Genomic DNA, 57,671 nt, shown 5'->3' with positions numbered 1-57,671 from the left:
GTGATTCCAGTTACGGTTCTGGACGAGTTTTTCCGGCAGGCGAAGGGGTCAAATATCATATGGAATGCGGATTTGATAAACAGAAATCAAAAGAATCTTCTTTATGGAGATGATTTTACCTTTACCTATGTGGAAGACGCATATGATGCCGCAGAAAAAATTTCGGAAATATATCAGGAGGAATTGGAAAGAAACGGCGGTGATTTGGATATGGTTCAGGTATTATCACCTCTACGCGCTAAAACAGAGGCAGGGGTAACTGCTTTAAATAACCGGCTGCAGGGAATTGCCAATCCGTTTGCTGTTGATAAAGCGGAGTGGGAAACCAAGTACGGTTTGTTCCGTGTTGGTGATCGGGTTATGCAGACGCATAATACAGAAGAGATTGCTAATGGAGATATTGGAAGGGTTGTCCAGATTGGAAAATCAAAAGCTGGGGAAATGGAAATGACCGTGGATTTTGGAGATGTCATTAAAACATATCAGGAAGATGAGTTATCAATCCTTGAGTTAGCATATGCAACAAGTATACATAAATCACAAGGAGCCGAATTTCCAATTGTGATAATCCCGGTACTTACCTGCTTTTGGCCGATGCTAAAGCGAAATATTTATTATACAGGAGTCACGCGGGCAGAATTTCGGGTTCATCTTGTTGGATCAAAGAAAGCTCTCTATATGGCAATTTCCAACAGTGATATCGGCAAGAGAAATACCCTGTTGGCAGTAAGGTTGCGTGCAGAGGCACAGAGACAGGGGCTGATTCCCGGACAAGAAGCTGCATAAGAAGGAGGAAATCAAAAGATGATGAAGATTTTTGAAAACTGGACATTTACCAGAATTTTGCCGGAACCATTTGCGGGCGTGGCTGCAAACCGCGGGAAAAAAGACACAACGGAGGCATCCTGTATTTCCGTCCATAACCATATGTCAAGAATGAAGCGTGCAACCCTGCACGCTTCCACTTTAAAAGCACTGCTGGCCGTATCTGCAATTATAAGAGGAGACCAGGAAGGCGCATTTGGTGTACAGACAGTGTCGGGAACGGTTAAATGGTATTGTATGGAGTACGCAAAGCCTGTGGCTGCCGGTTCTGAAATAAGAATCGGTGTGTATCATCCACAGGATGGTAAATGGAAAGGGATTGTAAAGAACGGAACAACACTGGCGGCATATCCGCAGATTGGTGAGCGGGGGGCAAGCGGCAGGGAAATTATCATGATGTTCATTTTTGCAAGCTTAGCAGAAGGTTCTCTTCATGACGATGAATTTTCCAAAGCCTTCTTGCTGTTAAACGATGAGATAAAAAATGGATATCCGGATGCGGATAAGGCAACGGACCTGGCTTTTCTATGCTGTGACAATCTGTACCGAAGAATTGTCAATAGTGCGTCTCTCGGTGAGTCTGGTATTTTGTTTGACGGGGATAGTATTGCGTCTGGAAATGTACCGTTAATTCTTACCAGTCAACTGGCCGATGGAGATTATAACCCGACCGAGACGATATATGGAAAATTTCAGGTTCTGGAATGTAAGGACTGTGAAAGAACAATAGCAGAATTAAAAGAGCAGTATGACCGCAAATTTGAGCTTACCGATGAGGAAAAAAATCTGGTTCCTAAGCTGCCGGAAAAATACAATGTATCATCAGAAGCACAGGAGATTATGGACGCGGTTATCAACAGCCCCATGCGGGTTTTCCTTAGTGTCGGGGAAGCTGGCACAGGCAAAACAACAAACGCAAAAATTATAGCACAGTTGTTAGGATTGCCGTACTATGCTTTTACATGCAGCGAGGGAACAGATGAAGTGGATCTGGTATCTTCCATGGTTCCCAATACAGGTGAACGGCCGGGAAAGATTCAGATTCCCATCCCAACGTATCAGGATCTAATCATGGACCCGGCTTCCGCTCTGGCGCAGATATGTGGATTGTACGACAACGAAATCAGTGAAGAAGAGGCGTTTAGAAAAATCCTGACCATGTTTTATCAAAATGGATTTGAAAATGGGAAGGATGATAAGAAATTTGTCATGGTAGAGTCCCCTATTGTGACTGGGTGCAGAAGACCATCACTGGTGGAAATACAGGAGCCTTCTGTTATTACCAAACCAGGTACTCTGGTTAAGTTAAATGGACTGCTGGATGAAGGTGCGGCAATCACACTGACCAGTGGAGAAGTGGTGAAACGGCATCCCGACACAGTAATCCTCATTACAACCAATATGGGATATAAAGGGTGCCGGGGATTTAACGAATCCGTTTTGTCCAGAATGCGTATGGTTCATTACTTAGAGCCGCTCAATGCGGAGGCAATGGTAGCCCGGGTCAAGAAGAAAGTGAAATTTGACGATAAGACTTTCTTAAAGAAAATGGCGGATATTGTTTGTGAAGTACAAAAACACTGCAATACAGAAATGATTACGGGCGGAGTATGCGGATACCGGGAATATGAGGACTGGGTGTGGGCTTACCTTATACAGAAGGATATATTGAAAGCAGCAAAATGCACGCTCGTTGCGAAAGCAGCGCCGGAACCAGAGGAAAGGGAGGAAATTTATAAAAAACTGGTGATACCCGCGTTCACAGAGGCGCAGGCGGCATAAAAAAATGAGGAGGAACCAATGAATAAAAAAGTGCAGCAAAAACGTAATCAAATAAAAAATAGAATGGGAAGGCTGACGGATAAAGATTTTTTTCTGTCTCAATCCTATCATGACACCATGTTAAAATCTGTCAGATTGTTGGGACAGAAGAATGATATTACCCTGTTCATGGATTATGAAGAGTCCGATGACGCCAGGATTGCATTTACAAATGGACGGCTCCTCTACTTAAATACGGCGAACTTAATCACAAATCTGATGACGAGCCGGGTGTCTAAAATAAAGAGCCATGAGGGGTTTATAGCCCATGAATGCGGCCATCTTAGATGTTCGGATTTCAAACGGCGGGGCCGGTATGTAAGCGGATTCTCCAGATGGCGTGTGTATCCAAAGCCTCCACAGGTGCAGCTGGTATACGAAAGAAAAGCCTGGGAGGAGATGAAAGGATACTTAAATGCCCATAACGTGGTGGCAGCCTCGGTGATACAGAAAACCGCTTCTTATATAAATAACGTACTGGAAGATGTGTATATTGAAAGTTTTATGTGCCAGAAGTATCCGGGCAGTATTCAAAATGGAATTCAACGTAATGCCGCGCTTATCATTCATCATATTCCAACGCAGGAAGCGCGTAAGGCAGAAAAGAGCGATGGACTGACCATTATGCTGGATATGATTTTCCGCTATGCCAGAGCCGGAAGGACAGAGGCAGAAAAAGAATATGATAAACAGTATTGTTCCCGCTTAAATTCCTGCCGTAAAATCATTGATGAGGCAGTGGTAAGCGCTGACCCGGATATTCGCTTTTATGCTACGAACCGCCTGATGCTAAAGTTGTGGAAATACATCAGACAGGCCATTAAAACAGCGGCAAAGAGCCTGAAAAATGAAATAAACCGGCTTTCGGAGGAAGAACTGAGTAAGAAAATTCAGGAGTATTTAAAGCGGAAAATGTTATGGGTGGCACTTTCAGAGACTATCGGTGCTTCGGAAGAACAGAATGAAGTGGAAGAGGAAATTGAAGGCTGGGACGGGGAGCTGGAAGGAGAACCGGAATCTCAAAATCAGAACGGTAAGAACGAAGAATTAGAAAATGCACTTGAGAAAATGCGAGATGGGCAGAGGCAGGAAGGAGGAGAAGAGGAAACAGAGGAAGGATCGGAGATAGATGAGACATTATCTAATCTTTTGCAGAAAATAGCAGAGGAGAAGTTTCTGCAGGATGAGGAATCGGATTTAAAAAGGAATCTGGAGGAGGAGGCAGCAAATTTTAAATTGGATGGTATCCACAAAGATTCAGTGATTGAAATGCACCGGATGACAACAGTTCCCCTGCGATTGGAAAAAGAATATAAAATGATTGCTCCAGAAATAAACCGAATCACAAGACGGCTGGAAGCATCGCTTGAAGATGTGCTGGAGCGGTTGGAGGGAGGTACGCAATCAGGTCTTTACATGGGGAAACGTTTAAGCCGTGGAAATCTGTACCGGCTGGATGATAAGATTTTTGAAAAAACAATAAAACCGGAAGATGGATTTTCAATCGCATTTGCGGTTCTGCTTGACCTTTCAGGTTCTATGTCATCCGGTGGCAGGATTGAGTCTGCACAAAAAGCGGGTCTTGTCATGTATACGTTTTGCCGGAATCTGGGAATACCGGTTATGCTGTATGGCCATACAACCCATGATATGGGATATACGGAAGTGGTAGACATTTACTCTTTTGCAGATTTTGATTCTGTAGACAATCAGGATTATTTAAGAATCATGAGTGTTAGTACCTATGATTGTAATAGAGATGGAGTAGCACTTAGATTTGTAGGGCAAAAACTGCTAAACCGGCCAGAGGATATAAAAATATTATTAATGATTTCAGATGGACAGCCTTATGCCCAAGGATATAAAGGCGAAATTGCAAAAGCAGATTTGCAAGAAGCCAAATATAGCCTGGAAAAAAGAGGAGTTAAGTTGTTTTCCGCAGCAATTGGTGATGACCGTGAGATGATTGAGGAAATATACAAAGACGGATTTCTGAATATTGCAGATTTCAATACAATGCCAGTCAAACTGGCAGGTCTCATCGCCCGGTTCATCAGATAGAGGAGGAGACATATGGCAGAAAGGGAAGAACGGGACTGGTCTAACGTAGTATCCGGTCAGATTGCTGTGTATAAAACAGATAAGGCACTGTTAGAGCTCATGGATAATTTAAAACCAGCGTCATATTTATTTCCGGCTCATATCCATGCGTCCGGAGACGTGTCAGAAGTTGGGGAAAGGTCCTTAATCCGTCTTAATATGCTGGATTACAGCAAAGGAACAGGGGATAATACAGTGAGTGTCTATGCCAATATCAGCCCAGAAGAAGCTAAATACATATACTCGGCGCTCTTTAATCATCTGTGGGAATTTGATTATCCCCAGGAAAAGATTTTTGGTAATCCAGATAAGGAGGGTTACAGTATTGTCACAAAACTTAAGATTGTCCGGTATGATACTGATTCCCAGGGGAATAAACGTAATTACCCATGGTTTGTAGAAATACAAAACGGACGCGGCATTGCAATGAAAAATTCCAATGGTGGCCGGTATTGTAAAAAGAACAGTTATATCTGTGACAAGAAAGCCAGTCTGTACATCAATGATAAAGACCTGTTTATCCTATTTTGCAAGACAGATGCTTATATACGTGCGTTTGAGACAGAGTATGCATTTCGGGAAAACAGGATTGGAAACTTTACCAGCTTGTATGGTCTTTTAAAGAATGAGATACAGGGAGCAGCCGACAGACTGCTCACTTGTATCCATAGGGAAGATGAGGAACCTATGAAAAAGGCAGGATGATTTAGTTCTAAAGACCCTGTAAAAGTTGTTTGCTTGAATAAGAGGGGCAGATATGATATATTAGATTTGTAAAAGCATAAATTGTCTGGAACAGAAAGGAGGGCTTCTATGTGCCAGATCTCAATCCGCATACCGGATGCAGTTATGTATGATACACATATGAGTGAGGAGGAGGCCGCTGCATTTGCCAGATGTATGGTAGCAGTAGGATATTATACGCAGAATAATGTGTCCATAGGATACTGTGCCCAGATAGCCGGTATGACAGAAGAAGAATTTATTAAATATCTGGGAAAGGGGAAGGTCAGTATTTTCCAGTTTGACAATAAAGCAGAGTTTTTGGAGGAACTGGAGAATGCGTAGAGTGATTGTAAATTCCACCCCCATCATTGTACTTTGTAATATTGGATTATTGGATATACTGAAGGCGCTCTATGCAGAGATTTGTATCCCGGAGGCTGTGTACCGTGAGGTGACAGAGAAAGACGATTCGGCATGTCAGGTATTAAAGACTGCATTGAATTGGATACATGTGGAAAAAATCGCAAACCAGTCAGATAAAAAGATGTATAAGGCGAAGCTACACGATGGAGAAGTGGAAGTCATGATTCTGGCCCAGGAGGGGACAGCGGACGATTTAGTCGTGATAGATGACAATGCTGCTAAAAAAACAGCAAAATATCTCGGTCTAAAAGTTACCGGAACAATCGGAGTCCTTTTGAAAGCCAAGAGAGAGGGGATTATTCCGGAGATTGCTTCCGTTCTCGAAAAAATGAAAAAGAACGGATTTTATATCAGCGAAAGCCTGGAACAGCTGGTACTGGAACAGGCAGGAGAACAACACGATATATAGCGCAATGAAGTTGACAAAAACTATATATGGTGGTAAAATGAGTGGAAAAGCTGATTTATGTAATCCAAGGATTACAAGTAGTTTTTGTTCCGGCATTAAAAACTGGAAGCAGGATTTTAAAGTAACAGAATAAGAGCAGCTATTGTGCTGCGGGAATGAAGAGACATCAAAATGAATTGTTTTGGTGTCTCTTTTTTTGTTTGCAGAAAGGAGGAAGAAGCCAGAAGGCGGAAAGGAGGGAGCGGATGAGAGATTCTTACGATTCGGAGGGATATCATTGCCTTATCATTGCAATCTTAATGGGAGTCAATGCAAGGGAGGCCCGGTTTCTGTATGAACATGGCCTGAATAATCCGATTTCCCAAAAAATTTTAAAAAAGAAGCATCCCAAAATTGTGCGGGTGTCAACAAGAAAGGAGAGAAAAGAAGTTATACAGCAACTGAGAAGCGAGGGTTACAGTATAGAGGCTATCGCAGATATTTTAAACTGTGACCATTCCACTGTGAAACGAAATTCTAAATTGAAAAGGAGATTCACATCATGATGACATTAGAAAAATTTGCCGAAGCTGTCAGCTCTGAAGTAGCCAAAAGATTAGGGGCCGGTTTCCATGTGCATGTTCTGAAACCGGTTATCAACAATGGCATAGTCCAGACACAGTTGTGCATTGAAAAAGAGGGGCAGCAGTTTCGCCCCTCTATTCACTTGAAAGATTTTTTTGAGTGCTACAAAAAAGGAACAGGGCTTCAAGCGATTATTGATGAGATACTGGAATGCTATGCATCGGCGCCAGATATACCGGCTGGTATGCAGGAGATTGTAAATGATATGAGTTTTGAGAAAATCAAAGATAAAATCATGTGTAAACTGGTAAATACCCACGACAACGCTTCTATGCTGGAGAACATCCCAAACATTCCATATCTGGATTTATCCGTTATATTTTTATTATTATGTGAAGAAACAGAAGAAATAGCAGCAACCTTAATGATAACAAATAAGCATTTGAACTATTGGTCTGTGGACAAAGAGGAATTGTATCAGAGGGCATTGGTCAATATGGTAAATAAGTATCCACCAGTGCTTATGAAAATAACGGACATGATGTATGTTTTAACAAACCGGATTCACTTTTGTGGTGCAGAAGTCTTACTCTATCCCGGGCTCATGAGATACTGTGAATTACATGTGGGAAAGGATTTCTTAATCATTCCTTATAGTGTAGATGAGGTGATTCTGTTTCCGACCCTGGGTGCTGAGGATGCTGTAGTTTCTCAGGAACTGGCGGATTTGATACAGTCCATTAATGCAGAGGAAGTTCCGGCAGATGAACGGTTATCCAATCATGCATATAGATATTGTTCCGCTGAGGATAAGGTTATATGCATTTAAGGTGACTTTCATTAGGATAGGAGAGGTTTATGCATATACATAAATTTGCAGATATCGCCTCGTTTGCAGAGATTGGGGTTGGAGGGAATCTTCCGGCAACAGAAGAGTACCGGGAATTCATCAAAAAGCTCCACCCAACACAGTTCCTGACAGGACGGCTGACAGCTCCGTTATATGAAGTAGAGTATTCTTATGTAACTGTGCGGGGAAATTACCGAAAGGCTTATAAATATATCCTGCTGCGTTTGGAGCATGATGATCTGGACCTAGAGATTGAAATGATATTCTCAGACTGGGTAGAGGAATTAAACCGTAAATGTCCATACCGGCGTATTTTAAATGCACAAATTCTTAAAATAACGCCCATAGCGTATGCAACAATCCCATTTGAAATCTAAAAAGGTTCCATTCCCTCATTTCCCGGAGAAAACTCCTGGTTGCCGTTAAATGCCAGGTTACTGCGGACCGAGGCCTTGAAAGAAAAGCGGTTAGCGGCGTAAAAAGACACACCGGAAAGAATGGCTTTTCCGTCAATAGCAGAATAATTGCGAAGGACGGGAGAGAATGGAACAATACAGACTTTTTGATGATTTTTCAGATAAGGTAAAACGGGCAATCCAGTTGTTTCAGATGTTTGAAGATGCTGCGGTCCGGTATCATGAGGATGGTTATTACCTTGCCTTCAGCGGCGGAAAAGACAGTGTTGTGCTTTATGTGCTTGCAAAGATGGCCCATGTGAAGTTTCAGGCACATTATCATTTGACAACAGTAGATCCTCCGGAGCTGGTGCGGTTTATACGGGAGGCATTTCCAGATGTCAAGGTTGAGTATCCGGAGCTGACCATGTGGGATTTGATTGTCAAGAAGCAGATGCCGCCGCTGCGTACAGCACGCTACTGTTGTGAAGTGCTGAAAGAAGGAGGGGGCGAGGGAGCCTTTACGGTGACCGGAGTCCGCTGGGAAGAAAGCAGGAAAAGAGCCAACCGGGATTTCTTAGAGATTCATAAGAAGAAAGGGGCTATTTATCTAAATTGTGATAACGAGGAAGATCGTAGAAAATTAGAAATATGCAGCTTGAAGGGAAAAAGAATATTAAATCCCATCATCGACTGGACAGAGGAGGACATCTGGTGCTTTATCCGTAAGTATCAGGTGCCTTATTGCTGTCTGTATGACCAAGGCTTTTGTAGGATTGGGTGCATCGGTTGCCCTCTGGCAAGCATAAGAAGCCGGGAACGGGAATTTGAGCGATATCCCAAGTACCGCGATGCTTACATACGAGCTTTTGACCGTATGGTAAAGGCGCGTACAGCCAGTGGTAAATCTAAGGGAAACTGGAAGGATGGTGAGAGTGTGTTCCGCTGGTGGATGTATGGAAATGAAAAAACAGATAAACAGGTTGCAGGTCAGATGGAGCTAAAGGATTTTATCGACATGGCGGCTTAGTCACTTCACTGGGTTCGTAAAAGGCATCAATGAGTGGAGTAAAACGTATTGCACGTAAGCACCCAATACGGCCGTAATGTACGTATAACGAAAGAAGGAGGACCAAATGAAAAAACAATCGTGTAGGAACTGCCACAATATTGATCTGAATAAAAAAGAGGAAACAGAAGGAAGGCTGAGTGGACGCTACCGTTATGGCTGCACCGTGCAAAGAAGTGGGTTTATATGCGGCTTTATTATCAGCGATGAGAAACTGGAAGCTTTGGTATGCCCAAACTGGAAAGGAGGGAAGATGGAGGAGGCAGACTACGAAAGGCTGGCGGACGAATTTGGGGAAAGGCTTCAAACTCTGTATGACCGGTGGAATATGTGGAAAATAAGGGGGTGCCCGGAGGCGGATGTGCCTGACGGAGAATATTTAAATCGACTTCGCAGTGGAATAGAAGCGATGATGAGGCAGATTGAGAATACGTTCGCTGAGGCAGATTACCCAGAATGTTATTATGCCCCGCTTCCTCCGGTTATGGATGTGGATTACATGGCGAATTGCCAGCAAATTAAAGAAACCGCAATTCGTGCGCTTGAAGAATACCGAAATAATAAGGATTATTTATGGTTAGCAGACCATATCCAACATTTGGATAATGAGGACAAAGAAAACAGTGAGGCTTACCGTCTCTTGTGTCATGTACAAAGTTTGGAAGAAGCGATTTGCGAAGATGCCTACTTGCAGATGAAGAGAGTGAGCTTCCAGGAAAGCCTGTATGATGACATGGCTAACTGTAAAAGGCGTATTTTGAAAAGAAAGCGCCGGCCATCAAATAGGAAATCGAAAAAAAATAGCCCGCAGATTGTTGGTCAGTTAAGAATCGGTGATTTGAAGGCTTCATAAGGAGGAAAAGAATGGACCATCTTATGTTAGTAAAAAATCTGTTCAATGATATGTTTGTGTTTCTTAATGGTACTCAACCACTGCCTTTAGAATCGCTGGATGATGTCTACCAGGGGGAACCACTATTTCTGGCGCTGATTGGAGGTTTGGACCAGGCACTTTTGGTTGATTATAATAGCGCAATGCAGGAAAGCTATGGATTCTATAAGAAGTATTGCGGCAGAGAACTTACTGAAGAGGAATGGGAACAAGTGGTAGAAGAAATCCAGATGTTCATTGATAAATGGAACAATAGCTGGTGTAAGGGAATGATTTTGGCGTTATTGGCGTTGATGGAACAGGAAGAGGACGAGCGGAAAGGAGAAGGAAAGATGGAGCAGGCAGAAAGTTCCGGAGATGAAGAGTTGGATAGCATAGATAATGCTGCATAAAGTCAGTATAGCCGGGGAATGGTGAATTCTCCGGCTGAATTTAAAGGAGTATGACAATGATAGAAAAATTATATAAAAAGGTTAAGAATATTCAAGATTTTAACGAGACAGCCAGTAAGTTGCGTCAAATGGGACTAAAGGATGAACTTAAAAATCTTGCCGGGAAATATAAGGTTCCTGAAGTGGATTTGAAAGAGTTCCTCTCTGGAAAGCGGTATTTCCTGATAGACGGAGGAGAGACGCAGAAAGATTATATGTCAGCCCGGAGTAAGCTGTTGGATGAAATGTTTAATCTGAATGATCCTCAATTTACGGATGTTATCGGCAACTATCTCATAAGGTGCTGTGATAAAAGCGATTTTGCTGACCTGGTGCTCCAGAAACACAAGACACTGCAGCGGTGTGTTGAGTCAATCATGAGTCGGGCGTATGAAATGGTAAGCGATGAGGTGAAAAAAAGTGGCCGATATGCAAACATGGCTGTTATGGAAGACACAGTTTTTGAATGGGTACGGGATTATTATTTAACGGATGACCGCGAAAAGGAGTCCGAGAGAAGAACGGAAGCAGAAGAGGCTTTCCACAAACGATTGTCGGCGCAGATGAATACTCCGAAGGGAAACAAAAACAAAACCGCTAAGAAACGCAACGCTTCCAAGAAAAATAAAACAGGTGGAGTGAACAGCAATGCATCTGAGAAGGAAGGAAAACATTCTTCAGCCAAGACGGAGGCGACTGACCAGAATAAAGACCAGATTGAGGGCCAGGTTTCTCTGTTTGAGAACGGCCTGGTTGAATAAGGAGGAAATGACCATGTTGATTGCATTTAAGGGCTTTGATAAGGATTTAACTTGTACAAACCACGGTAATACATACCAATATCGATTAGGCGTGTGGAATGAGGAGGATAAAGCAAATTGCGGAATAAATGGAATGCATTGTGCTGAAAACCCATTGGACTGTTTATCCTACTATCCGGACTGGGACAGGGCAGTGTATTACATGGTTGTCGCTGATGGTGATATTGACGAGGATGCATATGACAGCAAAATTAGCTGCACCCGGTTGAGGCTTATAAAGAAACTGGACAAAGGAGAATTTGTGGCTCATAGCTTAAAATATCTTCTTGATCATCCATTTAGAAAAAATAATCACCTTGTGTGTCTGAATCAAGGCGTGGCAAAAAACGGTATTGTGATTGTCAGAGGAGAGAATCCTGTTGCCAAAGGCGCACTAGGAGATGTTCTGGGATTTGCAAAGGAAGTGAGAAGCCAGTCCGAGATTACAGAGATAGGAATACATGCTGTGGATGGAAAAGAGATTCTTCCAGATACTTGGTATAGCATCAATGGAAAAATAAGAAAGGCAGGATAAGAGTCATGAAGAAAATAAGACTGAAAAAGCTGGGACATCTGTATGCAACAGATGAAATGCTTTGTATGGCAGAACAGGATATACCGGAGAATAAAAAGATTGGGTGGCAAAGAGTTGAGCCTGTCTTCCAGCGAGAGGTATATCTGCAGAGTAAAATTTGTGACGGTATTTTGATGGTTGCTATCTATTTGGCGAGGGATTTACGGCTGGGAAGTAAAAAACCATTATATGAAATTTTCATTGATAAGAGTAAAAGAGAATATCTCACTTGGGATACAGTAAAGGGAAAATGGCGGACCGCGTGTGTGGAGGCTCTTGAATTTCCGCATTATTACAGTTATTCATGTGCCTACATAACACCAGAAGAAGACATTAGATTGGCTGAATATCTGGGAGTTACCCAGAAAGGTATGAAAGGTATCTACCAGTACCAGCAGTCCATCCTGGAGGAGCGTCTGGAGAATAGATATAAAAAAGAGACATCTCTATGGGAGGCGGCGATGAAGTTGGTCCCCGATGTTCCAAAAGATTGGCTTCGCTGGGTAAACAGACATGGATTGAATGAGAATTTTATATTTTATGACTATTCAAAAAATGTGAAAGAGGGGTTTTGTACCTGGTGCGAGAAAATAGTACCAGTGAAGAAAGCCAGACATAATACATATGGTACCTGTATATGCTGCGGGCATCGTATCCAGTATAAAGCTAAGGGAAAAGCAGGGAGGCTTTGTACAAAAGCAGAACAGGTTTATTTACCGCAAAAGTACGGTGATGGTCTTATAATCCGGCAGTTTACAGCACAACGATTTTATCAGAAAGGGGAGTATAAAACACCAAAAATAATGTGTAATGAAACCGGAAGAGTTATTTATGATAAGAATCTAACAGACACACAGTATTACTATGGCAGGTATAAACAAAGAGGATACCGCTGGATTAAAGGCTATCCCAGTTACTCGTTTTTTTATGGATACAACGATTATAAACTAAACCATGCTGGTGCTGTGTATAAACGTACAGTACCAGCACTGTCCCGCCATATATTAAACAGGACAGGTCTGCCGCAGTTGATATCTACCGGATACAAAATAAGTCCCAATGATTATCTTAGCGGCCTGGCTGAGGCCCCGTATCTGGAACGCTTTATCAAGGCAGGACTAAAACACCTTACGCTGGATGCACTCAATTGTCGGATTGAGGTGTCAGAATCCCATAGTTTGGCAAAGTCGCTAGGAATAGACGGAAACCGTTTGGGACGGTTGCGGAATAATGATGGGGGCGAATTGTTTCTTATATGGATGCGGTATGAAAAGAAAAAACGCAAAAATATCGTGGATTCAGTAATTTGCTATTTTGAAGAACAGGATATCCGACCGGAGAATATAAAATTCATCCAGGATAGAATGAGTGAATTAAGAATATGCAATTATCTGAAACGTCAGTATGCATTAACTAACCGACCTCCCCTGGAACTTCTATCTACCTGGCAGGATTATCTCAATATGTCAAAACGGCTGAAACGTGATATCACATTGGAAATATTCTATAAGCCCAAAAATCTGGTTGAAAGCCATGATGAAGTTCTACAGTTGTGTGAAGATAAAAACATAACGCTTCAGGCAGTTGATATCGCAAAAGTATATCCGGATGTGGATGCAATCTGTGAGTCCATTAAAGAAAAGTATGAGTATAGTGATCAGAAGTATGTACTTCTTATTCCAAATCGGATTGAGGATATTATACAGGAGGGCAGGGCACTTAGGCATTGTATACGATTCAGCGATGACTATTATGAACGGATACAGAGAAGGGAAAGCTATATTGCATTTTTGAGGAAAGCAGATCAGCCAGAGAAGTCATTCTATACATTGGAATTTGAACCGGACGGGACTGTCCGTCAAAAGCGTACAAGCGGTGACCGACAAAATGAAGATTTCAATCAGGCTGTCAGCTTTATAAAAAAATGGCAGAAGGCAATACAGCCACGATTAACAGAGGAGGATTACCGGCTGGCCAAAGTAAGCGCAAGTCTCCGTGTAGAAGAATTTAAAGAACTGCGGAAGAAAAATGCGAAAGTATGGCATGGTCATCTTGCGGGCATGCCTTTAGCTGATGTTCTGGAAGCTGATTTGATGGAAGTTTCCTTGTGTATGGAGGATGCAGGGGTAACGGAAGCAGACGGTCAGAATAGCGAACTTGTGGCCGCATAAAATCAAGGAGGGATACGACAAATGAAACAGAAGCTTTACTATATTAAGAATGAAACAGCGGAAAAAGCGATTTATAAGAATTTTGAGAATCAGAGGTTTTCAGTGATAGAAAAAGACAGCGAACCTCCAATGGTACTATCGTTTTTCGATGATAAAAATATGACTGATGAATATGAGTATGTTTATATTCCACGCGAGATGTCTAAAAAAGAGGTTGAAGGTCGTTTTGAAGTGGAGAAGCAATGCCCTATGTGTGGAACCGTTACAAGTATTTATCTTACAGATGAGGACATGAATAAATACAGCTGGTACAGCAACTCGCGTTTTAATCGTAGGGGAAGCGGCCTGCCGGCTCCGCATATCCAAAACTTATTTCCGGACCGGACAGAAGAAGAACGGGAATTAATGATGTCAGGGTACTGCTATTGGTGCCAGGAATTGATTTTTGGAGAGGATGAGTTTCTTCTAATGACAGAAGCAGAATTTTCGATGGAGCCAGACCACCTCATTGCATATAACCGTGCAGACCATGATGGATATCGGTGGTGGAATAAGTGGTTTCCACAAAAGGGTACGGATGGAAACCAGTACATGGTGCAGGAAATGAATAAATTCTCTGCGTATATTTTGGAGGAACAGCTTGGCAAGGGCATTTCCGACATTCCGAAACTTGGAGCGTATTATGGAGCAGAGCCATCTGAAGACAAGGAATATCACTTGTACTGCGAGGGAACATATTGTAATTTTCATGTGAAGCTTATAAATAGGAAGAGAAGCTACAATGTGTACATATATGTTTACGAAACAGAAGAGTAAATAAAAAATGGGCAGGAAGCCGCCGGGACATATGATATCTGGAGGCTTCCGTACCATTTCTTATAAGAAGAGGATATGGGATGAGAGACTATATTAACAGAAATATCAGGATAGATGGAAGATTGATTCCCTATCCGGTGTATACATCTTGGGAATATTTTGAGTTGCATGATGGGATTGAAGATGTGGAAGATTTTGTAGATTCAAATCCTGCGATAGAAGAATTAGTGACTCAGATTTTAGCGTTAAAACAGAGTTGTTTTCTTTTGCGTCATACAACACATAGCTGCCAAAGCTTAAGTGACAGTTTGTTTTCCCTAAAACTTAAACTTATTAAAGAGCTCAAAGAGAAATATAATTATAATTTTGATGATGTATGGATGCAAAATCTCATAGGCAGGATTTGATACCATAATGACATTGTTCCGTAGTTATTATACAAATATGAAAAAAGATAGTTGCCCATAGTGGCATGATATGGAGGCTTATATGAAATATGAAGAATTTATTGCGGCGCTTTGCCAGAAAATACGCGAAGTAACAAAAGGATGGAATGGAACGAGTATAGAATTTAGGACAACACCACAGAACAATGGGAGAACCTTGGATTTACTGGTGGTGAGCAAGCAAGGAAAAAAATGAATGGAACTTACGAATTGAGTTTCCATACACAGGAATTATATGAAGCACTTGCATTTGACAAAATGGATTTGAAACATATTTTGAGAATAGTGGAAAGTAAACTGAGACAGGCTGGGGAAGTTGGAAAAATCAGCCCGCTGGAAGTCGCTGATGATTATGAGCAGATACGAAGTCACCTGATTATTCGACCGATTAATTATGTAAAACATATGGAAAAGTTAAAAGACGGTATGTACGATTTAATTGGTGACATTGCTTTGACTGTCTATATTCATATTGGCTTTGTTCATGGAGCCTATGTAAGCAGTGCTGTGAGTTCCGAGTACCTGGAGATATGGAATAAAGGAAAAGAAGAGGTAATAAAAGAGGCATTTACGAATACATATAATTTATTCCCGCCAATTATGTTGACAGGTCTTGAGGCATATTCTGTTATGGATACCGATATATTTCAAAAGGATGCTGGATATGATATGGTTGGGGTTACAAATGAAGTCATATTCAATGGAGCAGTTTCGATTTTCCTTCCTGGAGTAGCAAAAAAATTAAGTGATATCTTAGGGGAAGATTTATATATTGTATTCCTTAACTATGATTATGCAGTTATTCATCCTGTCAGCATTATACGGCCAGAGGAGATTCGCAGTTTAATAGCTAGCGTCAATTCTGATAGTCCGGATGAAGAAGGATTTTTGTCGGATATGATATTCACTTACAGACGCGATTCTGATAAAATGGAAGTAGTGAAAGAAGTTTATAGTTAGGTAAAGTTTTCTGTATGATACAGCAGTGTATGTATGAGAGTATATACACTGCTGTATTTTTATTTCGGTATATTGTATAATGGGGGTAGATGATTAGATGGCTGAAATTGTAATTTAAAAGGTGGTTTAAAATGGACATTAAGGAACTATACAACATATATCAAGGAAATCCGGAGAAATTTAAAAAGATTGTATTGTATCGCAACCTTCTTGGCTCGCCAGTTTCATATAATTACAAAGATTCAGATTTAGAATCTTTAGTACAGATGATAATGTCAATGGATGAAGAATATGAAACAGACTTTGGATTTATGATGATGGAACTGGGGTTGGCTTATGAGGCTATTTATAGTAACATGAAAAATAATAATGCTGCCAGAGAAAAGACGGAATTTATGAACTATCCATTGGATTATCAACTGAGGGCATTAATTTCGTTTTTTGAGGATCAGCATAAACTTGGTATTGAGTTTAATAACATAAATAGTAAAAAGCCAATCACAGGGATAAAGCATTTGGTTGCAAATGTAGAATCTGAAATCTATCCTGGTATGAGATATTCAACATCACAGAATAGCGAAAATCTAATAGAGCTGATAGATTATTCAATTCCTTATTTATATTATTATGACAGTAATTTTGAAAAACCTTGCGATAATCTAACATATGAACAATGTTTGCAATGTCCGGATATTATGAAGTTCGTTCATCATTCAAATTTTTGTGAATTAATAAACGGATTATGGTCCCTTTATATATATAAGGATTACTCGGTTAAACTTGGAAAAACGGATACAGATGATGATATTACAGTTTTTGTGCCCAATTCCAATGAAGCGAGCTTGATTGATTTTGTTGCAGGAATACGCAGAGAGGCCAGAAGATTTCAAAATAGTATTGATTTATTGATATCAAATCAAAATAGAATAATTAATGGGAATAAGTTTATAATACGCCTTGCCAAGAAAATAAAGTTGGATTTGTGGAAGAGCATTTTTGAACTGGAATTGGAGGTCTACTTGCGTTGTAATTTATCTGCTAACTGCACAATGAAAATTATAAAGCAGACGGATATTTTTCCAGCCTATTTAAGGCAAACGTTACCATATGGTGAATTGAATGACTTCCTTGAAGTGCATGAATTTTTGGTGACAATGAGCGAAATTTATTCAAATATCTTAAATCATAATTGGGAAGAGATTGAACATGATCGGTTTAATTATCTATGTCCAGTAGTTGATATTGATTTGCTAATTAAAAGTTTTTCACGATTATATGGCAAGAGTTTAAATACAGCAGCTAAGCTGGTGGAGTGGTTTATATATTATCCGCAACGCGGGAAAGAGGGCGATTTATTCTCAAAACCGTTGGTTCAAATAAGTGGTAAAAGGGTTTTATTTGCCCCTAATTTGATTCGGCAAATTAATATCACCCGAATGCTTGAGCAGATTATGCTGGATTATAAAATAAAGCGGGCGGCAATTGGAGATGAGTATGAATCTTATTTAAGAAATAAATTGTCACAGTCTTCCTTATGGAATGTCTATGCAGATAAAATAGAATTTAAATCATCTTTAGGAAATACAGATTTTGATGTTATAGCTTTATTTGATAATCATGTTGTGATAGTTGAAATAAAGCATCTGGTGACGCCTTACGATCCCAAACGTTACTATGAAGACCGCCAAGAGATAAAGAAGGCCATAAAACAGCTTAAACTAAGGAAGCAAGTTTTATTAAGGGATTGGGCCTTGATTAGAGATATAACTAATGGATTTCTTCCTCCTGAACCTTATCCGGAAGAACGGATTATTCAATTGGTCTGTACGAATATAGATAGCTTCACATCGCTGGAAATTGATGGCATAAGAATTGTTGATGAGTGCGTTCTAATCAGGTTTTTTTCTGACAATGGCCAGTATGTAAAGATATGGAGTGGGTCGAAGATTTATAAAAAAGAGAAAATATGGGAAGATAGCCAACCAACCATCGATGATTTCAAGAGATATATTGCTTCTCCGACTGCGGTGAAATGGTATAGGGAGGTTGTAAAAAGAAAAAATATAACAATACCAAGATATGGAGAAAGAGAATATCTTGGCACGGTAAATTATATTTTAGATGAAGATATAGTAAAATTTGATAGACAGATATAAAGCCCAGCCTGTGTTTTGCAGATGATAGCGCTGGGGGATATAAGCACCAGAATCTGTTTCCATGAGGGGCGCAGGAAGCATATTGCTTCTGGCCACACTAATCAGAAGTGCCCCTATTGTAAAACGCCGCCTCGTTTTTCGGGATGGCGTTGTTGGTAAGGTTGGCAACTCTGTACCTAGTAGTGATTTTTATTCCCAGATCAAACTATACTTTTGACTATCTCTTTATAAGTTCTTATATGCCGGTATAGCCTGTATTTACAGGCTTCCCGGCGTTTTGTTTGCCCGCCATGGGCGGGCTCTAACGGGTGAAGGTCCCGAGTGCACCCGGATAGTGGGAAGCACATAGCTTAACAGCAAGGGTGTCCATCGTGAGGTGGAATCTGAAGGAAGCTGTAGGCAAACCTTTGGTCCGACGGACAGAAATCACATATAAGGCTGGGTTCCGAGAGATAAGCCTGCAAAAGAGGGCAAAGTCTAATAACTATCACATTTGTAGGAACAAAGTAGATGTGGCGGATATATGAAGGGAAAGAGCACGCACCTTAAGCGGGGAGGTCTCACAGGCGGCAATAGAAGCTGTAGTAACAACGAACTGTGAGAAGTCAGCCGAACCCATAGTAGCAAAGAAGTTCCTGTAATGGGAATGGAGTGAAGGGGTGAACATTCAATCAGTTGAAGTAGGTTCCGACTTGTAGCTAATGCAACACCTGTCGATAACGTCAAAGGTGGCAGAAGCAAACGGGACAGAAAGGAAACAACGCATGGAAACAAGTAGTCTCATGGAGCAGATATTAAGTAAAGACAATCTAAACACAGCGTATCTGCAAGTCGTAAGAAATAAAGGTGCCGCGGGAGTGGACGGAATGGAGTACACGGAGCTGGCAGAATACCTTTTGGAGAACGGCGAAATAATAAAGGAACAGATGCGGACAAGGAAATATAAGGCGCAACCAGTAAGGCGAGTGGAGATACCTAAGCCAGACGGAGGAATCAGAAAACTAGGAGTTCCGACAGTAGTGGATAGATTTGTGCAACAGGCAGTTGCACAGGTACTAAGCCCAATCTTTGAGGAAGAATTTCATGAACACAGTTACGGATTTCGCCCGAATCGAAGTGCCCAGCAGGCAGTGGTGAAAGCATTAGAAATGATGAATGACGGACACAACTGGATAGTGGACATAGACCTTGAAAAGTTCTTTGATACAGTGAATCATGATAAGTTGATGACAATAGTAGGAAGAACAATTAAAGATGGAGATGTAATCTCTATCTTGCGAAAGTTCTTAGTCAGCGGAATCATGATAGAAGAGGAATATGAGGAATCCATAATAGGAACACCTCAAGGAGGACTATGCAAAGCTTAGCATAGTCCTCCCTATGCAAAGCAGAAGACTATGCAAAGAATGTACTGTTTTTCCTTATAAATAAAAGATTCTCTCAGATTTTACTTTGCATAGTATTCTGCTTATAGCAATTACAACTCGGACAGCCACGCCATCAGGTCACTGTTTCCGCTCCAGTCCGGCAGATTGGAATCTACCAGTTCCGGGTAAGCGTTCTCCAGGGCTTTTCGCTTTAGTTCCGTATCGGCTCTTGCGTAGATTTCTGTGGTCTTGATATCACTGTGGCCCAGAAAGTCACGGATATAGATCAGGTTTACACCTGCCTGCAGCAGATGAACCGCCTTGGAATGCCGCAGCATATGGCATTTTACTTTTTCTGGTACTTTGTCAGATATTCCGTGCGCCATGACAGCATATTTGTTAATGACATAAGCAACCCCTTCCTTCGTCAGTCTGTTGTGCTGCTTATTCATAAAAAGCGGGTAACTGGCCTTATGTGCCAGATCCAGCCTGTTTTCGAAGATATATGCTTCCACAAGCGCAGCTGTATTCTTCATGATGGGAACCCGCCGTGTTTTGCTGCCCTTTCCGGTAAGAACCAGCACAGGACTGTTTCCTGGGATGAAATCCCTGACAGAAAGGTCTACGATCTCCTGGACTCTGGCGCCGCTGTCATACATCAGGCTCATCAAGGCAAGATCCCGCCGTCCATGGACTGTATATTGATCCGGCTGCTCCAGCAGAAGCCTGATCCCTTCCGGGGACAGGTGCTCCACTACGGCCTGCCTCTTTTTCTTTACCGGGATGGCAAGCACTTTCTGGTAGTGGTACAGGGATTCCGGTGATTCGGACTGGGCATACCGGAAAAAGGAATGGATCGCTGTCAGGCGCAGGTTCCTCGTAGAAACCGAACTTTTCCGTTCTGCCTCCAGCCAGTTCAGAAACCGTACGACCAGGTCGGAAGAAAGCTTCTTCATGGTGATCTTTTCCACCGGGAGAGATTCCTCTTTTTCGCAGAAAAGAAGGAGGAGCTTAAAAGTATCCCTGTAGGATTTTATCGTGTTTCTGCTGACATTCTTCTGGACAGGGAGATAGTCAGACAAGAAAGCTGTCAGGTGCATGGAGAAATCAGTCGGCTTCATAGGCGGTTTCCTCCCTTTCCGGGATGATGTCCTTATAACACTTTTCCAGCTTCATCCGAATATCAGGAAAAACATCTGCCGTCCATCTGAGGTAATAGGCTGTTTCATGAAAGGTCTGGTGTCCCAGGTAGGTGCGCATCATGGGGATCAGTACCATGAGATCCCGGTCCTGCTGTGCCCACTGTTTCAGACGGTAAATGCAGTAGGCGTGCCTGAAATCGTGGACTCTGGGGCTGTCCCCGGTATGGGAGATGCCGGCCTTCCAGAGAAAGCGCCTGAAGTTTTTATAGATATTCCCCAGTGTCATCGGCTTTTCACCGTAACCTGGGAAAAAATATCCTGAAGGCTCTGGAAAAGGATGAACCTGTCCGGCATACCTGCGTAGTCTCAAGGTCATGGATTCCGGCATTGGAACCAGGCGGCTGTTATGGTTCTTTGAATCACGGACCGTCAGTATCCCCTGATGCAGGTCAACGTCCCGTACCGTGAGCAGCCGGGCTTCCGAACATCGCAGCCCGCAGGAAAGGAGCAACCTGAAGAATTCCGGTATCACCAGATGCCTGTAAGGGACTTCCGGGCACAGACGGCACTTATCTGTTTCTGCAAAGAAACGCCTGAGTTCATCCGGGGTATAAATATGCGGCACATACTGCTGGCCGACAGGATAATAATTCCTTGGAAGTATCCATGCGTTGGTCCCAATGCTGTCCAGGTACTTTGAAAACTGGCGTACTACCGAGGCCCGTAAACAATGGTTTGCGGTCGATTCGTGCATTGTTCTGGAGCACCAGCCGGTCACAGCCTCCCTGGAAAGGGTAGCCGCATCTGGATATTTTGCCGCAAGGTAGCTGTCAAAACGCTTTAGTATGCCAGGCTCTGTGTTGTATTTGTATCCGACAGACCGTTTGAGGGAGATAAAGTCTTCCATTTCTTTCCGGAAAGGGCCTGTAAAGGTGGGTTCAGCCAAGATGGATCACCTCCTCAAAGTCCAGGGGGCATTCCGCCAGCCGTTCCATGTCCACCTTGAGGTACACGGCGGTGGAATTCGTGTCCAGATGTCCGATGATATCGGAGATGACCGGGAGAGGGGTATCCTTCTCCAGAAGGACGCTTGCCATAGTATGGCGGAGGCTGTGCATCCCCCGGTGCTTGCCGCCCATCGGGATGTGGGCTTTTACCATATATGTCCTTATCAGCTGGTCAAGATGGTCCCCATCGGAAAAAGGAAGGAACGGGGCCATATGGCGGACAAAGATACGGCTGCTGTCAACCTTCGGCCTCCCATATTTCAGGTAATCGATCACTGCCCAGCCCACATCCGGGACAAGCGGCAGTTCCATGGGCTGCCCTGTTTTCGACTGGGTAAAACAGAGTTTTTTCTCCGTCCAGTTAAAGTTTTCAAAGCACAGGTTTTTAATGTCCGTGCAGCGCAGACCCAAGCGGCACGCGATCAGGATGATGGCATAGTCACGTCTGCCTTTCGGACTCCCCCGATCAATGGCCCCGACCAGCTGCTTCAGTTCTTCATGGGTCCAGACCGAGGGGATGGCAGTCTGCTTCCTGGCTTTTACCATGGGCATTTTTGCTGCAAAGTCATCCTGCACGATACCTTCCTGGTACAGGAAACGGAAAAAGGCACGCAGGGAACAGATATGCTGCTCCACCGTTTTGTAGGAAAAACCTACCAGTGTCCTGATATAAGCATGAACCGTATCCAGGGTAACTGCATTGAAATCATCCATTCCTTGTGCGGCCAGATAATCCATCAGATAAGAGGACTGCTTCACATAATGCTCCGTAGTCACCTGGGAATAGCCTTTTTTCTCACAGGAACTCCGGAACCGGCTGCGGATATCCACAAAAAACGGGGTTGTCAGTATTTCCTTATGCTTGAGATAACGCCGAAGCACCGCATGGTGGAGCTGGAAATCCCCAACCATACGGACCACACGGATCTCCTGTGTTTCTGCCTGTGGCAGAGTCCTTGAAAAATCCTCCTGTGTGATTCCGAAGAACTCTTTCAGGAAATCCATGCCAAGCTGTTCCGTGTAATAGCATTCACCCCTGTCTTCCGCATAGGCCATCAGCTGGTTCCAACGCCGGCGGTAAAATGTCATGCTCCCTTTGGTATAGCCAAGCCGGAGCAGTTCTTGTTCCAGTCCTGAGATTAGGTCTGGTAAGTATGTTTTGTCCATAAAGACACCTCCGATATGATATTTTCGAGAATAGCTCTCATAAATATCTTCGGAGACTATGCAAAGCAGCGCAAGAAAAAATGGCTTGAAACAGGGATTTCATGGATTTACTCTGCATAGTTACTTGCTTTGCATAGGGAGGAAATATCTCACCATTATTATCGAATATCATGTTGAACGAACTGGACAAGGAAATGGAAGAAAGAGGGCTGGACTTTGTGAGGTACGCAGACGACTGTATAATAATGGTCGGAAGTGAGCAGGCAGCGAACAGAGTAATGAAAAGTATATCTGGATTCATCGAAGAGAAACTTGGACTGAAAGTAAATGCCACAAAGAGCAGAGTAGGAAAACCAAAGCACTTGAAATATCTGGGCTACGGATTTTATTATGATACGTTTGCGAAACAGTATAAGGCTAGACCACACGCCAAAGCAGTAGCGAAGTTTAAGGCAAGAATGAGACAACTCACCTGCCGTAGTTGGGGAGTTAGTAACAGTGTGAAAGTGCAGAAACTGAATCAGCTGATACGAGGCTGGATTAATTATTTCAAAATCGGAAGTATGAAGAGTTTATGTGCAGAATTAGATAACAACATACGATATAGACTGCGGATGTGTATCTGGAAACATTGGAAAACGCCAAAGAACAGAGCAAAGAACCTTATAAAGCTGGGAATACCAGCATGGTCAGCCTGGAAAACAGCATACATAAGCGGATATGCGAAAGTATGTAGAAGCTGGGATGTGCACCAAACAATTAGCAATGCCCGCCTCGAAGAATTCGGATTGATATCCATGAAAGACTATTACGTGAAACGAATAACATGTTAAGTTGATTGAACCGCCGTGTACCGGACGGTACGCCAGACTGTCTAACGATTACGAAAAATGATATAATGAAGGTACAAATTCCAGTATAGGGGGTTCCGAGTTATGGCATATATTGTAGGAATAGACCGATATCAATCTCAAATGGTTACAACTTCTCTTGATGAAATGATTTCCGAGGATAATTCAGTACGTGTTATAGATGCTTACGTTGGTTCCCTTGAATTAAGTGAATTGGGATTTATTGAGTATAGTGGAACAAACAAAGGTCAAGCTCCATACCGCAGGTCAGATCTATTAAAGCTTCACATCTATGGATATCTCAATAAAATCAGATCAAGTAGATCCTTGGAAATAGAAACAAAAAGAAATTTAGAACTCATGTGGCTTGTGAATACGATAACACCAGATCATGGAACCATTGCGAGGTTTGTTAAGGAAAATAAAGATGCCTTTCATAGCGTATTAAGGAACCTAACTCTTATACTTAAAGGCTGGGGATTAATTGACGGCCAATTAATCGCAATCGACGGAACTAAGATCCGGGCTCAGAACAGCAAACATAATTGTATTACTTGAAGTGGATTAGATAAAAAAATTGAATATGCAGATGCTCAGATTAATGCATATCTGATGGCTATAGAAAAAGATGATACTGATAATGAGGCTTTTAAAGAAAAACTTCAAACGTATCAAGAATTAAAAGAGCAATACTATGCACAGAAAAATGAGTTAAAATGTGAAGGTCTGGAACAGAAGAGCTTAACTGACAAAGATTCTCGACGGATGAAAAACAATGGTTCTCTGGATATTTGCTATAATGTACAATCAGCTGTAGATTCTAAAAATCATTTTGTGATCGATGTAGTTACAACAAATGATATAAATGATCAAAATCAATTATACAGCATGGCAAAAAATGCATCTGAATTGCTGGAGATAGATAATCCTACGGTTATAGCAGATACCGGTTATTACAACGGATCAGCAATCAAAAATTGCATTGATGATGGCATGACTGTTTATATTAAAAAGGCTAAGGCTAATAATAAAACAAAAGACAATGAATTTCGCAAAGAAAAGTTTGTATATAAAGCAGAAACAGATATTTATATTTGCCCATCAGGGAAAGAAATGCACTTTTTTGAAAATACATCGAAAAACGGATTAAAATATCGAAAATATAAGTGTAAAGGCTGTGGATCATGTAACTATAAAAACTCGTGTACAAGTTCAGTAAGTAGACGTACTTTGCAACGTTGGGAACATGAAGATATATTAGAATCAGTTTATGCAGACACTTGGAATAATAATGATATTTATAAACAACGGAGATGTATTGTAGAACATCCTTTTGGAACTGTAAAGCGTTCACTAGGGTATAGCTACTTTCTGAGACGAGAAATGGAGAATGTAGATGCAGAAACAGCATCAATGTTTATCGCTTATAATTTTAAGCGATTACTTACTATGTTTTCAACCAGAAAACTTCTGGAAATGCTGGGATAAGAATAGTAAAAATGAACTTAATTATAGTGCTTTAAATGCGGAATACGTTAAAACAAAAGGAAAAGCATCGTACATCTAGACTGAAAACCTTATCGTTAGACAGTCTGACGCACGGTGGTGTGAGAGGTCGGTAGGTGAAATAATCACCTACCTCCTACTCGATTCGTATCGGAAGATATTCTTAAATCTTCTCATATCCCCTCATGTTTCAGTGTTCAAAGGTAGTAGAAAGAGTAGTAAAACCTCTATTTACTACTGCGCAATCAACCGTTCCATTTTCGCTAATGCACTGTCAGAAGTGGCATGAGCATAATAGTTCAACGTCATGTTGATGTTGGAATGTCCCATGATATACTGTAATGCTTCCTCATGGCACTTGTACTATAATTAATAAATTTAGTTATAATTATTTACAACTTGAGAGTTTTACTATTCGATAAATCTAAAGTAACGGTCGCTGTTTCAAAGTGTATTTCATATACTATCAGTGATTTCCAACCATATTCTATTGTTTCTCGATAATCAGGTATCTTCTCGCAAAAACAATCTGCCAAATCAAAAATAGTTTTTTTACTCTTGATAGCAGTTCCTCTCGCTTTTATATGCTCGTTTTCTTTTTTTGGAATTGTTGTAAAGGCAACATTCTGATTTTGTTTCATTTCTTTTACTTTGACGTTATTTTTAAATGTTGCAAAGTATACAATATTATTTTCGGGATTGAAATAATAATTGACAACTCTAACATTTGGAATGCCGTCTGTTCCGATAGTTGCCAACGCAAGGTCAGTCTGTTCTGCCATCATTTTTTGAAATTCTTTTAGTGTATCCATAGAAATCCTCCTTTTATTATTGATACATGATTAGTATAATATAAAAAGGTATCAGAACATGACTCCATTTAACGAAATAAGGAGGTTTAAACAAATGCGTAAATCAACACGATTGAATGACATGATGATTTTTTTAAATGATAAAAGTTTTTTTAACTTGAAAGATATTATGCAAGAGTACGGAATATCTAAAAGTACAGCAATTCGAGATATACAATCTTTAGAAGAAATCGGTATGCCCATATTTTCGGAAACTGGAAGAAATGGACGTTATGGGATTTTGAAAAACAGACTTCTTTCACCAATTATTTTTACTGTTGATGAAATGTATGCTTTGTATTTTGCTATGCTAACTTTAAACGCTTATGAATCGACTCCTTTTCATTTAAGTATTGAAAAGTTAAAGATAAAGTTTGAAACTTGCTTGTCTGATGAACTTATTAATACTATTAATAAGATGGAACATACATTAAGCCTTGAGGGGACTAAGCATTATAATAGCAGCCCTTTACTAAAAGATATTTTAGAAATGGCAGTAAAAGATACGGTGTGCTGTATCTCTTATAAAAAAGGCGAATTCGTATCAGAAGTACAAGTGCAGTTTTTTAATATATCTTCATCTTTTGGACAATGGTATGTTACAGGTTTTAATCATGACAGGCAAAGAGTTCAAGTTTTCCGTTGTGATAAAATTATTGATATTTCAGAAAGTGAGTGCTATATACCGAAGCCAAGGCAAGAACTTCTAAATCGTTCGACAAACATATTTAAGTCTGAAAATGCTACAGATTTTGAAGTTCAAATATTAGATAAAGGAGTGGATTTATTTTATAAAGAAAATTATCCCTCAATGGAATTAGTCAAATATGATGGACAATATAAAATAAAAGGATTTTACAACGTAGGGGAAGAAAGATTTATTGCTGATTATTTACTTTCATATGGAAAATTGATTAAGTCTATCTATCCAGAGCATTTAAAAAAACTTGTATCGAAACGAGCAAAAGAATTGTACCAATATTACGATAATCTATAAAAATAAGGCATATAATTTTATGTGTTTGTATGCTTATGAATGTATTTTACAATCTTCCAGTTGCTATCCTTATGTAGTACAAGTTCAAACTGTGATATCTACGTTGTCTTTGTCTGATTATCAATGAATTTCACGGCAACTTTGACTTTCACATTATTCTCATGGCAATAAAATCCCCCTTTATTCCTCTTGATTATCTCAAAACAGTAAAGAAAAAGTCCTGTCAAGAGCCTTGCCACCATAGGTGGTGCTTGCACTCTTGATCGGACTTTTTGTTTGCTGTATCTTCTGTGAGAGGATAAAGGCTATTCATCTTCATCATCAAAATTCATATTTACAATAACCTTGCCTTTGCCGAATTGAACATACGGGTTCATGTGGACAAAATGATTATGTGAGGAAGAACCCACAGTATATCATGGGGCATTAAAATATCAGTATCACTATGAACTGGTATGCTCATGCGTCCATAGATACGGCAAAATCAGAGGTTCAGCGTCTAATCGCATAGAAGTATTTACCACGATTTTAACCACGTTTGATAGGAAAAATATAAGAAGTTAGACCTTGATATGCGAGGTTTACCACAAAAGAAAAATGCCCGAATAGCTGATAAAATGGAGCTATTCGGACATTTAAGAAGATATAAAAGATAAGGAAAGAGACATATATAATTTAAAATAATCAATTTATTTCTATAAGATTTCTAAATAATCCCATTCTAATCCTATTTATATTATATAAGGTTTATTTTTTGTACATTGAAAATAGCATAGGTTCAGTTGTCCTATAACAAAAACTGAAATCGAGCATACGAGAGATACGCCATAGCAGAAATGCTGCGAAATATATCAAATCAAAATAAGCCCGGCAGGGGTTTGATGGCTTGTGACGGCCGCATAAGCTGTGCGAGGATGATATCAGTTGGAAACTTGTGGGGACTGCCGCTCACCTAATGAGGGGAGGCTGCGTTAGTATGGAAACTTCTGGCGTGGTTTAAGCTGTTTTGCAAACAGATAGGACAACTCCAGATGCCGGGGGACGAGTAAATACGGCATGAAAATTTGCTTTGGAGAAAGCACAACCACCTTAATGAAATGTTATAAGAAGTAAAAAAATTGTGAAATGCTCTTGAGTAAACAAAAGCCAATTTTTTACAATGATTGTAGAGAAACAGACTGTTTTAAAAACTGAGTGGTTTTGTGAAATCAATATAGTATTAGCGATTAGTCTAAGATTGAACCACGTTAGGTGGCATCAATCATGCTCATGGCTAGTTGCCTTTGTAAAGGGGGTGACAGCGATAGAAGTTTTACAGAAAGATAAAAAAGTATACAACGCAGAGGAAATCCAGGAGATTTTAGGGATTGGGAGGAGCAAAACATATACCTTTTTGGACGAGGCGTATCGGAATCAAAAGCCGTTCCGGGTCCTTAAAGTTGGAAAGCTTTTCAGGGTTCCTAAACAATCTTTTGATGACTGGCTAGACGGAATTAGTTAAGGCGGGTGAGACAGTTGAAAAGAAAACCACAGAATAGTGCAGCTTTTTTTGAAAATAATTCATGGTATCACCGTACCAAGATACTTCAGGACGATGGTTCGATAAAGTACAGCAAAAAGGGCGGGTTTGCTACTAGTGAAGAGGCTAATAAGAGTTATAGGCGACACGAAGATGAGTTTAAAAAGGCGTATCGGGTCTATCATCTGGCACATCAAATCAATGCAGAAGTCACGCTTAAGGATTATTTGATTTATTGGTTTGAGGAGATATTCTCTCAAAGAATTGAAACAACAACCAGAATGGTAGGAGCGTATGCGGTTTATGACTTAATCCTGCCGAATATTGAGTACGACATCAAGGTCCGGTTTACCAATGCAGAGTATCTTGATGCATTGTTGGAGCGGGTAGCAAAGGTCAGTGCCTCTGCAGGAAATAAAGGGCGAGAGATTCTAAATATGGCAATGAAAGAGGCAGTAATCGGTGGGTATATTAAAACCAATCCGGTTACTGGCACAAAGCCGTATAAGAGACAAAAGCCAAAGATAACAATTCTGAGTAAAGAAAAAATCAAGGTCCTGCTGAAAGCATCTTCCGAAAATAACTGGTATTTGGAAATATTGTTAGGGCTATTCTGTGGCTTACGAAAAGGCGAGATTCTTGGACTTAAATTCAGTGATTTGGATATGGAGAAAAGGACCATAACTATCAGAAGGCAGATTGCTTCAGATCCACTTATCAAAAAAGGGAGTGGAAGTAAAATAGACAATTATGGGCTGATTGAACGAGATCCAAAAACACCAAACAGTTTCCGGGTTTTGCGGGTTCCAGCCATAATCATAGAAGAACTGGAAAAACGGAGACGACTTGTGGAGTCCAATAAGGTAGTGTATGCCGGTCAATATGATGACAAGGATTATATCAGCTGTCAGAAAAATGGAAAACTACATAGTTTGTCAGCTTTAAATAGCGCTTTAACTGGAATTTGTAGCAAGAATGGCCTTCCGCATATCACGGTACATGGATTAAGGCATATGTATGCAACAATTCTGATTGAGATGGGGGTTCCACTGATTAAGATATCTGCATTACTTGGGCACGGCTCTGTCCACACAACGTTTGAATATTATTGTGATGTAATGGATGAAAACGAGAATATATTGGCATTTATGAATCAAGCATTCGTTCCTGTGGAAAGGAGAGCAGTATGATAATTGATTTGAGCCTTCAGCAGTATGTGGATTGGGAAGTAAAGCCAGTGATTCCTATAAAGGGAAAATTCGGATACCGTGTTGTGTTAAAATACATAGATGGTACTGAAAGAACTCAGCAAAAGTCGGGGTTTAGGACAGAAAAAGAGTCTAATGCTGCCAGGGATAACACAATAGGCAAATTACATGCTGGAACTTATATTGTATATGAGAATGTTAAAGTAAGTGACTTTTTAGAGTTTTGGCTAAAGGAGGATATATGCAAGAGGGTAAGAAGCGAAGAAACTTATGCTGCTTATTCCAATATTGTGTATAACCACATTATTCCAATCCTTGGAAAGAAAAAGATGTCGGCCGTTAACCGTGGAGATGTTCAAAAGCTGTATAACGACCGGGCAGAATATTCTGTATCGGTCTCAAGGCTGGTTAAAACGGTGATGAATGTCTCTATGAACTATGCTGTAGCGAAAAAAATCATTGCGGAGAATCCGGCAGTTGGTATCAATCTTCCTAAAACGGTAAAGAAGAAGGAATACCATGCCCGCAGTATTGACACACAGAAAACCCTGACAATGGATCAGATTCTGATTCTATTGGAGGCCAGCAGGGACACGCCGATACATATGCAGATCCTGTTTAATGTATTAATGGGACTTCGCAGAAGGGAAATCAACGGTGTGAAATATTCGGATATTGACTATATTAACCGAACACTAAAGCTTCGCCGGCAGTTGGGGAAGAAAATCAACACAAAAAAAGAAGACTTTCCACCTAAAACCTTTACGAAACAGGAACTTGGATTGAAGACCCCATCGAGCTATCGTGATATTCCGATACCAGATTATGTGTTTGAGGCGATTCTGCAACAGAGGGAGGTGTATGAGAGAAATAAGAGTCGCAGGAGAAGCCAGTTTCAGGATTCAGGATATGTTTGCTGCTCTAACTACGGGAAACCGCGAAGCAAGGATTTCCATTGGAAATATTATAAAAAACTGTTAGCGGATAACAACCTGCCGGATATAAAGTGGCATCATTTACGCAGTACCTTCTGCACACTGCTTTTGAAAAATAATTTTAATCCCAAAGCGGTATCCAAATTAATGGGACATGCAACGGAGCTAATCACCTTAGATGTATATGGTGATAACCGGGAAATTATTGCTGACTGTGTAGATGAAATTCAGCCGTTCATAGATGAGGTGCTTCCGATAAAGGAGGTAGACAAGCAGCTTGAGGAAGAACTGTTGGAAATCGAAGTTCTGGCAGAAGATTATTTTTAAAAATTAAGGGCAGTAGTAGTTTCAATCAAATATCAATTTGGTTCTCAAAATGAAACAAGGCGCAGGGAAAGAACAAATGTTCATACTTGCGCCTATACTTTTTCCTTCCGCTATGTTATAATTTTGGTGACATTTGGTATTACTAATTTCATTGAGTTTGTATAGTGTTGCGGAGTTAAGAAAATAGCATTTTGGTGACCTTCATTCGTAAAATGGCAAAAGTTCGTCTATTAGGCAACTCAAAACGGTCTTCTTTTACGAATTTCTGCCTAATAGGCGAACTTTTTAAGTGGTCACCAAGGAAGGAAAAAGCGAAAATGGAGTTCAAATTACACTCAGAATACCAGCCCACCGGCGACCAGCCGCAGGCGATTGAAGCCCTTGTAAAGGGCTTCCAGGAAGGCAACCAATTCCAGACTTTACTAGGGGTTACGGGCTCTGGAAAGACCTTCACCATGGCAAATGTCATCCAGCGAATCCAGAAGCCTACCCTCATCATTGCCCACAACAAAACCCTTGCCGCACAGCTCTACAGCGAGTTTAAGGAATATTTCCCGGAGAATGCGGTGGAGTATTTTGTGAGCTATTACGATTACTACCAGCCGGAAGCCTATGTCCCCTCAACGGACACTTACATTGAAAAGGATTCAGCCATCAATGATGAGATCGACAAGCTGCGTCACTCCGCTACGGCTGCACTTTCCGAGCGGGAGGATGTGATCATCGTTGCTTCAGTGTCCTGTATTTACGGCCTGGGCAGCCCCATCGACTATAAGGAGATGGTGATTTCCCTGCGTCCGGGTATGGAAAAAGACAGAGACGAGGTGATTCACAAGCTTATCGACATCCAGTATACACGGAATGATATGGATTTTAAGCGAGGCAGTTTCCGGGTAAGAGGCGATGTGCTGGAGATTTATCCGGCATACTCAGGCGGAGATGCTTACCGGGTGGAGTTCTTCGGGGATGAGGTGGAACGGATTACAGAGATTGATTCCCTTACCGGTGAAGGAAAGGTGGAATTGGGACACATTGCGATCTTCCCGGCATCCCACTACGTGGTTTCAAAAGAAAAGATGGAGCTTGCGACTCAGACGATTCTTGCGGAGCTGAAGGAGCAGGTGGCTTATTTTAAGAGCGAGGACAAACTGCTGGAGGCCCAGAGAATCTCGGAGCGGACGAATTTTGATGTGGAAATGATGCGGGAGACAGGGTTCTGCTCCGGAATTGAGAACTATTCCAGACATTTGACCGGGTCCCTGCCTGGAGAGCCGCCATGTACGCTGATTGATTACTTCCCCGATGATTTTCTGATCATTGTGGACGAGTCCCATATAACGCTGCCTCAGGTTCGCGGAATGTTTGCGGGAGACCGGTCCAGGAAGACGACTCTGGTAAACTATGGATTCCGGCTTCCCTCCGCTCTGGACAATAGGCCGCTGAATTTTGAAGAATTTGAGTCGAAGATCGACCAGATGATGTTTGTGTCGGCTACGCCTTCCGTGTACGAGGCAAACCATGAGATGCTGAGGGTAGAACAGATTATCCGTCCTACAGGACTTTTGGATCCCGAGATTGAGGTGCGGCCGGTGGAAGGCCAGATCGATGATCTCGTTTCGGAGGTCAACAAGGAGGTTGCCAATAAGCATAAGATTCTTATTACAACTCTGACGAAACGTATGGCGGAGGACTTGACAGATTACATGAGAGAGATTGGTATCCGGGTGAAGTATCTTCACTCTGATATTGATACGCTGGAACGCTCGGAGATTATCCGTGATATGCGTCTTGACGTCTTCGATGTTCTGGTCGGAATCAACCTGCTGCGGGAGGGGCTCGATATACCGGAGATTACGCTGGTGGCGATTCTCGACGCGGATAAAGAGGGATTCCTCCGCTCGGAGACGTCTCTGATTCAGACGGTGGGACGTGCGGCGCGTAACTCAGAGGGTCACGTTATTATGTACGCGGACTCCATCACGGATTCCATGCGGGTGGCGATTGAGGAGACGAATCGAAGGCGCGCGATTCAGCAGCAGTATAATGAAGAGCACGGAATCACACCAACGACCATCAAGAAGTCTGTCCGCGATTTGATTGCCATATCGAAGGCAGCGATCGAGGACAAGAAGTCCTTTGAGAAGGATCCGGAATCCATGGATGCGAAGGAACTGGAAAAACTGGCAAAGGAATTGACGAAGAAGATGCATCAGGCGGCTGCGGAGCTGAACTTCGAGGAGGCGGCAAGGCTGCGTGACCGTATGGTGGAAGTGAAAAAGATGCTCCAGGAACTGGACGAGTAAATAAAACAGTAAAACAATGCGCAAATCATAGAAAGTCAGCATTATTTGATATTGACAATAATTCTCAATAAGTGTAGAATTTCTATGGACGCCGGAATACAGAAGGTGCCCGGGCCGACGATTGTGAGGCCTGGGTTTTCCATTGCCCTGAAACAGGGGGAGACGAATGAAACGGCAGTCCGGAGGAGAACAGAATGAAACTGCACGAAGGCGAAATAGGTAAGACATATATTGTCTACAGCGTAATGGTGGACGACACGATTACGAGGCGGCTGGAAGCCCTCGGCGTCAACGAGATGACGCCGGTAACCCTGATGAATAAAAAAGGCAGCGGGACCGTGATTATAAAAGTAAGGGGAACCCGTCTGGCGTTAGGGCGCAGAATATCAGAGGGAATTGAGATCAGGGAGGCCGCAGACCATGAGTGATGAGAATAAAGTAATTAATGTAGGGTTTGTTGGGAATCCGAACTGTGGTAAGACGACACTGTTTAACGCCTTTACAGGAGCAAAACTGAAAGTGGCAAACTGGCCGGGTGTTACGGTGGAGCGGGTGGAAGGAGAGACCAGCTATAAGGGCCGGCCGATCCGTGTCATCGACACACCGGGAATCTACAGCCTTACCTCCTATACCATTGAGGAGAAGGTCACAAGGAAGTGTATTGAGGATGGAGAAGTCGACGTCATCATCAATGTGGTGGATGCCTCCTCGCTGGAGCGGAATCTCTACCTGACGCTTCAGCTGCTGGAACTGAAGAAACCGGTAATTCTGGCATTGAATATGATGGATATCGTGGAGGACCGCGGTATGGAGATCGATCTTCACCGTCTTCCGGAGATGCTCGGCTCCATTCCGGTAGTACCGGTATCGGCAAGAAAGCGGACCGGTCTGGATGTGCTGATGCATGCGGTGGTCCATCACTACGAGGAAGGCCCACAGGGCACGGTGGTCAAATATACGCCCCGGATTGAAAACAAGATATCCAAGGTGGAGACGGTACTTAAGGCTCACTACGGAGACATGGATAATTTGCGGTGGCATGCCATCAAGTTTATGGAATACGATGAGACCGTCTGGAATGACCATCCGGTGGACTTAAATAACATCATTGACCATAACTATGAGAAGGAGATCATCAATCAGAAATACGATTACATAGAGGAGATTATAAAGGAGTGTCTGGTTAACAAGGAGTCCAAGGCGGCATCGACCGATAAGATTGATGAATACCTGACTCATCCGGTCTGGGGAATCCCTATCTTCCTGGGGATCATGGCAATGGTCTTCTTTCTGACCTTTACGGTCGGTGATTTCCTGAAGGGATATTTTGAAGTCGGACTCGACTGGCTCTCAGGCAGTACGCTGTATCTTCTTCAGAGTATTCATGCATCGGAGTGGATTACCTCCCTGGTTGTAGATGGAATTGTGGCCGGTGTTGGCGGAATCCTGACATTCCTTCCCAATATCTTTATCCTGTTTCTTGCGCTGGCATTTCTGGAGGACAGCGGCTATATGGCCAGAGTTGCCTACGTGATGAATGAGACCATGGGACGGGTTGGACTTTCCGGCAAGGCGTTTCTGCCCATGCTGCTGGGATTTGGCTGTACGGTGCCTGCCGTTATGGCGGCCAGAGCTCTGCCGAGTGAAAAGGACAGAAGAAGGACTATTCTGATCACACCGTTTATGTCGTGTTCCGCCAGACTGCCTATCTATGTGCTGTTTGCGGAGATGTTTTTCCCGCAGCACGCACTGATTGTGGCCTATTCCCTGTATTTAATCGGACTGGTTGTCGCCATTGCGGTGGCCCATGTGACACACCGGATGTCGAAGGCTGGGGAAGAGGATACACTGCTGATTGAGCTGCCCGAGTATAAGACACCCAATATGCGCACGGTGGCAATCTATGTATGGGATAAGGTGAAGGATTATTTAAGCAAGGCGGGAACCACCATATTCCTGGCTTCCATCGTCCTGTGGTTTGTGTTAAACAGCGGGCCCTCCGGCTTTGTGGATGACGTTTCAGGAAGCTTTGCAGCCATGATCGGCAGGGTGTTAGTACCGGTGCTGAATCCTGCGGGGCTTGGGGACTGGAGAATTGCGGTAGCGCTGATTTCCGGTCTGTCGGCTAAGGAGGTTGTGGTATCCAGCTTCTCCGTCCTGTTTGGAATTGGAAATATCAATTCGGCCGGCGGTATGAATCAGCTGTCCGGCATCCTGTCGTCGATTGGCTTTAACGGTGTCAATGCGTATGCGCTGATGATTTTCTGCCTGCTGTATTCTCCGTGCATCGCTGCGGTGGCAACCATACGAAAGGAGACCGGTTCCACAAGGTGGACACTGGGGATGGTTCTGTTTCAGCTTCTGACTGCCTGGGGAGCCGCGGTGCTGGTGTTCCAGATCGGCAGCTTACTCTTTTGATTCATCTGATATCAGTTTAAACGCCCGAACGAATTTGCCGTTCGGGCGTTTTTATATATGGAGATTCTCTTTTTAGACATATTTCTGTTTTTGTCTAAAAACCATCCAACTTAAATAAATTGTATAATTACAAAAAGGGGAAAAGGTATTATTGTTAAGATCGTAAAGATTGGAAAAGGGTGATGGCTGTGAAAACGAGAAAAACAAGAGAGAAAAGACAGAAAAAGCGTTTTAGTATGGTCGATGTGATTGTACAGAAAGGCAGATGGATCGAGAAGATTTTTGCCGTTGCGGTGATTCTTTCGGTGATATCTGCCTGTTTTGTGCATGTAAATTACGATTTGAGCGAATATCTGCCTGACTGGGCGCCTGCCAAGGAAGGCTTAAACCGGATGGAGGAGGAATTCGGTTATCCGGGAACCGCCCGGGTGATGGTGGGGCCGGTGACGCTGTATGAGGCAAAGGCCTATAAGGACCGGATCGCGGAGATTGACGGCGTGGATATGGTCATGTGGGCAGATACAACCACGGATGTATACAATGCCAACATTTTTATCAATTACGATGATATCCAGGATTATTATAAAGATGATTACGCGGTGATGGATATCATATTCGAGGAAGGCGATTCCAGCAGTCTGACGAAATCAGCCATCAATGAGATGCAGACCCTTACCGGAGACAAAGGCTATTTCATGGGTTCCGCGGTACAGAATAAATCCTTAAATGAGACGCTGATGCGGGAGATCAGCATTGCAATGGCACTGGGAGTGGTGATGATTGCTGTCATTCTGTGCCTCACTACCACATCGTGGTTTGAACCGGTCATGTTTTTGATGGTCATGGGGATTGCCATTATCATCAATATGGGGACCAACCTGATTCTGGGGACCATTTCATTTCTGACCTTCAGCGTGGCCTCGATTCTGCAGCTGGCTGTAGCCATGGATTACTCGGTATTCCTGCTGGATATGTTTACAAAGGAACGGGCGAAGGGAAATGACCCCGTTACCGCTGTTACCAATGCCATACATAAATCTCTGCCCTCTATTCTGGCCAGCGGCGCAACTACGATTATCGGATTTATTGTTCTGATGCTGATGCGTTTCAGCATAGGAAAGGATCTGGGATTCGTTCTGGCCAAGGGAATCGTGGTCAGTCTGATTACCGTGCTGTTTTTGATGCCGTCCCTTCTGCTTCGATGGGGAGACAGGATTAAGCGGACGGAGCATAAATCCTTTATGCCGTCCTTCCATGGCCTGGGCCAGACAGTCTATAAGGTCCGGTATGTGGTTTTAGGCGTGGTGCTTTTATTTGTGATTCCTGCATTTACGGCGCAGAATATGAATTCTTTTACATTTGGAAACAGCGCGCTGGGATCCAGCCCCGGAACGAAGGTGTATGAAGATGAGCAGCAGATCAACGGGCGTTTCGGAAAGAGCAATCTGATTCTGGCCGTGGTACCCAATACCAGCATGGTGAAGGAGAAGGATTTAACGGATGCACTGGACGATTTATACTACGTAAAATCAGTCACCTCCCTGGCGGGCACCATACCGGAGGGAATACCGGAAAAAATCATTCCAAAGAGCGCAACGAGCCTGCTGCATACGGAAAATTACAGCAGAATTATGATCTATGTGAAGACCTCGGATGAGAGCGATTTTGCGTTTCAGTGCGCCAATGAGATTACCTCCATTGTAAAAAGCTATTATCCGGAGGATTCCTATATAACGGGAGTGATCCCTTCTACACAGGATATCAAATCGATTATTACGGCAGACTACAGTTTCGTCAATCTGCTGTCAATCCTCGGCGTGGGGCTGGTGGTGCTGATATCGTTTAAATCGCTGATTATTCCAGTTGTCGTCCTGATCCCTATCGAGGTGGCAGTCTTCTTCAATATGGCTGTCCCGTATTTCACGGGTGAAAGCATGCTGTATATGGGATACATTATCGTCAGCTGCCTGCAGCTGGGGGCTACGGTGGATTACTCCATACTGATGACGAATAATTACATGGATGCGAGAAGAACGTATCCGGAAAAGGCACGGGCGATTAAGCATACCGTATCGCGGAGCGCCCTTTCCATATTGACGTCGGGAACGATTTTAACGATTGCAGGGTATGGCTTATACTTTGTCTCCTCTGTGGCGGCAATCGGCGGTCTTGGTCATCTGATCGGGCGAGGGGCTTTAATCAGTGTTCTGATGGTGCTGTTTCTGTTGCCGGTGCTTCTTACCATGGCGGACCCGCTGCTCATGAAGGAAGAGGCAAAGAAAATCAGGCTGGAGGAAGCGCGTCTTGCGGCGAGGCAGAAAAACCGGGATTTGAAGGAACAGATGAAACAGAAAATGGAGCAGATGAAAACGGAACCGCAAAAGGAACCGCCGTCAAAGAATCTTGAGAATGAGGTGAAGGAACATGAGAAATAGAAGAAAAATCAGATACAGGATTACCGCCGCCGCCCTGATCAGTTCGATGCTCGGCATGTCCATGGCGGGGAGCGCCCTTGCCGGACCGCCCGCGGTGGCTGCGGATGAGGCTCTGTATGTGAATCTCGATCATTATGGAAACCGGGTGGACAGCAGTGTGGTAAAGGGAGTTTCCTTAAACGGCCTTCGGACATTTACGGATTACGGGAATTACAAAGATGTCACCAATATGTCCAATTACGCGGAACCTGTGATAAACGGGGACTCTGTCACCTGGCAGCTTCCGGAGAATTCCAAGGAGCGGTTTTACTACGAGTGCCAGTTAGACAACGATGAGGTGGTTCTTCCATGGGATTTTGACGTTTCCTATAAGCTGAACGGCATTCCAAAGGAAGCAAAGGATCTGGTTCATGCCAACGGGCTTGTGGAAATGGAGGTCCACTGCATTCCGAATAAGAACGCGAGGGAGTATTACCGGAATAATATGCTGCTTCAGGTGGCAACCATGGTTAACATGGAAGATGTCAATGCCGTGGAGGCACCCGGCTCCCAGACACAGGCGCTGGGAACGTATAAAGTGGTAATTTTTGCCGCAGTGCCGGGAGAGGAGAAGACCTTTCACATCGGTATCAGCACGACGGATTTCGAGTCCATGGGTCTGATTATGATGATGATTCCCGGAACGCTGGACCAGATGAGTGAGATCACCGATATCAAAGAGGTAAAGGACACGGTGGGTAATTCCACCGACAAGCTGCTGGATGGTATGAATGAAATTCTGGATACACTGGACCGGATCAGCGGCGGCATGAATGTGGCACAGGCGGGCCTGGAGGATTTGCAGAAGGCGAGAGCCGGGTTTGATGCGTCAAAGGACGAAATCACCGCCAACGCGGATAACAGCCTGGACAGCTTAGAGGCTGTCAATGAAAAGATCAGCCAGCTGGCTCCTGATATTAATACGAATAAGCAGTCTCTGGATGAAATCAATACGAGAATCAATGCCATCGTGAAGACGCTGAGAAGTTCCGGCAATGATTTCTTTGATCTGGCTGGAAAACTCAGTGATCTGGAAGATTCCCTGGGGGATTTGCGGAACGATTTAAACAGCTCCAACAGGGATGAAATCCTGGATCATCTGCAGGTGGTCGATGATAAGCTGGAAGAGATCAGTGAAATCCTTCAGAACATTCTTCAGACAGCAGGAGGAATGCCGGCAGAACTGGATGAGGAGGACTTGGCGGAGCAGCAGGAAACTCTGAACGATTTACTGGAGGAAACGTACGGCATCCTGGACGATTTGGAATCCGTTGCCGGTTCTGACGCTGTGGATCGTCTTCGCAGCCAGCTGGATGCGATGAACGGAAACGGCCTGGGAGACGCGGCCGGCCTTTCAAAGCTGGCGGCCGCCGCCAAGGCTCTTCTTCCTGTGGTATCCGGTCTTCAGGGGCTTGTGAGCGATTTGGAGCGCACGCTGTCCGGAGTCCGCCTGAATGACGGCCTGGAGAGCAGCAGGGATGCAGCCGGTGAGATTGGTTCCATTATGGGACGGATCGAGACGCTGATCGGTGACATCAACGATTTAAACAGAACCGTTAATGAAGATAAGGCCGGTTTTGACCTGATGCTCGATGATATGGCAGCCTCTCTCGATCAGATGAGTTCCGGTACGAGCCAGCTGATTACGCTGTTAAGAAGTGTACAGAACACGGCGAAGGCCAACCGAAGCGCCGTGGAAAACGGTACGAAACAGACTCTGGACGGGTTGATTGATATTCTGGAAAAGGCTGCGGACACCAGTGGAACCAGCGGGAAATTAAAGGACGCCAACGAGGACTTGAGAACCAGCGTAAAAGAGGAACTGGATAAGATCGAGGATGACACGAATCTGCTGGAAATGGATCCGTCCCGGTCCATGATTTCCTTTACATCGGATAAGAACCCGTCTCCGGCCAGCATCCAGGTTATTCTGCGCACGGAGGAGATCAGCGAAGAAGATGTGAATACAAACGCGGTTGATATCGAACCGGCTGCACAGAACGTCGGTCTGTGGCAGAGAATTGTAAATGTGTTTGTGAAAATATGGGATACGGTTACCGGATTTTTTAAGAAATAGCAGCCGGAAACAGAGCGTAAAAAGCCTTCTAACCTGATGAGCGTCAGGGTTAGAAGGCTTTTGTATTGTTCAATGCGTCAGATATCGGCAGAGTATCTCGACGAACATATCGAATAAAACCGGAGACACCGCACTTTCTTCTGGTGTTGGTGGAATATAAGGCAGTAAAACCTGACGGTCAATCAGTTCCTGATAAGGATGGGAACTGGTGACTGTGACGAGCATAATTTTCCCTGTGGAACTGGACAGCGATTTCAGGAGAGAGTGTTTGGCACTCACGGAGAAGACGATAAGAAGATCATTTTCCATCATTGAATCGCTAAGCTCAGAGATATTATCATTGGGGACCGCGTGAAAGAAACGTCCTGTTTTCATCATAAGTGTTTCCAGAAGAGAGGCGGGCTGAAAACTCTTAGAAACACCAGTGGTAAATACCCTGTTGAATTGATTGATATAGCAGGCAAGGCTGCGCATATAAGAATCTGTAAGTATTTTTTCTGCTTCTCTCAGAAGCTGGTTCATAACTGAAAAATATTCTAAGTGTTCACAGTCCGGCATCTGTTGTGTCCTCTGTTCGGCAAGCCATGCGATAAGATCTGCACGGAAATCCTGATACCGGGTGTAACCGAGCCCTTTTACAAATCTTGTGAGAGCGGGCTGAGAGACACCACAGGCGTCAGACAGCGCACTGGTAGTCATCTGAACGATTTTGCCGGGATCTTTAGATATTTTCTGATAAATAAGCTGGTCATTGGGGGTAAATTCTGTTTTTTTCTGTTCCATAATCTGAATGACATTCATGAAATTTATCATTCCTTTCAGTTTGTTCAAATCATTTTTAATCCATTCAATTTTAATGATACAATTATATTACCATATTATAGAATAAAAATCACTTCTATAAACCAAAGTTTTATAATAGCATCAAATAAAATATTTGGATAAAATGCACAAAAATAAATAAAATATTTATGCAAAACAAGTATTTTAAAATACGGATAATAATGTATAATATATTCATAAAGTAAATAAATAATAAATAAATTATTTAAAACAAGGAGGAAGATGGAATGGCAGTTAACTATGAAACTTTGCCCGGAGAAATTGTCCGGCTCGTTGGGGGAAAACAAAACATCAAGGGTCTTACACACTGTATGACGAGACTGCGCTTTGATCTGGCGGACTACGGTAAGGCAAAGACAGAAGTACTCTCAAAAACCGAAGGTATCCTGAAAGTCATCAATTCAGGAAGCCAGTATCAGGTCGTTATTGGCAATAAAGTCGAGTCAGTCTATGAGTCCATTATAAAACAGACAGGGATTAATGGCGGCGGAGTGGTCGAAGAGGATGCATCATCGGATGAAGGGGTGGGCCCCAAGAAGAAGTCTGGAGTAATCAATCGGCTGATGGATACGATATCCGGTGTTCTGGCCCCAACTTTACACGTTTTGGCGGCAGCTGGTATTATCAAGGGACTGATTGCCCTTACACTGACCCTGGGGTGGGTCAGCGATACAAGTGGTCTTTATATGCTTTTGTATTCGATTGGTGATGGTTTCTACTATTTTCTGCCAATTATACTCGGATTTACGGCCGCACGTAAGTTTAAAATGAATGAAATACTCGGTGCCGCTATTGGTGCAACTCTGGTCTACCCCAGTATGGTCAATATTGCTTCCAATCTGGCGGTTGCCGGAACTATTTTTGCAGGCACTGCGTTTGAAATGAGCTATTATAATACATTTCTGGGAATTCCCATCGTCATGCCTGGAAGCGGATACACTTCCAGTGTGATTCCAATCATTATTGCGGTATACGTAGCGGCAAAGCTTGAGAAGGCGCTGAAAAAGAGTCTTCCGGCAGCTATCAGGGGAATTCTGACACCGGTTATCGTTCTGCTGGTAACCGTAGTGTTTACATACCTGGTGATTGGACCAGTTTCCATGGGCATCTGTGGCGTGATTGCAATGTTCGTTACGTTTCTTTACAATATTCCGGTTGTCGGCGGAATTATTGCAGGCGCCTTAATCGGCGGAGGTTTTGGTATCCTCGTTATGTTTGGACTGCACTGGGTTATTATCTCTCTGGGGCTTTCCACGATTGCTGTTCAGGGCTTTGATTACATGCTGGCATGCGGCAGCATCGGACCGATGATCGGTATGGCGCAGGGAATAGCAATCTGTTTGGCGGCAGCTCGTCATAAGAATCAGAAGGTCATGGACTTAGCGCTTCCGGGAACGCTGTCCCAGATTTGCGGAGTGGGAGAACCTTTGATGTATTCGGTATTAATTCCGCTTAAAAAAGAATTATACTTAAATATTTTATCAGGCTGTGTAGGCGGTGCTGTATTGGGACTTCTGGGAACCAGGATCTATATGTTTGGCGGCAGCGGGCTGTTTTCCTTCCCCAACTTCGTAAGCGCAGCGAGTGGTACAACGGATTTGATCAAGTACTGTATCGGTGTAGCGGCAGGCTGTATCTTTGCATTTGCTGCGGAACTGGTGATCTATAATAACGACAAGGCGAAGAAGCTTCTGTAATGAAGCAGGACTATAAAGAATATGAAGAGAAAATAAAAATGAATGACAACTTAAAATTTGATGCAGAGAGAGGTGAGACCAGAACGTATGAAGCGGCTGGTAAAAAAATCACCTGCAGAGCTTATCTTGGAATTGTATACTGTGAACGGCCGGCTGATCCTGTCCAGAAGCTGAATATATTTGTTCCGGAGGTGTATGACCGGGGGGGAATGATCAGCGGATATACGAAGCTTACCGCTCCAATCTTCGTACCCAATACGGTTGGCGGCTATCTGCCGGGGCCGGCGGAAGAGCCGGGACTGAATATCAGAACGGGAATGCCCAATTCCATATTTGCAGCGCTGGAGCACGGCTGTGTAGTAGTTTCCGGCGGTGTGCGCGGAAGAACCTCGGGAATGAAAAGTACAGAGTTTTTTGAGGGAGGGAAAGTCGATGATACCGGACAGGATAATGGGAAAATGGTAGGTAAAGCACCGGCTTTGATTGTTGATATGAAGGCGGTCATCCGGTATATACGCCATAACCGAGGTCTGATTCCCGGAAATACGGAACGGATCATCACCAGCGGGACCAGTGCAGGCGGAGCGTTGTCTGCACTGGCTGGCGCAACCGGAAACAGCCGGGATTACGTCCCTTATCTGAAGGAAATCGGTGCAGCAGATGAACGTGACGATGTTTTTGCAGCGAACTGCTACTGTCCGATTCATAATCTGGAAAATTCCGATTCGGCCTATGAATGGCAGTTTGGCGATATCCGCGATTACTGCCGTACACGCCATAAGAAGACAGAACATGGGATAGTCCGGATCCAGGAAGATGGAACTATGACGGACAGGCAGATGGAGCTGTCAGGGAAACTGCAAAAACTGTTTCCGGCATACCTAAACAGCCTGAAACTGAAAGATGAAAATGGAAACAGTCTGAATCTGGATGAAAATGGGGAGGGAAGCTTTCTGGAATACATCAAGGGAGAAATTTTAAAATCTGCCGGCAGAGAGCTTGCATTCCATGAAACAGCCAATCACTTATCAGGGCTTTCAGCGCCAGGAAGCGCTGTTAATACATTTCCGGCCCTGAAAATTCTGGGAGAAAGAGTGGTCGGGCTGGACTGGAAGGCTTATATGAAAGAGATTACCCGGATGAAACCGGCCCCCGCCTTTGACGCGACAGATCTTAAGAGTCCCGAAAATGAGGAATTTGGTTCGATGGATATGGAAGCCAGGCATTTTTCGGAATTTTCCATGGAATATACGGAGACGGAGGCGGAGATGGCTCCCGAGCAGCTTATTCGTATGCTCAATCCTACAAAGTACATTGGAAAGGCAGATACGGCAAAACACTGGCGGATCCGTCACGGGTCATTCGACCGGGATACATCTTTTGCAATTCCGGTTATTTTAGCCCTTCTTCTTAAAAATAAAGGGTATGATGTAGACTTTCTCCTGCCCTGGGGGCTTCCTCACAGCGGAGATTATGATTTACAGGAATTATTCACATGGATTGACACCATCTGCAGATAACAAGAAAAGGACGGAGAATACAGTGGAGAAGAATATTTTTGGCGTTAAAATAATGGCTGTTATTGCCGGGACTTTGATCCTGGCGATGACTGCATGCAGTACTTCCTCTGATCAAGGGAAGAAAGAAGCGGCATCAGCCGATTCAGCCGCCGAGACGGTTGATGTGGAGAATCGTGAACTGGATACCTCTGAACTGGTATTTGAACGATCGGGGGACTCTGTGAAGCTGACGAGCGGAGACGAAAGCCTGACTATTACATTGAAAGCAACAAAGGGCGCATTTGACGCTGCCAGCGGAGAGGATGTGACGGACTGGTTTGTCACACAGTCTGGTAATGCAGTCTTTACGAACAGCGGGGTGGCCATGGTGGAATCCGTAAACGAAAACGGGACGTCAATGGAAATTACATTAGATGCCTCGGCGATTCAGGGATTCACCGCTGGAGGGACTGTTGCAATGTATGTTCAGCCGGAGAAACAGGCGGCCAAGGTAAATGTGGGGAGTTATACGATTCCGGAACTGGATATTACCCTTGACGCTTCCGAAGGTGTGGTGGCGGCAAATACCTCTGGAGCGGCAGCGGTGACCGGCGCCGTTGCATACTTTAATCTGACAATGCCTGAAGAAACCGTAATTGATGATGTGAATACTGAGGCTGTGACGCTGGCAATGACAGCTGGAGACGGTTATTGCGTGGACGAATTTACAGATCCGGTTGTCAGGCTTGATGAAGCTGTGTGGTCTGAGGGACGGTATGAGTTCCATTTTGACGAGACGGAAGTGGAAAAATTGTTTACGCGTACCAAGGTAAGAGGCAGCGAATCAGAAGTGTACAGTGAAGGCGGCCCTGACTGGACCGCATTTGGCGGAAATGGTAATGGACAGTATTATTTTAATCTGACAGTAAGCGGGCTGACTTATCAGGGGCTTCCGGTTCCGGATTCCACATTCCGCGTGTGTTATTACGTTTACGGAAGAGATGCTTCCGATAAAGCACGCATCACCCTGGCTGATTATATAAATGTTTATGATTATGAAGACACGGGGGCCGAAAAGCGTACTCTGGCTGAGACAGGGCGGAACGCCGGGACCGGGAATGGGATAGCCTGGACGTGGATCGGAGCTGATTATGAAGGAAAACCGATTTTGTGTGATACGAAGCAGGATGATTTTTATATCACATGGCCGGAAGGTGTGGATGCGTCGGCGCTGACGGCTTCGGATGTCACCGTAACGCTGTACAGCCAATACGGTGATGAACAAAGGCTGGTGCCAGACTCGGAGTATTATGTTTACAGTGACAGCAGGGAGACACAAATCGCTGTTCCCTATGTTCAAATGGCATTTACGCCAGTTTATACTAATATGGTCATTTCTGTGGACCGGGCTGCGGTTTCCGGCGCAGATGATGCAGCAGAAGAAGCGTTCACACAGAGTTATGACATAGCGTCGCTATATGTCTACCAGGTACAGCATGGCGGGCTGAATCCCAACGGAGCGGTGCTTGTTTACCAGTTTTACGGCTTTGATGAAGATACGCTTACAGACTGGAGCCAGCTGATGCATGGCTTTGAGTATGCACTTTATATTGAAAATGAAGATGGAACCAAAGCGTATTATTCGGAAGAAAATGGAGGCTGTCTTGTGGACTCGGCCGATGCCGCCGCCTTATATGACGCAGCCGGAGCACAGGATTTGAATATCCGCCTCTGGGATCAGGCGGTTATCTATGATACAACATCTGTAATAGAAAATGAAGACGGCTCCAAGACTTACAGAACGGAGACAAAGACGGTTAATGGGGAAAATATTACTTTTAACAAAATCATTTTGACCGGATGGGACGGGAATGACCTGCGCGGTGTGCAGATGACGCCTGCGGAGGCGAGAGCAAATGGATTAAAACCGGCGGCCGGATATGCGTTCCCGCAGACGGATGATTTTTACGAGAAATTTAAAAACTATAACTTTGGTCATGATTACTGGGTGGCACATTCCATGTGGCCGTGGGTGGAAGGAATAGAACGCGGCTGGCTGACCAATGCTGATGATATGCATGCATCGTGGAATGGACTGGACAAGGGGTATCACTTTGAATACGGCAGCGATGGCCGCTATCCTGACTGGAGCGCGCCGGAAGCAGAGGGCAGCGATAACTGGTGGCCCTGGCTCAGAGACGGTTTTCCCGATGGAATGTGGGAAGCAGTTGACGCGGCAAATGCAGATACCTACAGGCAGTAAGTGATCAGATTGGGTAAGAGGATGAAAAAAGCGGTTTTGCGAGGCGGACCGCTCTTTTTGTAAATAAAAACAGGCTGGATACCAAAAGAAATAAAGGGATCCAGCCTGTTTTCCGTAATTAACAGGAATGCACCTGATAGGAATCGAACCTACGCACGCAGCTCCGGAGGCCACTGCTCTATCCACTGAGCTACAGATGCATCTTTCATATTCTACTATATTTTCTTATGAATTGCAAGTCTATTTTTATTGATTTTTATATCATAGTTTGTTAGAATAAAACGGAGATTGAATCTCCAGGAGGTTAAGGCCCGTATGAAGGACTTGTTAGAAAACTTAAAAAAACGTCTTGCAGATGAAGAAACCGTCCGGTATTTAAAGTTCATGGTGATTCCGCTTGTAGTGATTATCCTGATTATCGTTATCGTTGCGGCAGACAGGCCGCAGGGGGAAGAGGGAGACTCGACGGCAGATAGTTCACAGATGGAAATTGGGACGGCGGAAACGACAGAAGAAGAGAAGGCAGGGGACACAGAGGACACCGTATATCATCTGGAAGAGGCAGGAGATGAGATCCGTAGCCTGATGGAGGCTTATTTTAAGGCGAGAAGGACCTGTGATATCAACGGTCTTGCAGATGTATATGGAGACAGTGCTTCACCGGAGGAACTGAGGGAAGAAAGCCTGCGGATGGAGGAAGAAGTAAAATACTATCAGAGCTACAGCGATATTGCCTGCTACAGCGTAAACGGCCCTGTGGAACATTCACTGGTAGTCTACACCCGGTTTAATATTAAGTTCCGCCAGTCGGATACCGTGGCTCCCAGCCTGTTTGCCTGCTTTGTGAAGCGGGGCGCGGACGGAAGCTGGCATATGATGGCGGAGGTCACTCCGGAAGAAGGGGCGTACATGGCCAGGGTAAATGAGTCGGAGGCCGTACAGCGTATGGCGGAAGAAGTAAATGTAAGCCTGCGGGCCGCGCTGGAAACGGATTCCAATCTTCTGGCTGTCTATAACACGCTGATGAACGGCGAAGAGCAGACGGGCGGAGGAGAGAGCGAAGAAAACGGTCTTAGTGAAGGTACTGATGGCGAAGGATCGGTTACAGTTCCCGGAAATGAAGTGACGGTTGATGGTAACGGCGTAACTGACAGCGGCGACGAAGGCGCAGACAGTGGAAATGAAGGCATGGACAACGGGAATTAAAGTATCAGGAAATAAACTGATCAGGAAAGAAACGACAAAACATACATAACAACAGATGCTTCTCTGCGTGGCACCGTGCAGAGAAGCATTTTTCAACAGAATAAAGGAGAAGAGACATGAATGTAAAGGATTTTAACTTTGAACTGCCGCAGGAGCTGATTGCGCAGGATCCGCTGGAGGACCGTTCGTCTTCCAGGCTTCTTGTGCTGGATAAAAAGACGGGTGAAATCGAACACCGGACATTCCGCGATATTCTTTCCTACTTGAGAAAGGGAGACTGTCTTGTCATCAATGACACGAAGGTCATCCCGGCCAGACTGTTTGGGGTAAAGGAAGGCACCGAGGCGAAGATCGAGATCCTGCTCCTCAAAAGGCGTGAGAATGATATCTGGGAGACCCTGGTAAAGCCTGGGAAAAAGGCAAAGATCGGTACGGTCATTACCTTTGGCGAAGGGCTGCTGACGGGTACGGTGGTGGATATCGTAGATGAAGGGAACCGTCTGATTCAGTTTTCCTATGAGGGGATTTTCGAGGAAATTCTCGACAGACTGGGACAGATGCCGCTTCCGCCTTACATCACCCACCAGTTAAAGGATCAGACCCGTTACCAGACTGTTTATGCGAAGCATGAGGGATCGGCTGCGGCCCCTACGGCGGGACTTCACTTTACAAAGGAGCTTCTGGCGGAGATCGAGGCCATGGGCGTTGTGATCGCCCATGTGACGCTTCATGTGGGACTCGGCACATTTCGCCCGGTCAAGGTGGACGAGATCGAAGACCACCACATGCATTCCGAATTCTATATCGTGGACGAGGCGGAAGCGAAGAAGGTAAACGATACAAAGAAAAACGGAGGGCGGATTGTCTGTGTGGGGACCACCAGCTGCCGTACCGTCGAGTCTGCCTCCTCGGATGACGGCGTGCTGAAGGCGGGGAGCGGCTGGACTGAGATTTTTATCTATCCGGGATACCGGTTTAAGACACTGGACTGTCTCATAACAAATTTCCATCTTCCGGAATCCACTCTCGTTATGCTGGTTTCAGCGCTTGCAGGCAGGGAGCACGTGTTAAACGCTTATGAGGAAGCCATCAGGGAGCGGTACCGTTTCTTCAGTTTTGGGGACGCCATGTTTATCACTGACCTCCATGAGGGAGTGTCTTCCGATGATGGAGATCAGACCGGGAAGGAGACCGGAGAGAGGACGGAAAGATGAAATCAGCAGAAGATTTAAGACAGTTTCTCCGCTCTGTTGACCGGAAGGGGTATCCTGCCTACAAGGGAGCGAAGGGAGTATACCGGTTTCCGGACTTTACCTTAAGCATCGACCATGTACAGGGCGATCCGTTTGCATCCCCATCCAGGGTCAGCATCCGTGTGGAAGGAAAGAAGGCCTGTTTTCCGGGAGAATCCTATCGTCCGGGTTACAAGCGTACAGCACTGCAGGATTTCCTGCTGCGTAAGTTCGGCGCCCAGGTGGAACGGTATAATTTTAAGGCGAGAGGCTCAGGAAAGAGCGGGCTGATCGCGGTCAGCCGGTGCGGCCAGGAGATACTGGAGAGAACTGCATGTGAAGTGGATCCCGGGGACGGAAGCATACTGATCCGCATGGAGGTCGGATTCCCGGCGAATGGAAGAACGATTAATTCCGGGGAACTGATTAAGATTCTGTTCGAATTTCTGCCGGAGTGTGTGGCGGGAACCTGTTTTTATAAAAACTATCCGGCGGGAGAAAAGGCGAAGGTGAAAGCTGTCTCTGAACTGGCGGAAGACCAGGAGGAAGCGAGAAGGCTGCTGTCTGAGATGGGACTTGCCGCCTTTGTGGCGAACGGGTCTGTTTTGCCGAGAGAATCCGGTGTATCGGACCGGCCGATGGCGAAGGCGGTTCCATTTTCCTCTCCGGCCTCGATGGAAGTGGTGATGAAGCTTCCTAACGCAGGGGAGATTAAGGGGATGGGAATCCCCAAAGGCGTGACTCTGATTGTGGGCGGCGGTTACCATGGGAAATCCACGCTGCTTTCGGCCCTGGAATCGGGAGTGTATAACCATATCGCCGGTGATGGGAGAGAGTACGTCGTCACAGAGGCATCGGCGGTGAAGCTGCGTGCGGAGGATGGACGGAGCGTTAAGAACGTGGATATTTCCCTGTTTATTCAGAATCTGCCGGATTTACGTGACACGAAACGGTTCTGTACCGAGGATGCCAGCGGAAGTACGTCACAGGCGGCCGGTGTGGTGGAAGCGATGGAGAGCGGAGCGAAGACGTTTCTGGTGGATGAGGATACCAGCGCGACGAATTTCATGATACGGGACGAGCTGATGCAGATGGTGGTGCACCGGGATAAGGAACCGATTACACCGTTTGTGGAGCGGGTCAGGGCGCTTTACGACGAGCAGGGAATCTCCACGATTCTGGTAGCCGGAAGCTCCGGCGCTTACTTCCATGTAGCGGACCGTGTTATACAGATGGACTGCTATGTACCGAAGGAAGTGACTGGAGAGGCGAAGGAGGCCGCGGCCGGATTCGGGGAGGGCGTACGGTCACTTCCGTTAACACCGGTTTCTTTTGGGCGGATACCGAAGAAGCTTAAGACCGGAGGCAGGGATGAACGGTTTAAAATGAAGGTTCTGGGCCGTGACAGCCTGCAGTTTGACCGGGATGTGATAGAACTCCGGTTTGTGGAGCAGATCGCGGATACAGAGCAGATCGCCGCTCTGGGGTATCTGTTAAAATATGCGGGTACGCATTTCATAGACGGCAGGCGGAATCTGATTCAGATCGTGGACCTGCTGGAAAAGAAGGTTGCAGCGGAGGGGCTTGCGGCGCTGGCGGACGACGGATATCTGCCGGTTAATTTATGCATGCCGAGACGCCAGGAGATATTTGCCTGCATCGATCGCTGCCGCAGCATGATCTATTGAAGAACAGGCGGATTTTGAATTAGTAAAGGGGTCAGTCATGGAAGAAAAAAAACATCTGGTTGGGGGGATTTCCAGAAAGACGCTGGAACGCCTTCCTGTGTATCACCATTATCTGGAGCGCAGAGACTGCGAGGGACTCGTCAATATCTCCGCGCCGGTCATTGCGCTGGACTTACAGCTGAACGAAGTGCAGGTCCGTAAGGACATCGCCATGGTAGCGCGGTCGGCGGGAAAACCGAAGACGGGATATGTGGTGAAGGATTTGATCGATGACATTGAGGAATTTCTGGGATACCATAATACGAACCAGGCCGTCCTGGTGGGCGCCGGTTCTCTGGGAACGGCGCTTCTGTCCTACCGCGGGTTTGAGCAGTATGGCGTGGAAATCGTCATGGCTTTTGACGAAGACGCGGATAAGACAGGGCAGAAGATTGGGGAGAAGATGATACTTCCCATGGAAAAACTGGAAAATCTGTGCCGGAGAATGAACATCCATATCGGAATTATTACGGTTCCGGCGGATTCCGCGCAGGAGGTGTGCGACAGGCTGGTGAACGGCGGCGTGAAGGCTGTCTGGAATTTCGCTCCGATTCATCTGACTGTGCCGGATCACGTGCTGGTTCAGAATGAGAATATGGCCGTGTCCCTGGCGGCACTGTCGAAGTATCTCTATGAAGCGGACAAGGATGCGGTAAGGGGGAACGGTGTTTGAATACGGTATTACTGGAGTATGCGGTGGAAGTGGAAAAGACCGGATCCATCACGCAGGCGGCCGGAAATCTCTACATGGATCAGCCGAATTTGAGCAAGGCCATAAAGACTCTGGAGGAAGGCCTGGGTGCGCCTATATTCAGGCGGACGCCCAAGGGCGTCGTTCCCACGGCCAGAGGCAGAATCTTTCTGGAATATGCAAGAAACGTGCTGGCGCAGCTAGAGGAGATGGAAGCGCTTTACAAGCCTGCGAAGACGGGCAGTGTGGAATTTACCCTGTCTATGCCCAGGGCCAGCTATATCAGCAGCGCATTTTCCAGGTTTGTGAAGCGGATTGACCGAAAAGAGGGCATGAATCTGTGGCTTCGGGAGACGAACTCCGCCGATACTCTGCGCGATGTGGAGCGGGGGGAGTATCAACTGGGAATTATCCGATACAAGCCGTCCGCAGAGGCGTATTACGCGAAGCAGGCTGCGGAATGCGGGCTGAAAACGGAGCTTTTGCTGGAATATGACGAACGCCTCCTGATGTCGCAGGTCCATCCCCTGGCTTCGGCCCGGCACATAGAGAGCGGGGATCTTCTGCCCTATATTGAGATAACCCATGGAGACGCCAAGGCTTCCGGCCGCCGGGAACTGAAGGCTGCAGACGGTACAACGGCGAGTACACCGGCGAACCGGATCTATATTTTCGAGCGGGGGACCCAGATGGGCCTTCTTCATGAAAATCCCGACACGTATATGTGGGTATCCCCCATGCCTCCGTCTGTCCTGACACAGCATGGGCTGACCGAGAAGCCGTGTATCGACGGAAATCACCGTTACCGCGATGTCCTTGTCTACAGAAACGGATATAAGATGGGGAAATGGGAGCGGCTGTTTCTGGAAGAGCTGGAGCAGGTGAAAGCAGACCTGGTGAAAGATGACTGCGGCCGGCAATGATGACAGAACTATAATAAGTATTTATATATCGATATTTATATACTGATATATGGAAATTTACATTTGTATTTTCTCCTCCCTGAGTCTACAATGAGATCAGCATAAAAATAAGGCGAGGAGGATTTTACTATGGCAAGATTCACATTACCAAGAGATCTGTATCATGGAAAAGGAGCCCTTGAAGAGCTTAAAAATTTAAAGGGAAATAAGGCAATCGTGGTAGTAGGCGGCGGTTCTATGAAGCGTTTTGGCTTTCTCGATAGAGTAACAGACTATTTAAAGGAAGCCGGCCTGGAAGTGAAATTATTTGAAGGTGTTGAACCGGATCCCAGCGTGGATACCGTTATGAAGGGCGCTGAGATGATGCGGGAGTTTGGTCCCGACTGGATTGTGGCGATCGGCGGAGGTTCTCCGATTGATGCGGCCAAGGCGATGTGGGCATTCTATGAATACCCGGACACCACATTTGAAGAACTCTGCATTCCGTTTAACTTCCCGACACTCCGTACGAAGGCGAGATTCTGCGCGATTCCGTCTACTTCCGGTACCGCTACCGAGGTAACGGCGTTCAGTGTAATTACGGATTATAATAAGGGCATTAAGTATCCCCTGGCTGATTTCAACATTACTCCGGATGTAGCGATTGTTGATCCGGATCTGGCTGAGACGATGCCGGCCAAGCTGACGGCATTTACCGGCATGGATGCCATGACACACGCCATCGAAGCGTATGTGTCTACACTCCACTGTGATTATACCGATCCGCTGGCGCTGCATGCCATTAAGATGATACATAACGATTTAGCAGATTCCTATCATGGAGATATGGCTGCCCGTGACCGCATGCACAATGCACAGTGTCTGGCGGGGATGGCGTTCTCCAATGCGCTTCTGGGCATTGTTCATTCCATGGCCCATAAGACAGGCGCCGCTTATTCCGGCGGCCACATCGTACATGGCTGCGCCAATGCCATGTATCTTCCAAAAGTAATCAAGTTTAACGCAAAAGAAGCAGAAGCGGCAAAGCGTTACGCTGAGATTGCACGATTCATTGGCCTCAAGGGTTCCACAGACGGGGAGCTTGTAGATGCGCTGATCGCAGAGCTCCGCGCCATGAACGGGAAGCTGAATATTCCAGCCTGCATCAGAGAGTATGAGGGCGGAATCATCGATGAGAAAGAGTTCAATGAAAAATTACCGTCAGTAGCTGAGTTGGCAGTCGGTGATGCATGCACCGGATCCAATCCGAGACCGATTACACCGGCCGAGATGGAGAAGCTGTTAACCTGTTGTTACTATGATAAAGAGGTTGATTTCTAAAAATCTCCTTTCAGTTTAGCAATGCAATGTGTGCCGGGGGCGCAGGATCGTATGGTCCTGCGCCTCTGGTGCGTGAAAAAGCTGTTTGACAGCGTTTTTTATCTGTGTTATTGTATCAGAGAATCAAAAAAGAAGGGGCAGGACTGAACGGATGAAAAAAGAAGACGCAGTGCTGGTGGTCAGCTTTGGAACCAGTTATAATGACAGCCGTAAGAAGACCATTGAGGCGATTGAGAAGACGATCGCAGGCCATTTTCATGATTATGAGTTCCATCGGGCTTTTACCAGCCGGGTGATCATTCAGATATTGGAGAAACGGGATTCCATCGCTGTTGACGGCGTGTCGGAGGCGATGGAGAGACTTTTCAATCAGGGGATAAAGCGGGTTTTGATTCAGCCTACCCATGTGATGAGCGGAGAAGAATTCGATGCCATGATGGAAGAGATGAGGCCCTATGAGGCTGCCTTTGAGGCGGTGGCCGTAGGAGCGCCGCTGCTCACTTCGGAGGCTGACTATGAGCGTCTTGTCCGCATTCTGGCAGAGGATACAAAGGAGTTTGATGCAGAGGGAACGGAGATCATTCTGATGGGACACGGTACGGAACACTCCGCGAACGAGGTCTATGTGCGCCTTGCCGAAGAATTTAAGAAGCAGGGATACAGCCGGTACCATGTCGGAACTGTGGAAGCGGTGCCTTCCCTGGAAGATATGAAGCGGGAGGTAGACCGGACGGGAGCGCACCGGGTTGTCCTTCAGCCGCTGATGATCGTGGCGGGAGACCATGCCAACAATGATATGGCAGGCGATGAGGAGGGCTCCTGGAAGAGCGTGTTTCAGTCGGCGGGATACGACGTTGTCTGCCGGTTGAAGGGACTGGGAGAACTGGAAGGGATTCGCGAGAGCTTCCTGGAACATGCGAAAATGGCAGTGCGGTCCTTGACTTTAAAATAGCCCTTTGCTAGAATGACACTATTCATATACGAGGAAAAGGACAGGAATTATGCAAAAAAAAGTAAAAACAGCGGCTGCCGTGGTTTGTCTCACGGCTGCTGCTTCCATCTGGCTGCTGTCAGGCTGCGCCAGAAAGATAGAACCGATTACAAAGTCCAGTTTTATGCTGAATACGTTTGTAACAGTGACCCTGTATGATACGGATGATCCGGATATCTTAAACGGCAGCCTTGAACTGTGCCGGTCCTATGAGAACATATTCAGCAGAACCATAGAGGCAAGCGAGATATACAAACTGAACCACCGGCCGGCGGATGAGCAGACTGTGACCGTCTCAGACGATGTGGCGGCCCTGCTGGAAAAGGGAATTTATTACAGTAAAGTATCGGATGGTGATTTTGATATTACTGTAGAACCGCTCAGCTCCCTGTGGAATTTTTCGTCGGAGGACCATGTGGTTCCGTCGGATTCCGAGATCAGGGAAGCCCGGGACAAGGTAAACTGGAAGAATCTGGAGCTGAACGGAAACACCCTTACCTTCGGCTCGCCGGATACGGCCATCGATTTAGGGGCCATCGCCAAGGGCTATATCGCGGACCGCATGAAGGACTATCTCGTGAAGGAAGGCGTGAAGAGCGCCGTCATCAATCTGGGCGGCAATGTGCTCTGCGTCGGGAAGTGTCCCGACGGAACACCGTTTAAGGTAGGCCTTCAGAAGCCCTATGCCGACCGCAATGAGACGATTGCAACGCTGGACATCGACGGGATGTCCGTAGTTTCGTCCGGTGTCTATGAGCGCCATTTTGTAAAGGATGGGGTGAATTACCATCATATCTTAAACCCCAGAGACGGGTATCCATACCAGAACGGACTCGTATCGGTTACGATTATTTCCGATCTGTCAGTCGATGGGGATGGTCTTTCCACCACCTGTTTCTCCATGGGACTGGAAAAGGGAAAGGCACTGATTGATTCCATCGACGGAGCCTACGGCGTGTTTATTACCGATGACTATGAGATTGTATATTCGGAGGGAGCAGAGAAGTTCCTGGATAAAGAATCTTAAGGATTCCTTTATTCACGGGGATTTGCTTTACATTTTTCCGGCGCTATACTACAATAGAAGAAATGTATTTCTGACAGGAGCAGTATGATGATTAAAAAAATATGGGACAAGGTTATGAACCGCGAGGTTATTTCATATCTGATCTTCGGGGTGCTGACCACACTGGTGAACTGGGTAGTCTATGCGGCCATGGTAAAGGTTCATATCGATTACCGCATTGCGACAGCGGCGGCATGGGCTGTATCTGTCTTGTTTGCATTTATTGTGAATAAGATTTTTGTATTTCAGAGCTATAATCTCCGTCCAGCCTATGTCATGAAGGAGATCACGTCGTTTGTGGCGTGCAGAGCCGTGTCGGGTGTGATGGAGATGGTCTTTATGATTGTCATGGTATCATGGATTCATATGGACGAGTATATCAGCAAGATTGCAGTTTCTGTGATTGTTGTAATTGTTAACTACGTATTCAGTAAACTTTTTATATTCAGGAAGAGCGAAGAAAAATCCCTGTGAAAGGTTGGCCGGAGTACGGCCAGGTAACTGCATATGGAACGCGATGACGAGATTGAAAAGATTTCTAAAGAACTAGAGGACATACTAAGAATGACATCAGAGAAAAAACGGAGCAGTGAAGAAACTGAAACGGAGAAGAAAAATTTGATACCTTCGGAGAATGGGACGGATAAAAAGACGCCGTCCGCTTCCCTGGAGGATTTTTCACTTATACTGGATCTGGGGGATGGAGACGTGGTGTCGTCGGACTCTGCGGAGGTTTCACCTTCCGGCGGAGACGGGGAGGAGGAGCCGGGAACGGTGCAGTCCCCGGCGGAAGGCGGCCCTGTTTCTTCAGAAGGCGGCCAGGTTCCGGACGCGGCGGAGCCGCTCTCCGGGCTGGATTCGGTGCAGGAAGATCCACCGGATCTTTTTCTGGAGCCTGTGGAATCGGAAGAGTACGATTATGAGGAAGATCTGGAATTTCCGGATCAGGAAGCCCTTGAATTTTCGGATCAGGAAGAGCCGGCTTACGATGAGCGTGACGGGAAACGGAGGCGGGACGGCAGAGAAAGCATCTGCCTGATACGTCCGTCGGACGGACTTGTGGCTGCGTTTTTTGTGCCGGTTATTATCATGATCATTATCTTTGCCCAGCGCGGGATATTCCCGTTTGGGGAAGAGAGCTTCTTAAGAACGGATATGTACCACCAGTATGCGCCGTTCTTTTCTGAATTTCAGCATAAGCTGACCCATGGCGGCAGCTTTCTGTACAGCTGGGATGTGGGAATGGGCGTGAACTTTGCGGCCCTGTATGCATACTATCTGGCCAGTCCCTTAAACTGGCTTCTGGCGCTCTGTCCCAAGGCGTATATCATCGAGTTTATGACCTACATGATCGTGTTCAAGATCGGTCTCAGCGGCTTAAGCTTTGCTTATTATCTGCGGAAGCACTGCAGGACATCGGACTTCGGCATCGCCTTTTTCGGTATTTTTTATGCCCTTTCCGGTTATATGGCGGCTTACAGCTGGAATATCATGTGGCTGGACTGTATCCTTTTGTTCCCGCTGATCATGCTGGGACTGGAACGCCTGGTCCGTGAAAAGAAATGTTTTCTCTATTGCATTACTTTAGGGTTATCAATTTTGTCAAACTATTACATATCCATTATGATATGTATTT

Annotated in this window: 48 protein-coding genes, 1 tRNA gene and 4 pseudogenes (2 of these 53 cut by a window edge); 46 read left to right on the top strand and 7 right to left on the bottom strand. The window is 44.8% G+C overall.

Annotated features, from left to right (window positions below; genetic code table 11):
• From recD2 to NE473_RS18985, 21 genes and pseudogenes are all read left to right on the top strand, one after another.
• Positions 1-786, top strand: partial view of an SF1B family DNA helicase RecD2 gene (recD2, locus tag NE473_RS19085; protein ID WP_002591441.1) — the final stretch only. Its footprint begins 1,440 nt before the window's first position; 786 of the gene's 2,226 nt are visible here — the last part of the coding sequence; the start codon falls outside the window, past its left edge; it ends in the stop codon at positions 784-786.
• Positions 787-804: 18 nt separating this feature from the next.
• A complete protein-coding gene (locus NE473_RS19080; RefSeq protein ID WP_002591442.1) occupies positions 805-2,607 on the top strand; it encodes a P-loop NTPase family protein in 1,803 nt (600 codons plus the stop codon).
• 18 nt (positions 2,608-2,625) lie between these two features.
• On the top strand, positions 2,626-4,707 hold the full coding sequence (locus tag NE473_RS19075; RefSeq protein ID WP_002591443.1) for a cobaltochelatase CobT-related protein: 2,082 nt from the start codon (positions 2,626-2,628) through the stop codon (positions 4,705-4,707).
• 12 nt (positions 4,708-4,719) lie between these two features.
• On the top strand, positions 4,720-5,451 hold the full coding sequence (locus NE473_RS19070) for a hypothetical protein (RefSeq protein ID WP_002591444.1): 732 nt from the start codon (positions 4,720-4,722) through the stop codon (positions 5,449-5,451).
• Positions 5,452-5,559: 108 nt separating this feature from the next.
• Positions 5,560-5,814, top strand: a complete 255-nt coding sequence (locus tag NE473_RS19065) for a UPF0175 family protein (protein WP_002591445.1) — start codon at positions 5,560-5,562, stop codon at positions 5,812-5,814.
• Positions 5,807-6,304: a PIN domain-containing protein gene (locus tag NE473_RS19060; protein WP_002591446.1), complete on the top strand. Its 498-nt coding sequence runs from the start codon at positions 5,807-5,809 to the stop codon at positions 6,302-6,304. The genes NE473_RS19065 and NE473_RS19060 overlap by 8 nt, the downstream gene beginning before the upstream one ends.
• Positions 6,305-6,549: 245 nt before the next feature.
• A complete protein-coding gene (locus tag NE473_RS19055) occupies positions 6,550-6,849 on the top strand; it encodes a helix-turn-helix domain-containing protein (RefSeq protein ID WP_002591447.1) in 300 nt (99 codons plus the stop codon).
• Positions 6,846-7,697 carry a DUF5688 family protein gene (locus NE473_RS19050; protein ID WP_002591448.1) on the top strand — a complete coding sequence of 284 codons (852 nt, stop codon included), beginning with the start codon at positions 6,846-6,848 and terminating at the stop codon, positions 7,695-7,697. Before NE473_RS19055 ends, NE473_RS19050 begins: the two co-directional genes overlap by 4 nt.
• Positions 7,698-7,726: 29 nt before the next feature.
• Positions 7,727-8,095, top strand: a complete 369-nt coding sequence (locus NE473_RS19045; RefSeq protein ID WP_002591449.1) for a hypothetical protein — start codon at positions 7,727-7,729, stop codon at positions 8,093-8,095.
• 166 nt (positions 8,096-8,261) lie between these two features.
• Positions 8,262-9,143, top strand: coding sequence for a phosphoadenosine phosphosulfate reductase family protein (locus NE473_RS19040; RefSeq protein ID WP_002591450.1), 882 nt, complete (start codon positions 8,262-8,264; stop codon positions 9,141-9,143).
• A gap of 292 nt (positions 9,144-9,435) precedes the next feature.
• Positions 9,436-10,035, top strand: coding sequence for a hypothetical protein (locus NE473_RS19035; RefSeq protein ID WP_256265361.1), 600 nt, complete (start codon positions 9,436-9,438; stop codon positions 10,033-10,035).
• A gap of 11 nt (positions 10,036-10,046) precedes the next feature.
• Positions 10,047-10,466 (top strand): hypothetical protein, encoded by a 420-nt coding sequence (locus NE473_RS19030; RefSeq protein ID WP_002591452.1) that lies wholly within the window; start codon positions 10,047-10,049, stop codon positions 10,464-10,466.
• Between the two features lie 56 nt (positions 10,467-10,522).
• Entirely contained in the window at positions 10,523-11,266 is a 744-nt protein-coding gene (locus NE473_RS19025) for a Cas9 inhibitor AcrIIA9 family protein (RefSeq protein WP_002591453.1), read from the top strand.
• Positions 11,267-11,279: 13 nt separating this feature from the next.
• Complete coding sequence (locus NE473_RS19020) at positions 11,280-11,840, top strand: DUF7666 domain-containing protein (RefSeq protein ID WP_002591454.1); 561 nt, start codon at positions 11,280-11,282, stop codon at positions 11,838-11,840.
• Between the two features lie 5 nt (positions 11,841-11,845).
• Positions 11,846-14,050, top strand: a complete 2,205-nt coding sequence (locus tag NE473_RS19015; protein WP_002591455.1) for a PcfJ domain-containing protein — start codon at positions 11,846-11,848, stop codon at positions 14,048-14,050.
• A gap of 21 nt (positions 14,051-14,071) precedes the next feature.
• Positions 14,072-14,866, top strand: coding sequence for a hypothetical protein (locus NE473_RS19010; RefSeq protein ID WP_002591456.1), 795 nt, complete (start codon positions 14,072-14,074; stop codon positions 14,864-14,866).
• Positions 14,867-14,946: 80 nt separating this feature from the next.
• The gene (locus tag NE473_RS19005; RefSeq protein ID WP_002591457.1) at positions 14,947-15,273 is read left to right on the top strand and encodes a hypothetical protein; all 327 of its coding nucleotides are present in this window, start codon (positions 14,947-14,949) and stop codon (positions 15,271-15,273) included.
• Between the two features lie 82 nt (positions 15,274-15,355).
• Entirely contained in the window at positions 15,356-15,508 is a 153-nt protein-coding gene (locus NE473_RS19000) for a hypothetical protein (protein ID WP_002591458.1), read from the top strand.
• Positions 15,505-16,272, top strand: coding sequence for a DUF5688 family protein (locus NE473_RS18995; RefSeq protein ID WP_002591459.1), 768 nt, complete (start codon positions 15,505-15,507; stop codon positions 16,270-16,272). Before NE473_RS19000 ends, NE473_RS18995 begins: the two co-directional genes overlap by 4 nt.
• A gap of 131 nt (positions 16,273-16,403) precedes the next feature.
• Positions 16,404-18,428 carry a hypothetical protein gene (locus tag NE473_RS18990; RefSeq protein ID WP_002591460.1) on the top strand — a complete coding sequence of 675 codons (2,025 nt, stop codon included), beginning with the start codon at positions 16,404-16,406 and terminating at the stop codon, positions 18,426-18,428.
• A gap of 764 nt (positions 18,429-19,192) precedes the next feature.
• A pseudogene (locus tag NE473_RS18985) lies at positions 19,193-19,780 on the top strand (reverse transcriptase domain-containing protein); the annotation flags it as partial.
• A gap of 125 nt (positions 19,781-19,905) precedes the next feature.
• Here the strand turns inward: NE473_RS18985 and NE473_RS18980 are convergent.
• Genes NE473_RS18980 through NE473_RS18970 form a run of 3 tightly spaced genes read right to left on the bottom strand, consistent with a single transcriptional unit; the run spans position 19,906 to position 23,111 of the window.
• The gene (locus tag NE473_RS18980; protein WP_002573171.1) at positions 19,906-20,916 is read right to left on the bottom strand and encodes a site-specific integrase; all 1,011 of its coding nucleotides are present in this window, start codon (positions 20,914-20,916) and stop codon (positions 19,906-19,908) included.
• Positions 20,903-21,883 carry a tyrosine-type recombinase/integrase gene (locus tag NE473_RS18975; protein WP_002573172.1) on the bottom strand — a complete coding sequence of 327 codons (981 nt, stop codon included), beginning with the start codon at positions 21,881-21,883 and terminating at the stop codon, positions 20,903-20,905. The genes NE473_RS18980 and NE473_RS18975 overlap by 14 nt, the downstream gene beginning before the upstream one ends.
• Positions 21,876-23,111, bottom strand: coding sequence for a site-specific integrase (locus NE473_RS18970; RefSeq protein WP_002591462.1), 1,236 nt, complete (start codon positions 23,109-23,111; stop codon positions 21,876-21,878). The genes NE473_RS18975 and NE473_RS18970 overlap by 8 nt, the downstream gene beginning before the upstream one ends.
• A 137-nt stretch (positions 23,112-23,248) precedes the next feature.
• On the opposite strand from NE473_RS18970, the pseudogene NE473_RS18965 reads away from it, so the two are divergent.
• The 3 genes and pseudogenes from NE473_RS18965 to NE473_RS18955 form a co-directional block, all read left to right on the top strand.
• A pseudogene (locus NE473_RS18965) lies at positions 23,249-23,944 on the top strand (group II intron maturase-specific domain-containing protein); the annotation flags it as partial.
• Between the two features lie 102 nt (positions 23,945-24,046).
• Positions 24,047-24,520 carry a transposase gene (locus NE473_RS18960; protein ID WP_002591464.1) on the top strand — a complete coding sequence of 158 codons (474 nt, stop codon included), beginning with the start codon at positions 24,047-24,049 and terminating at the stop codon, positions 24,518-24,520.
• Between the two features lie 54 nt (positions 24,521-24,574).
• Entirely contained in the window at positions 24,575-25,450 is an 876-nt protein-coding gene (locus tag NE473_RS18955) for a transposase (RefSeq protein ID WP_002591465.1), read from the top strand.
• Between the two features lie 252 nt (positions 25,451-25,702).
• On the opposite strand, the pseudogene NE473_RS33150 reads toward NE473_RS18955, so the two are convergent.
• Together NE473_RS33150 and NE473_RS18950 are read right to left on the bottom strand one after the other, a co-directional pair.
• A pseudogene (locus tag NE473_RS33150) lies at positions 25,703-25,810 on the bottom strand (site-specific integrase); the annotation flags it as partial.
• Positions 25,811-25,860: 50 nt separating this feature from the next.
• A complete protein-coding gene (locus tag NE473_RS18950; RefSeq protein WP_002591466.1) occupies positions 25,861-26,280 on the bottom strand; it encodes a pyridoxamine 5'-phosphate oxidase family protein in 420 nt (139 codons plus the stop codon).
• 94 nt (positions 26,281-26,374) lie between these two features.
• Between NE473_RS18950 and NE473_RS18945 the strand changes: the two genes are divergently transcribed.
• The 9 genes and pseudogenes from NE473_RS18945 (at position 26,375) to NE473_RS18900 (ending at position 40,577) form a co-directional block, all read left to right on the top strand.
• Entirely contained in the window at positions 26,375-27,316 is a 942-nt protein-coding gene (locus NE473_RS18945) for a helix-turn-helix transcriptional regulator (RefSeq protein WP_002591467.1), read from the top strand.
• Between the two features lie 400 nt (positions 27,317-27,716).
• Positions 27,717-27,827, top strand: a pseudogene (locus tag NE473_RS18940) (site-specific integrase); the annotation flags it as partial.
• Positions 27,828-28,831: 1,004 nt separating this feature from the next.
• Positions 28,832-30,025 carry a site-specific integrase gene (locus tag NE473_RS18930; protein WP_002591468.1) on the top strand — a complete coding sequence of 398 codons (1,194 nt, stop codon included), beginning with the start codon at positions 28,832-28,834 and terminating at the stop codon, positions 30,023-30,025.
• Positions 30,022-31,305, top strand: a complete 1,284-nt coding sequence (locus NE473_RS18925) for a tyrosine-type recombinase/integrase (RefSeq protein ID WP_002591469.1) — start codon at positions 30,022-30,024, stop codon at positions 31,303-31,305. Before NE473_RS18930 ends, NE473_RS18925 begins: the two co-directional genes overlap by 4 nt.
• 317 nt (positions 31,306-31,622) lie before the next feature.
• Positions 31,623-33,608 carry an excinuclease ABC subunit UvrB gene (gene uvrB, locus NE473_RS18920; RefSeq protein ID WP_155560775.1) on the top strand — a complete coding sequence of 662 codons (1,986 nt, stop codon included), beginning with the start codon at positions 31,623-31,625 and terminating at the stop codon, positions 33,606-33,608.
• 194 nt (positions 33,609-33,802) lie between these two features.
• Positions 33,803-34,036: a FeoA family protein gene (locus NE473_RS18915; protein WP_002602399.1), complete on the top strand. Its 234-nt coding sequence runs from the start codon at positions 33,803-33,805 to the stop codon at positions 34,034-34,036.
• Positions 34,029-36,026 carry a ferrous iron transport protein B gene (gene feoB, locus NE473_RS18910; RefSeq protein WP_022030979.1) on the top strand — a complete coding sequence of 666 codons (1,998 nt, stop codon included), beginning with the start codon at positions 34,029-34,031 and terminating at the stop codon, positions 36,024-36,026. The genes NE473_RS18915 and feoB overlap by 8 nt, the downstream gene beginning before the upstream one ends.
• A 182-nt stretch (positions 36,027-36,208) precedes the next feature.
• Positions 36,209-38,461, top strand: a complete 2,253-nt coding sequence (locus NE473_RS18905) for an efflux RND transporter permease subunit (protein ID WP_055650102.1) — start codon at positions 36,209-36,211, stop codon at positions 38,459-38,461.
• The gene (locus tag NE473_RS18900) at positions 38,451-40,577 is read left to right on the top strand and encodes a YhgE/Pip domain-containing protein (RefSeq protein ID WP_256265360.1); all 2,127 of its coding nucleotides are present in this window, start codon (positions 38,451-38,453) and stop codon (positions 40,575-40,577) included. The genes NE473_RS18905 and NE473_RS18900 overlap by 11 nt, the downstream gene beginning before the upstream one ends.
• A gap of 69 nt (positions 40,578-40,646) precedes the next feature.
• Here NE473_RS18900 and NE473_RS18895 read toward each other — a convergent pair whose 3' ends face one another.
• Complete coding sequence (locus tag NE473_RS18895; protein WP_022030976.1) at positions 40,647-41,378, bottom strand: MurR/RpiR family transcriptional regulator; 732 nt, start codon at positions 41,376-41,378, stop codon at positions 40,647-40,649.
• Between the two features lie 269 nt (positions 41,379-41,647).
• Here NE473_RS18895 and NE473_RS18890 point away from each other — a divergent pair, with 269 nt between their 5' ends.
• Genes NE473_RS18890 through NE473_RS18880 form a run of 3 tightly spaced genes read left to right on the top strand, consistent with a single transcriptional unit; the run spans position 41,648 to position 46,879 of the window.
• Entirely contained in the window at positions 41,648-43,117 is a 1,470-nt protein-coding gene (locus tag NE473_RS18890) for a PTS transporter subunit EIIC (RefSeq protein WP_055651810.1), read from the top strand.
• Positions 43,117-44,637: a subtype B tannase gene (locus NE473_RS18885; protein ID WP_055651809.1), complete on the top strand. Its 1,521-nt coding sequence runs from the start codon at positions 43,117-43,119 to the stop codon at positions 44,635-44,637. Before NE473_RS18890 ends, NE473_RS18885 begins: the two co-directional genes overlap by 1 nt.
• 22 nt (positions 44,638-44,659) lie before the next feature.
• Complete coding sequence (locus NE473_RS18880; RefSeq protein WP_242866240.1) at positions 44,660-46,879, top strand: hypothetical protein; 2,220 nt, start codon at positions 44,660-44,662, stop codon at positions 46,877-46,879.
• Between the two features lie 128 nt (positions 46,880-47,007).
• On the opposite strand, the gene NE473_RS18875 is transcribed toward NE473_RS18880, so the two are convergent.
• Positions 47,008-47,079 (bottom strand) — tRNA-Arg (locus tag NE473_RS18875).
• A gap of 115 nt (positions 47,080-47,194) precedes the next feature.
• Here NE473_RS18875 and NE473_RS18870 point away from each other — a divergent pair.
• The 10 genes from NE473_RS18870 to NE473_RS18825 all read left to right on the top strand — a co-directional run.
• Positions 47,195-48,085 (top strand): hypothetical protein, encoded by an 891-nt coding sequence (locus tag NE473_RS18870; protein WP_055651808.1) that lies wholly within the window; start codon positions 47,195-47,197, stop codon positions 48,083-48,085.
• 116 nt (positions 48,086-48,201) lie between these two features.
• Positions 48,202-49,299, top strand: a complete 1,098-nt coding sequence (queA, locus tag NE473_RS18865; RefSeq protein WP_022030877.1) for a tRNA preQ1(34) S-adenosylmethionine ribosyltransferase-isomerase QueA — start codon at positions 48,202-48,204, stop codon at positions 49,297-49,299.
• A complete protein-coding gene (locus NE473_RS18860) occupies positions 49,296-51,005 on the top strand; it encodes an ABC-ATPase domain-containing protein (RefSeq protein WP_006774173.1) in 1,710 nt (569 codons plus the stop codon). Before queA ends, NE473_RS18860 begins: the two co-directional genes overlap by 4 nt.
• Before the next feature lie 37 nt (positions 51,006-51,042).
• Entirely contained in the window at positions 51,043-51,717 is a 675-nt protein-coding gene (locus tag NE473_RS18855; RefSeq protein ID WP_055651807.1) for a redox-sensing transcriptional repressor Rex, read from the top strand.
• Positions 51,714-52,658, top strand: a complete 945-nt coding sequence (locus tag NE473_RS18850; RefSeq protein ID WP_055651806.1) for a LysR family transcriptional regulator — start codon at positions 51,714-51,716, stop codon at positions 52,656-52,658. Before NE473_RS18855 ends, NE473_RS18850 begins: the two co-directional genes overlap by 4 nt.
• Before the next feature lie 129 nt (positions 52,659-52,787).
• The gene (locus tag NE473_RS18845) at positions 52,788-53,978 is read left to right on the top strand and encodes an iron-containing alcohol dehydrogenase (protein WP_006774170.1); all 1,191 of its coding nucleotides are present in this window, start codon (positions 52,788-52,790) and stop codon (positions 53,976-53,978) included.
• Positions 53,979-54,129: 151 nt separating this feature from the next.
• Positions 54,130-54,930, top strand: a complete 801-nt coding sequence (locus tag NE473_RS18840; protein ID WP_006774169.1) for a sirohydrochlorin cobaltochelatase — start codon at positions 54,130-54,132, stop codon at positions 54,928-54,930.
• Between the two features lie 49 nt (positions 54,931-54,979).
• Positions 54,980-55,996, top strand: coding sequence for an FAD:protein FMN transferase (locus NE473_RS18835; protein WP_256265359.1), 1,017 nt, complete (start codon positions 54,980-54,982; stop codon positions 55,994-55,996).
• An 84-nt stretch (positions 55,997-56,080) separates the two neighbouring features.
• A complete protein-coding gene (locus tag NE473_RS18830; protein WP_006774167.1) occupies positions 56,081-56,509 on the top strand; it encodes a GtrA family protein in 429 nt (142 codons plus the stop codon).
• A gap of 90 nt (positions 56,510-56,599) precedes the next feature.
• Positions 56,600-57,671 carry the 5' end (the start) of a YfhO family protein gene (locus NE473_RS18825; RefSeq protein WP_341465630.1) on the top strand. The gene runs 1,874 nt beyond the window's last position, so 1,072 of the gene's 2,946 nt are visible here — the first part of the coding sequence; its start codon is at positions 56,600-56,602; the stop codon falls past the right edge of the window.

Source organism: Hungatella sp. SL.1.14 (genome assembly GCF_024460495.1).
Classification (GTDB): Bacteria; Bacillota; Clostridia; order Lachnospirales; family Lachnospiraceae; genus Hungatella; species Hungatella hathewayi.
The sequence above is the reverse complement of the archived record's forward strand: the minus strand, read 5'-3'. Positions and strand labels throughout refer to the sequence as shown.

Excerpts from the sequence above, each read along its gene's own strand:
- NE473_RS19080 (WP_002591442.1), top strand. The coding sequence starts at position 805 with ATGATGAAGATTTTTGAAAACTGGACATTTACCAGAATTTTGCCGGAA.
- NE473_RS19075 (WP_002591443.1), top strand. The coding sequence starts at position 2,626 with ATGAATAAAAAAGTGCAGCAAAAACGTAATCAAATAAAAAATAGAATG.
- NE473_RS19070 (WP_002591444.1), top strand. The coding sequence starts at position 4,720 with ATGGCAGAAAGGGAAGAACGGGACTGGTCTAACGTAGTATCCGGTCAG.
- NE473_RS19065 (WP_002591445.1), top strand. The coding sequence starts at position 5,560 with ATGTGCCAGATCTCAATCCGCATACCGGATGCAGTTATGTATGATACA.
- NE473_RS19060 (WP_002591446.1), top strand. The coding sequence starts at position 5,807 with ATGCGTAGAGTGATTGTAAATTCCACCCCCATCATTGTACTTTGTAAT.
- NE473_RS19055 (WP_002591447.1), top strand. The coding sequence starts at position 6,550 with ATGAGAGATTCTTACGATTCGGAGGGATATCATTGCCTTATCATTGCA.
- NE473_RS19050 (WP_002591448.1), top strand. The coding sequence starts at position 6,846 with ATGATGACATTAGAAAAATTTGCCGAAGCTGTCAGCTCTGAAGTAGCC.
- NE473_RS19045 (WP_002591449.1), top strand. The coding sequence starts at position 7,727 with ATGCATATACATAAATTTGCAGATATCGCCTCGTTTGCAGAGATTGGG.
- NE473_RS19040 (WP_002591450.1), top strand. The coding sequence starts at position 8,262 with ATGGAACAATACAGACTTTTTGATGATTTTTCAGATAAGGTAAAACGG.
- NE473_RS19035 (WP_256265361.1), top strand. The coding sequence starts at position 9,436 with ATGGAGGAGGCAGACTACGAAAGGCTGGCGGACGAATTTGGGGAAAGG.
- NE473_RS19030 (WP_002591452.1), top strand. The coding sequence starts at position 10,047 with ATGGACCATCTTATGTTAGTAAAAAATCTGTTCAATGATATGTTTGTG.
- NE473_RS19025 (WP_002591453.1), top strand. The coding sequence starts at position 10,523 with ATGATAGAAAAATTATATAAAAAGGTTAAGAATATTCAAGATTTTAAC.
- NE473_RS19020 (WP_002591454.1), top strand. The coding sequence starts at position 11,280 with ATGTTGATTGCATTTAAGGGCTTTGATAAGGATTTAACTTGTACAAAC.
- NE473_RS19015 (WP_002591455.1), top strand. The coding sequence starts at position 11,846 with ATGAAGAAAATAAGACTGAAAAAGCTGGGACATCTGTATGCAACAGAT.
- NE473_RS19010 (WP_002591456.1), top strand. The coding sequence starts at position 14,072 with ATGAAACAGAAGCTTTACTATATTAAGAATGAAACAGCGGAAAAAGCG.
- NE473_RS19005 (WP_002591457.1), top strand. The coding sequence starts at position 14,947 with ATGAGAGACTATATTAACAGAAATATCAGGATAGATGGAAGATTGATT.
- NE473_RS19000 (WP_002591458.1), top strand. The coding sequence starts at position 15,356 with ATGAAATATGAAGAATTTATTGCGGCGCTTTGCCAGAAAATACGCGAA.
- NE473_RS18995 (WP_002591459.1), top strand. The coding sequence starts at position 15,505 with ATGAATGGAACTTACGAATTGAGTTTCCATACACAGGAATTATATGAA.
- NE473_RS18990 (WP_002591460.1), top strand. The coding sequence starts at position 16,404 with ATGGACATTAAGGAACTATACAACATATATCAAGGAAATCCGGAGAAA.
- NE473_RS18980 (WP_002573171.1), bottom strand. The coding sequence starts at position 20,916 with ATGAAGCCGACTGATTTCTCCATGCACCTGACAGCTTTCTTGTCTGAC.
- NE473_RS18970 (WP_002591462.1), bottom strand. The coding sequence starts at position 23,111 with ATGGACAAAACATACTTACCAGACCTAATCTCAGGACTGGAACAAGAA.
- NE473_RS18960 (WP_002591464.1), top strand. The coding sequence starts at position 24,047 with ATGGCATATATTGTAGGAATAGACCGATATCAATCTCAAATGGTTACA.
- NE473_RS18955 (WP_002591465.1), top strand. The coding sequence starts at position 24,575 with ATGGCTATAGAAAAAGATGATACTGATAATGAGGCTTTTAAAGAAAAA.
- NE473_RS18950 (WP_002591466.1), bottom strand. The coding sequence starts at position 26,280 with ATGGATACACTAAAAGAATTTCAAAAAATGATGGCAGAACAGACTGAC.
- NE473_RS18945 (WP_002591467.1), top strand. The coding sequence starts at position 26,375 with ATGCGTAAATCAACACGATTGAATGACATGATGATTTTTTTAAATGAT.
- NE473_RS18925 (WP_002591469.1), top strand. The coding sequence starts at position 30,022 with ATGATAATTGATTTGAGCCTTCAGCAGTATGTGGATTGGGAAGTAAAG.
- uvrB (WP_155560775.1), top strand. The coding sequence starts at position 31,623 with ATGGAGTTCAAATTACACTCAGAATACCAGCCCACCGGCGACCAGCCG.
- NE473_RS18915 (WP_002602399.1), top strand. The coding sequence starts at position 33,803 with ATGAAACTGCACGAAGGCGAAATAGGTAAGACATATATTGTCTACAGC.
- feoB (WP_022030979.1), top strand. The coding sequence starts at position 34,029 with ATGAGTGATGAGAATAAAGTAATTAATGTAGGGTTTGTTGGGAATCCG.
- NE473_RS18905 (WP_055650102.1), top strand. The coding sequence starts at position 36,209 with ATGGCTGTGAAAACGAGAAAAACAAGAGAGAAAAGACAGAAAAAGCGT.
- NE473_RS18900 (WP_256265360.1), top strand. The coding sequence starts at position 38,451 with ATGAGAAATAGAAGAAAAATCAGATACAGGATTACCGCCGCCGCCCTG.
- NE473_RS18895 (WP_022030976.1), bottom strand. The coding sequence starts at position 41,378 with ATGAATGTCATTCAGATTATGGAACAGAAAAAAACAGAATTTACCCCC.
- NE473_RS18890 (WP_055651810.1), top strand. The coding sequence starts at position 41,648 with ATGGCAGTTAACTATGAAACTTTGCCCGGAGAAATTGTCCGGCTCGTT.
- NE473_RS18885 (WP_055651809.1), top strand. The coding sequence starts at position 43,117 with ATGAAGCAGGACTATAAAGAATATGAAGAGAAAATAAAAATGAATGAC.
- NE473_RS18870 (WP_055651808.1), top strand. The coding sequence starts at position 47,195 with ATGAAGGACTTGTTAGAAAACTTAAAAAAACGTCTTGCAGATGAAGAA.
- queA (WP_022030877.1), top strand. The coding sequence starts at position 48,202 with ATGAATGTAAAGGATTTTAACTTTGAACTGCCGCAGGAGCTGATTGCG.
- NE473_RS18860 (WP_006774173.1), top strand. The coding sequence starts at position 49,296 with ATGAAATCAGCAGAAGATTTAAGACAGTTTCTCCGCTCTGTTGACCGG.
- NE473_RS18855 (WP_055651807.1), top strand. The coding sequence starts at position 51,043 with ATGGAAGAAAAAAAACATCTGGTTGGGGGGATTTCCAGAAAGACGCTG.
- NE473_RS18845 (WP_006774170.1), top strand. The coding sequence starts at position 52,788 with ATGGCAAGATTCACATTACCAAGAGATCTGTATCATGGAAAAGGAGCC.
- NE473_RS18840 (WP_006774169.1), top strand. The coding sequence starts at position 54,130 with ATGAAAAAAGAAGACGCAGTGCTGGTGGTCAGCTTTGGAACCAGTTAT.
- NE473_RS18835 (WP_256265359.1), top strand. The coding sequence starts at position 54,980 with ATGCAAAAAAAAGTAAAAACAGCGGCTGCCGTGGTTTGTCTCACGGCT.
- NE473_RS18830 (WP_006774167.1), top strand. The coding sequence starts at position 56,081 with ATGATGATTAAAAAAATATGGGACAAGGTTATGAACCGCGAGGTTATT.